General features: G+C 70.0%; 43 protein-coding genes (2 of these 43 cut by a window edge). 19 read left to right on the top strand and 24 right to left on the bottom strand.

Annotation, left to right across the window (positions count from 1 at the left end; genetic code table 11):
- Positions 1-218, top strand: the 3' portion of a protein-coding gene (locus tag ABZS77_RS23650; RefSeq protein ID WP_354826569.1) for a YbaB/EbfC family nucleoid-associated protein. 91 nt of this gene lie to the left of the window's left edge; only the last 218 of its 309 coding nucleotides appear in the window; its start codon lies off the left edge, out of view; its stop codon occupies positions 216-218.
- A gap of 477 nt (positions 219-695) precedes the next feature.
- Here the strand turns inward: ABZS77_RS23650 and ABZS77_RS23645 are convergent, their stop codons facing one another.
- The gene (locus ABZS77_RS23645; protein ID WP_354826566.1) at positions 696-8,528 is read right to left on the bottom strand and encodes a hypothetical protein; all 7,833 of its coding nucleotides are present in this window, start codon (positions 8,526-8,528) and stop codon (positions 696-698) included.
- 16 nt (positions 8,529-8,544) lie between these two features.
- Entirely contained in the window at positions 8,545-9,033 is a 489-nt protein-coding gene (locus ABZS77_RS23640; protein ID WP_354826564.1) for a hypothetical protein, read from the bottom strand.
- Between the two features lie 141 nt (positions 9,034-9,174).
- Here ABZS77_RS23640 and ABZS77_RS23635 point away from each other — a divergent pair, with 141 nt between their 5' ends.
- Together ABZS77_RS23635 and ABZS77_RS23630 are read left to right on the top strand one after the other, a co-directional pair.
- Positions 9,175-9,819: a hypothetical protein gene (locus ABZS77_RS23635; RefSeq protein WP_354826562.1), complete on the top strand. Its 645-nt coding sequence runs from the start codon at positions 9,175-9,177 to the stop codon at positions 9,817-9,819.
- A 170-nt stretch (positions 9,820-9,989) separates the two neighbouring features.
- Complete coding sequence (locus ABZS77_RS23630) at positions 9,990-10,643, top strand: hypothetical protein (RefSeq protein WP_354826560.1); 654 nt, start codon at positions 9,990-9,992, stop codon at positions 10,641-10,643.
- A 3-nt stretch (positions 10,644-10,646) separates the two neighbouring features.
- Here ABZS77_RS23630 and ABZS77_RS23625 read toward each other — a convergent pair whose 3' ends face one another.
- Positions 10,647-11,855 carry a zf-HC2 domain-containing protein gene (locus ABZS77_RS23625; RefSeq protein ID WP_354826557.1) on the bottom strand — a complete coding sequence of 403 codons (1,209 nt, stop codon included), beginning with the start codon at positions 11,853-11,855 and terminating at the stop codon, positions 10,647-10,649.
- A gap of 260 nt (positions 11,856-12,115) precedes the next feature.
- Here ABZS77_RS23625 and ABZS77_RS23620 point away from each other — a divergent pair, with 260 nt between their 5' ends.
- Positions 12,116-12,751, top strand: coding sequence for a response regulator transcription factor (locus ABZS77_RS23620; protein WP_354826554.1), 636 nt, complete (start codon positions 12,116-12,118; stop codon positions 12,749-12,751).
- A gap of 52 nt (positions 12,752-12,803) precedes the next feature.
- Here the strand turns inward: ABZS77_RS23620 and ABZS77_RS23615 are convergent, their stop codons facing one another.
- Positions 12,804-13,385, bottom strand: a complete 582-nt coding sequence (locus ABZS77_RS23615; protein WP_354826552.1) for a sigma-70 family RNA polymerase sigma factor — start codon at positions 13,383-13,385, stop codon at positions 12,804-12,806.
- 353 nt (positions 13,386-13,738) lie between these two features.
- On the opposite strand from ABZS77_RS23615, the gene ABZS77_RS23610 reads away from it, so the two are divergent.
- Together ABZS77_RS23610 and ABZS77_RS23605 are read left to right on the top strand one after the other, a co-directional pair.
- A complete protein-coding gene (locus ABZS77_RS23610; RefSeq protein ID WP_354826550.1) occupies positions 13,739-16,009 on the top strand; it encodes a hypothetical protein in 2,271 nt (756 codons plus the stop codon).
- Entirely contained in the window at positions 16,009-25,008 is a 9,000-nt protein-coding gene (locus ABZS77_RS23605) for a hypothetical protein (protein WP_354826548.1), read from the top strand. Before ABZS77_RS23610 ends, ABZS77_RS23605 begins: the two co-directional genes overlap by 1 nt.
- Positions 25,009-25,058: 50 nt before the next feature.
- Here the strand turns inward: ABZS77_RS23605 and ABZS77_RS23600 are convergent, their stop codons facing one another.
- The 6 genes from ABZS77_RS23600 to ABZS77_RS23575 form a co-directional block, all read right to left on the bottom strand.
- Positions 25,059-26,087, bottom strand: a complete 1,029-nt coding sequence (locus ABZS77_RS23600) for a CE1758 family FMN-dependent luciferase-like monooxygenase (RefSeq protein WP_354826546.1) — start codon at positions 26,085-26,087, stop codon at positions 25,059-25,061.
- A gap of 47 nt (positions 26,088-26,134) precedes the next feature.
- Positions 26,135-27,292: a zf-HC2 domain-containing protein gene (locus ABZS77_RS23595; RefSeq protein ID WP_354826544.1), complete on the bottom strand. Its 1,158-nt coding sequence runs from the start codon at positions 27,290-27,292 to the stop codon at positions 26,135-26,137.
- 158 nt (positions 27,293-27,450) lie between these two features.
- Positions 27,451-29,181, bottom strand: coding sequence for a S8 family serine peptidase (locus ABZS77_RS23590; protein ID WP_354826542.1), 1,731 nt, complete (start codon positions 29,179-29,181; stop codon positions 27,451-27,453).
- A gap of 230 nt (positions 29,182-29,411) precedes the next feature.
- Positions 29,412-30,161 carry a zf-HC2 domain-containing protein gene (locus ABZS77_RS23585; protein WP_354826539.1) on the bottom strand — a complete coding sequence of 250 codons (750 nt, stop codon included), beginning with the start codon at positions 30,159-30,161 and terminating at the stop codon, positions 29,412-29,414.
- A 37-nt stretch (positions 30,162-30,198) separates the two neighbouring features.
- Entirely contained in the window at positions 30,199-31,848 is a 1,650-nt protein-coding gene (locus ABZS77_RS23580; protein ID WP_354826537.1) for an RICIN domain-containing protein, read from the bottom strand.
- A 70-nt stretch (positions 31,849-31,918) separates the two neighbouring features.
- Entirely contained in the window at positions 31,919-32,512 is a 594-nt protein-coding gene (locus ABZS77_RS23575; protein ID WP_354826535.1) for a sigma-70 family RNA polymerase sigma factor, read from the bottom strand.
- Between the two features lie 434 nt (positions 32,513-32,946).
- Between ABZS77_RS23575 and ABZS77_RS23570 the strand changes: the two genes are divergently transcribed.
- The 6 genes from ABZS77_RS23570 to ABZS77_RS23545 all read left to right on the top strand — a co-directional run bounded on the left by ABZS77_RS23570 (position 32,947) and on the right by ABZS77_RS23545 (position 39,090).
- Positions 32,947-33,753: a HAMP domain-containing sensor histidine kinase gene (locus ABZS77_RS23570; RefSeq protein ID WP_354826533.1), complete on the top strand. Its 807-nt coding sequence runs from the start codon at positions 32,947-32,949 to the stop codon at positions 33,751-33,753.
- Positions 33,750-34,499, top strand: a complete 750-nt coding sequence (locus ABZS77_RS23565) for a response regulator transcription factor (RefSeq protein WP_354826530.1) — start codon at positions 33,750-33,752, stop codon at positions 34,497-34,499. The genes ABZS77_RS23570 and ABZS77_RS23565 overlap by 4 nt, the downstream gene beginning before the upstream one ends.
- A gap of 114 nt (positions 34,500-34,613) precedes the next feature.
- A complete protein-coding gene (locus ABZS77_RS23560) occupies positions 34,614-35,681 on the top strand; it encodes an ABC transporter substrate-binding protein (RefSeq protein ID WP_354826527.1) in 1,068 nt (355 codons plus the stop codon).
- Positions 35,678-37,432 carry an iron ABC transporter permease gene (locus ABZS77_RS23555; RefSeq protein ID WP_354826525.1) on the top strand — a complete coding sequence of 585 codons (1,755 nt, stop codon included), beginning with the start codon at positions 35,678-35,680 and terminating at the stop codon, positions 37,430-37,432. The genes ABZS77_RS23560 and ABZS77_RS23555 overlap by 4 nt, the downstream gene beginning before the upstream one ends.
- Positions 37,429-38,571, top strand: a complete 1,143-nt coding sequence (locus ABZS77_RS23550) for an ABC transporter ATP-binding protein (protein WP_354826523.1) — start codon at positions 37,429-37,431, stop codon at positions 38,569-38,571. The genes ABZS77_RS23555 and ABZS77_RS23550 overlap by 4 nt, the downstream gene beginning before the upstream one ends.
- Positions 38,572-38,958: 387 nt before the next feature.
- Positions 38,959-39,090: a hypothetical protein gene (locus ABZS77_RS23545; RefSeq protein ID WP_354826521.1), complete on the top strand. Its 132-nt coding sequence runs from the start codon at positions 38,959-38,961 to the stop codon at positions 39,088-39,090.
- A gap of 217 nt (positions 39,091-39,307) precedes the next feature.
- On the opposite strand, the gene ABZS77_RS23540 is transcribed toward ABZS77_RS23545, so the two are convergent.
- Positions 39,308-40,096 carry an SAM-dependent methyltransferase gene (locus tag ABZS77_RS23540; protein ID WP_354826518.1) on the bottom strand — a complete coding sequence of 263 codons (789 nt, stop codon included), beginning with the start codon at positions 40,094-40,096 and terminating at the stop codon, positions 39,308-39,310.
- Positions 40,097-40,419: 323 nt separating this feature from the next.
- Here ABZS77_RS23540 and ABZS77_RS23535 point away from each other — a divergent pair, with 323 nt between their 5' ends.
- Positions 40,420-40,992 (top strand): sigma-70 family RNA polymerase sigma factor, encoded by a 573-nt coding sequence (locus ABZS77_RS23535; RefSeq protein ID WP_354826515.1) that lies wholly within the window; start codon positions 40,420-40,422, stop codon positions 40,990-40,992.
- Complete coding sequence (locus tag ABZS77_RS23530; protein ID WP_354826513.1) at positions 40,989-42,143, top strand: hypothetical protein; 1,155 nt, start codon at positions 40,989-40,991, stop codon at positions 42,141-42,143. The genes ABZS77_RS23535 and ABZS77_RS23530 overlap by 4 nt, the downstream gene beginning before the upstream one ends.
- Positions 42,144-42,161: 18 nt before the next feature.
- Here ABZS77_RS23530 and ABZS77_RS23525 read toward each other — a convergent pair whose 3' ends face one another.
- Positions 42,162-42,395, bottom strand: a complete 234-nt coding sequence (locus ABZS77_RS23525) for a hypothetical protein (RefSeq protein ID WP_354826510.1) — start codon at positions 42,393-42,395, stop codon at positions 42,162-42,164.
- 172 nt (positions 42,396-42,567) lie between these two features.
- Complete coding sequence (locus tag ABZS77_RS23520; protein ID WP_354826508.1) at positions 42,568-43,185, bottom strand: alpha/beta hydrolase; 618 nt, start codon at positions 43,183-43,185, stop codon at positions 42,568-42,570.
- Positions 43,186-43,575: 390 nt separating this feature from the next.
- Here ABZS77_RS23520 and ABZS77_RS23515 point away from each other — a divergent pair, with 390 nt between their 5' ends.
- A complete protein-coding gene (locus tag ABZS77_RS23515) occupies positions 43,576-44,268 on the top strand; it encodes a maleylpyruvate isomerase family mycothiol-dependent enzyme (protein ID WP_354826505.1) in 693 nt (230 codons plus the stop codon).
- Here ABZS77_RS23515 and ABZS77_RS23510 read toward each other — a convergent pair.
- Genes ABZS77_RS23510 through ABZS77_RS23460 form a run of 11 tightly spaced genes read right to left on the bottom strand, consistent with a single transcriptional unit; the run spans position 44,265 to position 54,067 of the window.
- Positions 44,265-45,629: an MmgE/PrpD family protein gene (locus ABZS77_RS23510; protein WP_354826502.1), complete on the bottom strand. Its 1,365-nt coding sequence runs from the start codon at positions 45,627-45,629 to the stop codon at positions 44,265-44,267. The genes ABZS77_RS23515 and ABZS77_RS23510 overlap by 4 nt on opposite strands.
- Positions 45,629-46,558, bottom strand: a complete 930-nt coding sequence (locus tag ABZS77_RS23505) for an LLM class flavin-dependent oxidoreductase (RefSeq protein ID WP_354826499.1) — start codon at positions 46,556-46,558, stop codon at positions 45,629-45,631. Before ABZS77_RS23505 ends, ABZS77_RS23510 begins: the two co-directional genes overlap by 1 nt.
- Positions 46,555-47,157, bottom strand: coding sequence for a hypothetical protein (locus ABZS77_RS23500; protein WP_354826496.1), 603 nt, complete (start codon positions 47,155-47,157; stop codon positions 46,555-46,557). The genes ABZS77_RS23505 and ABZS77_RS23500 overlap by 4 nt, the downstream gene beginning before the upstream one ends.
- Entirely contained in the window at positions 47,154-47,507 is a 354-nt protein-coding gene (locus tag ABZS77_RS23495) for an EthD domain-containing protein (RefSeq protein WP_354826493.1), read from the bottom strand. The genes ABZS77_RS23500 and ABZS77_RS23495 overlap by 4 nt, the downstream gene beginning before the upstream one ends.
- A complete protein-coding gene (locus ABZS77_RS23490; RefSeq protein WP_354826490.1) occupies positions 47,504-48,037 on the bottom strand; it encodes a hypothetical protein in 534 nt (177 codons plus the stop codon). Before ABZS77_RS23490 ends, ABZS77_RS23495 begins: the two co-directional genes overlap by 4 nt.
- Positions 48,025-48,903: a DUF3891 family protein gene (locus tag ABZS77_RS23485; protein ID WP_354826487.1), complete on the bottom strand. Its 879-nt coding sequence runs from the start codon at positions 48,901-48,903 to the stop codon at positions 48,025-48,027. Before ABZS77_RS23485 ends, ABZS77_RS23490 begins: the two co-directional genes overlap by 13 nt.
- A complete protein-coding gene (locus ABZS77_RS23480; protein ID WP_354826485.1) occupies positions 48,900-50,219 on the bottom strand; it encodes an MmgE/PrpD family protein in 1,320 nt (439 codons plus the stop codon). Before ABZS77_RS23480 ends, ABZS77_RS23485 begins: the two co-directional genes overlap by 4 nt.
- On the bottom strand, positions 50,216-51,613 hold the full coding sequence (locus tag ABZS77_RS23475; protein WP_354826481.1) for an MmgE/PrpD family protein: 1,398 nt from the start codon (positions 51,611-51,613) through the stop codon (positions 50,216-50,218). Before ABZS77_RS23475 ends, ABZS77_RS23480 begins: the two co-directional genes overlap by 4 nt.
- Entirely contained in the window at positions 51,610-52,455 is an 846-nt protein-coding gene (locus ABZS77_RS23470; protein ID WP_354826479.1) for a cyclase family protein, read from the bottom strand. The genes ABZS77_RS23475 and ABZS77_RS23470 overlap by 4 nt, the downstream gene beginning before the upstream one ends.
- On the bottom strand, positions 52,452-53,294 hold the full coding sequence (locus ABZS77_RS23465; protein ID WP_354826476.1) for a CoA ester lyase: 843 nt from the start codon (positions 53,292-53,294) through the stop codon (positions 52,452-52,454). The genes ABZS77_RS23470 and ABZS77_RS23465 overlap by 4 nt, the downstream gene beginning before the upstream one ends.
- On the bottom strand, positions 53,291-54,067 hold the full coding sequence (locus ABZS77_RS23460) for an IclR family transcriptional regulator (protein ID WP_354826473.1): 777 nt from the start codon (positions 54,065-54,067) through the stop codon (positions 53,291-53,293). The genes ABZS77_RS23465 and ABZS77_RS23460 overlap by 4 nt, the downstream gene beginning before the upstream one ends.
- A gap of 203 nt (positions 54,068-54,270) precedes the next feature.
- Here ABZS77_RS23460 and ABZS77_RS23455 point away from each other — a divergent pair, with 203 nt between their 5' ends.
- The 4 genes in view from ABZS77_RS23455 to ABZS77_RS23440 are tightly spaced (each overlapping or abutting the next) and all read left to right on the top strand, a layout consistent with a single transcriptional unit that may run on beyond the window.
- The gene (locus tag ABZS77_RS23455) at positions 54,271-55,518 is read left to right on the top strand and encodes an ABC transporter substrate-binding protein (RefSeq protein ID WP_354826470.1); all 1,248 of its coding nucleotides are present in this window, start codon (positions 54,271-54,273) and stop codon (positions 55,516-55,518) included.
- Positions 55,515-56,543, top strand: coding sequence for a branched-chain amino acid ABC transporter permease (locus ABZS77_RS23450; protein WP_354826467.1), 1,029 nt, complete (start codon positions 55,515-55,517; stop codon positions 56,541-56,543). Before ABZS77_RS23455 ends, ABZS77_RS23450 begins: the two co-directional genes overlap by 4 nt.
- A complete protein-coding gene (locus tag ABZS77_RS23445) occupies positions 56,540-57,589 on the top strand; it encodes a branched-chain amino acid ABC transporter permease (RefSeq protein ID WP_354826464.1) in 1,050 nt (349 codons plus the stop codon). The genes ABZS77_RS23450 and ABZS77_RS23445 overlap by 4 nt, the downstream gene beginning before the upstream one ends.
- On the top strand, positions 57,586-57,671 hold the start of the coding sequence (locus tag ABZS77_RS23440) for an ABC transporter ATP-binding protein (RefSeq protein WP_354826462.1). The gene runs 646 nt beyond the window's last position; 86 of the gene's 732 nt are visible here — the first part of the coding sequence; it begins with the start codon at positions 57,586-57,588; its stop codon lies beyond the right edge, outside the window. The genes ABZS77_RS23445 and ABZS77_RS23440 overlap by 4 nt, the downstream gene beginning before the upstream one ends.

The raw sequence follows: 57,671 nt of genomic DNA, 5'->3' as shown, positions 1-57,671 counted from the left end.
CCGGCACGGCCGCCAACGGTGCGGTACGGGTCTCGGTGACCGCGGCTGGCACCTTCACCGGCGTACGCCTGCATCGGGACCTGTTCGCGGACACCGACCCGGAGGAGATGGAGGAGCTGGTGCTCGCCGCCCTCCAGGACGCCGGCGCACAGCTGCGCGAGTTGACCGAGCACCGGATGAGCTCACTCAACGAGATCTTCCAGTCGATCCAGCAGTAGCCGGGTAGACAAGAGCAAGCCGGCGCCATGCCGAGGTGCGTCGCCGTGCCGCCGGCGGCGTCCTGACGAGTTGCTAACGCGAGCCCGGATGCCCTGGCGGACGGGGACGTGGCCGGGGCGGCGGCCCAGTCTCCGGCACCGGGCTGACCTGGGACGCGGACGACCGGCGGCTGACCGAGGCGTACCTAATCGGTGGCTTGCCGGACAGGGCCCGTGCGCCGACCCCGCGCCGGACCTGACGTTCACGCCCGCGGGCCCGCGCTCGGAGTGAGCGGCGCCGGTCCGGCTGTGCGCAGCGTGCCCTCCTCCCCGCCGTTGGCACGTTGCGACCACGGGTCACCCGCCCGGCGCTCCAGCATGGAGGGATCTCCGGGCCGGCCTGCTCCATGAGGCGCGCCGGGCCAGGCCCTCGGCGATGGATGGTGGTGTGCGGGCCCGCGGATCGAGCTGGTCCCATCTCGGTTCCCGCTCGCCCGCTCAACAGTCCAGGATCAGCGCGCTGAGGGCCTGCAACACCTGCCTCCGTCCCGGGTTCGCGTCGGCCAGCAGACGCAGACCGTCCATCAGCGTCGTCTTCGTCTCGGTGTGCAGACGCATGGCCGCGGCGTGCACCTCGGCGACCGGCAGGGGCTCGCCCCGGGCGGCGCCGTGGGCGTATCCCAGCAACCGCGCCATCGCCGCGTCCGAGGCTTTCACGACTGGCAGGCCGGTGTGCAGTGCGGGCAGGGCGCTCAGCACCTCGTCGCCCTCGCCGAGGAGCCCGGCGAGCAGCGCGTTCCGGCGGACCTGGTCGGTCTCGGCGAGGAAAGCATCGCGGATCTCAGCGTGCCCGTTCGCGGCCAGGGTGTCGCCCGCCGTGTCCGCCGCCGTCCGGGTATCGGTCGCCGGATCTGTCAGTTCGGAGTCGCTGAGCCAGAGCACCGGGACCGGCTCACCCGGCACCTCGGGCACCTGGGCGAGCAGGTCCAGCCCGGCCGCGGTGACGCTGGCCGGCACGGCCACACCGGGCTCGCCGACGATGAAACGGACGTCTCCGGCGAACCCGCCGGCGCGGATCCAGGTGGCCACGTCCTCGTCGCTCACCTGCGCCGGGCGCGCCCAGGCGTACCACGGTAGGTCCTCGATCACCCACCCGTCGGGCAGCGCGTACGTTCCGTCCGGCGACTTCCGCAGACCGAACGGCGCGGGCGGCACGGACCCCTCGGGGCGTACGTGCCACCGCACCAGCCACCGCGCCGCCCACTGCTGAAGTGGGGACGGGCCGTGTGCGTCGTCAGGTGTGGTGCGCCGGTCGATCGCCGGATCGGTGGGCGCGACCGGGTGGCCGGGGCGGGCGGGGGCCGCGTCGGACGGGGCCGTGCGTGGCGCCTCGTCGGTCGGGTGTGGGGCGGGCGGGGTCAGCGTGACGGTTTCCGCGAGCTCGTGCAGCCCGGTGGTGGCCATCGCCTCGCCGCGGAACAGCTCGTCGTACGCGGTCAGCCAGTCCAGCGTGAACGACCGGACCAGCGTCTCGCTGACCGGCGCCGGCAGGTCGATGGCGGGCAGGTCACCGAAGGCGGAACCGGCGGCGCGCACCTGCTCGCCGAGCACCGCGTGGTGCAGCAGCAGGACGGGCACCGAGCGGACCACATCGGTGAGCGTGCCCTGCAGCCCGTCCACCGCAGCGGCCACCACTGTCGGTGTGTTGCCACCACGTTCGGCCCGGGCCTGCGCGGCGCTGTTGGCCTCCTGGATGCGGGCGTCGAGTTGGCGGGTGATCCGTTGCCGGGTGGCGTCGTCGATGTCCCGGCCGGGTCGGTGCAGGGCCGCGTGGATGTCCGCTTGAGCCTGGTCGACGACCGGGCGCGCGGCGCTCTCGTACGCCGTCGCTTCCAGCGGCGGCCTGGTGTCGTCGCCCTCGGCGGGTGTGTGGGCGTGCCGGCGCAGCGCTTCCTCGGTGAAGTACCCGGGGATGCTGGCCTCGATGGTGGTGGCCAGCGCCTCCCACTGTTCCACCGCCGTCGGATCCGCCGACTCGTCGAAGGCCGTGCGCAGCCTGGCCTGGGCATCGTCGTAGAAGGCCTGCACGGCCGAGTCCGGCACATCCCGGTCCGCGTCGCGGGCCTCGAGCACGGCGGCCTGCACAGCCGCCTCGTGGCGGTGCTTCTGCAGATAGAGGAACGCGGTGCCGTGGATGGCGGCCAGCATCCGCTCGTAGCGCATCTGCCACTCGTGTTCGGCCGCCTGGAATGCCGAGTCGTCGCCGCCGGGGCCCGAGGTGATCACCGGCGCCCACACCTGGTCGAACAGGCGGCGCCCGGAGGCGACGAATTCCGCCCGGAACCGGTCGGCCACCTCGGCGGGCAGCCCGTCGAGCGATGCGAGTTGCGGGCTCCGCTCGGTCCGGGCGGCCGCGTCGGTCACCGCGTCGCCGAAGGCGCCGACGAGATCGGGCCGCAACTGCTCGACGCGCCGCGCGGTGTCGATCCGGCTGGCGTAGTCGGTGCGCAGCATGTCCTGCTGCGCCGTCCACTGCTGCGTCCGCGCGGCCTGGCTCAGCGCGGAGATCTCGGTGTACGGGTCGCGCAGCTCGGCCAGCGCGTCGCTGAACGCCTGTTGCTGCAACGCCTCCAGCCCGACGAAGTGCCCGCCGTGCGCGGCGAGGTGGTCGCGGGCGAACTGCGAACCGAGCAGCCGTACGGCGTGCGTCGACATCGTGGCGTCGAGCGCGCCGGGACGGCCGGCCCAGTCGGCGAAAAGGCTGTGGAAAGCCCGCGAGGCGCCCTGGGCCGCTGCCACCGCCAGGTCGGCGGCGACCAGGTTGGCGCGCAGGTCCGTCCACTGCTGGGCAACGTACTCGTCCCAGTCGTCGCCGCCCAGTTGGTCGCGGGTCGCCTGCATGCTCGTGCGGAAGGCGGCCTGCATCGCCGCCAGGTGACCAGCGAGCACGCCGAGCCCGCGTTCGTACTCGAGGGTGCTGACCGTGCGGCGGAAGATGTCGTCCGCGAGCCCGGCGACGGACTCGTCGACCGTTGTGCCGGCCTGGGCCTCGACCGGGGTAGGCCGGGCGACAGCAGCGTCCAGCAACGCGGGCAGCTCGCGCGCGGCCCGATCCACCTCGGTCGCCCAGCCGCGTCCGACACTGCCGGTCTCCCACAGTTGCCGCCAGGAGCGCTCGGTGCGGGCGTCGAACGTGGTGCGCACTGCGGGCAGCACCTCGTCGAGGCGGTCGGCCTGCTCCGGATGCGCGTCCCGCCATTGCCGGATGGCGGCGTGGAACCGGCTGTCCACGTCGCGCCCGGCGGCGTGCAGCTCCTGTTCGGCCACCACAGCCTCGGTGAACTGGGCGGCATCGGTGTGCCGGCTGAGGTTGTGGCCCGCGGTCGGGTTCGTCGAAGCGCTGAATCGGTACGACGTCGTGGCTGGTGCCCCGGCGGGGGTGTCGGTGAACGCGGACGCGAGCAGGCTGATCTGTGGGTTGCCGGGCAGGTCGGTGAGCAGCCGGTCGGCGATCTGTTGGGCGCGTTCTGGTGTGACGGGCTGGCGGGTGCCGACGAACTCGACGGTTGATACGGGTGGCTGCGAGGGGCGCAGCTGGGCCAGCGCTGCCTGGATGAGCGGCAGGCTGATCACTGGGCGGTCGACGATGACGGTCAGGTCCGGGCCGGGGCGTAGCACCAGTCGGGTGGGGGGTGTCCCGGTGTGGAGGTGCACGACGTTGCCCTGGACGGTCATCGAGAGGCCCTCGGGCATCGCGGTGACGTAGGGCTCCTCGTGGGCGAGGGGCGCGCGCATCAATATGGCTGGTGCTGGTGCTGGTGCTGATGCCGGCGTGGGGTCCTGCACGACCGGCGGTGCCGGAGTCGGCGTCGGCGTGGGGCCCACCGTGACCGGCGGTGCCGTCGGTTGCGTCATTGCCTGCGGTTGGGCCACCGCGGCGGTCGGTGTATCGAGGACAGGGGCGTGCGTCGGGGCGGTCGGGAGGTTGGGGCTTGGGGTCGGGTTCGTCGAAGCGCTGAATCGGTACGACGTCGTGGCTGGTGCCCCGGCAGGAGCGTCGGTGAACGCGGACGCGAGCAGGCTGATCTGTGGGTTGCCGGGCAGGCCGGTGAGCAGCCGGTCGGCGATCTGTTGTGCGCGTTGCGGCGTGATGGCTTGCTGGCGGGTGCCGACGAACTCGATGGTTGATACGGGTGGCTGCGAGGTGCGCAGCGCGGTCAGCGCGGCCCGGATGGTCGGCAGGTTGGTCACGGAGCCGTCGACGACGACAGTCAGTTCCGGGCCGGGGCGTAGCACCAGTCGGGTGGGGGGTGTCCCGGTGTGGAGGTGCACGACGTTGCCCTGGACGGTCATCGAGAGGCCCTCGGGCATCGCGGTGACGTAGGGCTCCTCGTGGGCGAGCGGCGCCCGCATCAATATGGCCGGTGCCGGCGTCGGGTCGGCCACCGCCGGCGGTGCTGGCGTTGGCGTGGGGTCGGCCACGGCCGGCGGTGCTGGCGTTGGCGTGGGGTCGGCCACGGCCGGCGGTGCTGGCGTCGGCGTCGAGTCCACCACGACCGGCGGTGCCGTCGGTTGCGCCATTGCGTCCGATTGGGCCACCGCGGCGGTCGGTGTGTCGGGGACAGGGTCGTGCGCCGGGGCGACCGGGGTGGTTGCTGCCGGGTGCCCACCGGGCGTCGGGTCTGGAGCCCGCACCTCGGCGCTGGGCATCTGTTCGGGCTGCGGCTTGCGAAGCACGTTGCGCGGCGCCTCGGTGGGGGTGAGAAGCACGACCTGGCCGTCGTCGCCGCTGCTGATGAGGGTGCGGGCTGCTTTCGCCTCCGCCGGACCGCCGATCCCGGCACCGGGACGCGTCGCGGGCTTGTCACTGCCCAGTGTGTGGCCCGGGTCGGGCCGCTCGCCCGGCGCGCCGGCGTGGGTGCGGGCATCCCGCGCCATTGCGGCGGCGCTGCTCTCCGCGGTGCTGGGCGGCTTGACGAAGGTCAGCGCGCCGTCGCCGGTCTGCGTTGCCGATCCGTGAGACGGGCCGCGGCTGGACAGGCCGCCACCCCTCGGACCCGGAGCGCCGCCGCCCCCCGAACCCGGAGCACCGCCGCCGCCGTTTGAGTGGCCACCGGTGGGCTGGGCGCCGTCCATGGTGATCGCCCCGGACTTGGGGTCGAATCTGATCTGCTCGGTGGTGATCGTTCGAGGGTTCGCCGGAACGAGAGTGCCGTCCGGCAGCATGCGCAGCGAGTCGATCCCGTTGCCGCCGCCCCCGCCGCCGGTGGCCGTCCACCGGTTGATGGCCACCGACCGGGTCTGCGTGCCGATCTCGGCCACCTTGAGCGACGTGGCCGGCGCCTTCACCGGCTCCACCGTGCCGTTCTCCTTGCTCCAGCGGTAGTGGGCGTTGTCCGACGGCGTGCCCTGGCCGGTGCCCTCCCTGCTGAACGACGGGTTGTCGCCCGGCTTGGCAACCGTGACGGGCGGGGCGTCGGGGGCTCGGCCCCAGCCCTTCGGCGGCGCCACCACGCCCTCGGTCCTGCCCAGCGGCGTCCACTGGTGGCTCGCTTGGTCCTTGACCAGCAGCGACGTGGGCTCACGCTGGAAGAACACCTCCGTGCCGTCGAGCCGTTGCCCGGTCGACTCCGGCTTGCTGACCTGCTTGGCGGTGAACCACTCATCCGGGCCGATCGAGCGTGAATGCCAGCCGCGGCGCACCCCCGGCCCGTCCAGGTCGTGGAAACTCGCTTCGCCCGGCCGCGGCTTGACCATCGGCACCGACGTGGGCGGCTTCTTGAACGTCAGAAGGTCCACGGTGCCGTCCGGGTTCTGCCGGAGGATCTGCGTGGGCTGGGCAGCCGTGGCCGGACGAGCCGCTGGTGCGACCGGGTTGACGTCCCACGACCTGCCGCTGGCGGAGTAGCTGAGGATCTGCTCCTGCGTCCCGCCGCTCAACGGCTTCGAGTGCAGGACGTTCTCGCCCCGGCGCAGCATGGTCGGGCCCATCGTGCCGTCGGCGCGCAGCTCCGTGTAGGAGTAGGACCTGTCCGGACCGGCGGGCTGGGCCGGGTTCGCGAGCGGCTTGCCGGGCCCCGGCAGGCTGGGGCCCGGAAAATCGTTGCCGATCCGTCGCCCCACACCCGAGAACACCGGCTCCGCCGAAACCCGCACAAGATCGGTACTCCCGTCGGGGCCGGTCCGCAGCAGCTGACGCCCTGGGGTCGGCGGCGCGGTGACCCGGGGCGTGGCCGCAGGCACCGAAGCCGGTGCTGGTGGAGCCGACGCGTCCAGCAGGCGCGAGTCGACCCCCGTTGCGGCCGACCGATCGGAATGCCCAGCCACCGCAGTGTCCACATCACCAGACCGCGGCGCGGACCCCGCGATGTCGGCGGTACGGGGAAGGGCGGCGGAGTCGGTGGGGGTGATGCGGGGGGCTGTTTCGAGGATTTTGTCGAGGCGTGTGTTTTTCAGTTCGTGGCTGAGGTTGGCGGTGCCGGGGGCGGGTTCGTGTTGTACGCGTCCGGGGTTGCGGGGCGCGGTTGGTGTGGCTGGCTCGATTGGCGCGGCGGTGTGTTGTGGTGCGGCGCCGTCGGCGGTGCGGGCGGCGGTGGTGTCGGTGGGGGTGATGCGGGGGGCTGTTTCGAGGATTTTGTCGAGGCGTGTGTTTTTCAGGTCGTGGCTGAGGTTGGCGGTGCCGGGGGCGGGTTCGTGTTGTACGCGTCCGGGGTTGCGGGGCGCGGTTGGTGTGGCTGGCTCGATTGGCGCGGCGGTGTGTTGTGGTGCGGCGCCGTCGGCGGTGCGGGCGGCGGTGGTGTCGGCGGGGGTGATGCGGGGGGCTGTTTCGAGGATTTTGTCGAGGCGTGTGTTTTTCAGGTCGTGACTGAGGTTCGCGGTGCCGGGGGCGGGTTCGTGTTGTACGCGCTCGAGGTTGCGGGGCGCGGCTGGCGCGACGGTGTGCGGGGTGGTGTTGGCGGGCACGTAATCGGTGACGCCGGGCCGGCCGGTCGGCGGTATCAGGTGGTTGCCGCTGCTCAGCACCGACGTCTCGGGCAGGCCGCCGGGGCGCATGGCGGGGGGCAGCGACGGCCCGTGCGGCACGGTGGCCGGGCCGGTCGACGGGGTGGCGTGGATCGTCTGGCCGGTGGTCGGCGACTCGGGGGAGATGCCACGACCCTGGGCCGTCGCGACCGGGCCCCGCTCGGTCATCTGAGGCGGGGCCGGCTGGCGGACGACGTTCGAGGCAGGGGCGTTGGCCTGCGGGGAAAAGTCGCCGCGCGCGCCGACGTGGGGATCGGTGCGGTCGAGGTTCGCCATCCGCGGCCCGTCGACGTGTGTGCCACCCTTTGGTACGGCCGTTGTCGTCGTGGTGGTGTGCGGTGCGGCGAGCGGCTGGTTGACGTGGCCGGTGGTCTGCTGGGTGAACGCGTTCACCGACTTGGAGCCGCCCGGCGCACCGACCGCCAGCCGGCTTGCGTCGCCGGCGGACGAGGCCGACACGGTCGGTGCGGTGTGGCTGCCTTTCGGCACCACCGGCGCGGCCGTGATGTCGCTGGCGCTCACCGCAGGCGTGGCGTCGTTGACGCGGGGTGTGTTGGTGATGTCCGGGCCCTTGACCGGCGCCGAGCTGGCGAGCTGCCCGTTGGCGCTTTCCGGCCTGGTGATCTTCGGCGCCTGCATCTTCGGGACCGGCGGGGCGCCGCGAGGGCCCAGCTGCGGTACCGAGTTGACGCTCGAGAACAGACCGCGGATCGAGAACAGACCGCCAAGCCCGCCCGCGAGCAGGACGCCCAGCAGGATCTCCGAGCTGCCCACCTCCATCGGCAGGCCCATCGCCCCGAAGACGACTCCCCGGGTGCCGAACTCCAGCGCGACCTGCATGGAACCGAACGTCAGGAAGCCCAGCGCGAAGTCGATCACCATGGTGGCGATCCGTCCGGCCACTGCACTCATTGCCGGCAGCAGGCTGGCGAGCAGGCTCGACAGGGCGGCGAGCGCGGGTGCCAGCACGAACGCGAGGCCGATCGTGAGCAGACCGAGGATGGCCAGCACGGCCTGGATGATCCCGGCCGCCCTCTCCCGCTTGATCTGCTCCTCGACCTTGGCGGCGTACTCGTCGAGGAAGTCTGCGAATTCCCGCGCCGCCTCGGCCATCTTGCGCAGCTTGACGTTCACCGCGTTCGCCGCGATCGACGCCGAGAGGTATGCGAACCCGAACCACTCGATGCCGTTGAAGGCCGACATCACCGTGCCACCGAGGGACTCCAGCCGATCGGCCTGTGCACGCCAGTCGGCCGCGAGCTTGCGCAGCTCCTCGGGGTTCGCGTGCCCGTTACGCTCCTTCGACACGACGCGTCGTCAGCCGTCAGCCGTCGGTCTTCGGCGTGGGATACGGGTTGGTGTTGTAGTCCACGGTGATCGGCGGCATCTTGGTGTCCTGCTGTTCCCCGCCGCCCTCGCCCTCGTCGGCGATGGCGTGGACGAAGTTGTCGAACATGTCTGTCACGGCGTGCTCGGCGGCGTTGTAGTTCGCTGCAGCCATCACGGCGCCGTAGCGGATCTGGTCGAGGATGCCCGGCGTCTGCACCCTGGTGGGGTCGGCCGGGTCGGGGGTGCCGAACAGTCGATTCTGCACGTCTTTGAGGCGCTCGTTGAACGTGTCTGCCGCCTCGGAACTCTCCCCGAGCCAGCCGATCTTGAGCTGGTCCCAGGTATTTCCGATCTCTTTCCAGTCGTCCTGGAGGTTGGTGACCAGCGAAGCGAGATAGACGCTTGCGGACCGGTGCATGTAGTACATGTCTACGTTGATCCGCACCGCGGAGGCGTCGTAGTTGGTTGCACCGTCACTCACCATGCACGCTCCGTAGTTTGGACTTCACCCTCCCGGTCGACCGTAGCCACGGGGCAGGGCAGCGTCCCAGACCCCGTTCCGGCGCCGGTGGGTCGTACCAAGAGGGACGTTGCCGCCACCCCAGCAGGCGCGCAGCGTGTAGGTATGAGCGATTCCGAGCCCCCTGTCGTCCCTGTCGATCTGACCCAGGAATGGCCGACCGGGCGTCACGTCAGTGGGAAGAACGAGGACCTCATCGGCTTCGAGGCGCCCACCTCGGATGGTCAGGGGGGCTACACCAACAACGAGGGTCAGCCGGTTGACGAGCACGGCAACCTGCTGCCCGACCCGAACGCGCCCACGGGTGATCCGGGCGAACCGGATCTGCGTAGTTACGATGTCAGCCCTGGCCAGATGTACGACGCCGAAACGACGATCCTTCAGGCCACGGCGGGCCAGATCGCCGACTTCGAGCACTTCCGCGACACCGCGATCGCCAGGTCGGCCTGGGTCTTCTGGGCCAGCAAAGAGTCGGACACGATTCCCGTCGCCCATGAGGGGGTCCCGCTCAACAACAACGTCAAGTGGATCGGCCCCTACGACGACGGCAGCGGCTTCTACGCCCCGTACAAGGACCCGCACCCGGAGCAGACCGCGGAGATCCAGTACAGCCAGTTCCAGCTGCTGCAGGGCTGCGGCGCGGTGCTCGGGTTGGTCGGTGAGTTCGTCGGCAGGCTCAACAACGCCGCCCAGATCTACGCCGGCGCGGACATCAACTCCACCGTCCCGGACGGCACCAGCATCGCCTGAGCCTCGGCCGGTAACCGGTCCCGTCGGTCAGACCGGTCAGCTTCGCGCGCACGCTGGCCAGGGCCGCCGCGTGCTGGCTCGCCGTTGTGCTCGCCACCGGTAGCGAGCCGGCTGTGGGTCGTACCAAGAGGGACGTTGCCGCCACCCCAGCACGCGCGCAAGGTGTAGGTATGAGCGATGCCGAGCCCTCTGCACCCCCTGTCGTCCCTGTCGATCTGACCCAGGAATGGCCGACCGGGCGTCACGTCAGTGGGAAGAACGAGGACCTCATCGGCTTCGAGGCGCCCACCTCGGATGGTCAGGGGGGCTACACCAACAACGAGGGTCAGCCGGTTGACGAGCACGGCAACCTGCTGCCCGACCCGAACGCGCCCACGGGTGATCCGGGCGAACCGGATCTGCGTAGTTACGATGTCAGCCCTGGCCAGATGTACGACGCCGAAACGACGATCCTTCAGGCCACGGCGGGCCAGATCGCCGACTTCGAGCACTTCCGCGACACCGCGATCGCCAGGTCGGCCTGGGTCTTCTGGGCCAGCAAAGAGTCGCAAATGAATCCGGAATGGCGTGAGGGGGACGCGTACAGCAGTATCTATCGCGAGCCTGGCTTCACCGACAGCGGCGGCGGCTATTACATCAACTGGGTGGACCCGCACCCGGAACAGACCGCGGAGATGCAGTACAGCCAGTTCCAGCTGCTGCAGGGCTGCGGCGCCGTGCTCGGGCTGGTCGGTGAGTTCGTCGGCAGGCTCAACAACGCCGCCCAGATCTACGCCGGCGCGGACATCAACTCCACCGTCCCGGACGGCACCAGCACCGCCTGAGCCTCAGCCGCCGTTGGGGCCGATCTCGGCTTCGCCGTCGTGTGAGAAGTAGACGGTCACCACCGTCTTGCGGTCGCTGCGCTGCACCGCCACGTGCGAGATGCCGGCGATCGCCGCGGGCACCGTACCGGACACCTCCTGCTGCTTGCCCGTCCCGCCGGTCCAGTTCACGATCGCCCACCGCTTGTCGTCCGGACCGTAGCCGTACAGCCGGTAACCGGTCCCCTTGGTCAGACCGGTCAGCTTCGCGCGCACCTCGGTGAACCCGTCCTTCGCGGTCAGCGTCACGGTCATGCGCACCCCGCTGTCCACGTCGGTCGTCGAGCCCGCCGCGCTCACGGCGGCCCGGGCCGTTGGCGCGCTGGGCTCGCCCGTGTGCTCGCGCAGGATCGCTGTCGCGGCGGTTGCGCCGATCGTGACGGTCGCGGCAAGCAACCCGATCGAAACAACCAACGACTGCGTACGCCGGACCGGTCGCGTTTCCGCAGCCGGTTGCGTGGCCAGGGGTGTGGGAGCAGGCGCGGTCGACGGTGTCGGCCGCTTCACGGGCTTGGTACGCATCTCCGGTGCGATCTTGGGCTTCACCGGCGCGGCAGCCGGCTCGGCGGCGGCAGCCGCAGGTGCGACGGCCGGCACGACAGGTGCGACGGCCGGCATCGCGAGCGATACCGCCGACGCGGCGGGTGCGGCCGGGGGCGGAGCAGGAGCGGCGGACGGGGGAGGGGGTGGCGCAGCCGGTAGGACGAGCGCGGCGGGCGGCGCCGTGGGTGGGGGAGCTTCCCTGGCCGGCGCCACGGCGGTGCGCGTCGCCGGAGCGGGCGGCGCGGGTGCGGGCGGCGCGGGTGCGGGCGGCGCGGGTGCGGGCACCGGTCCATCAGTCGCGGCTGCGGACTCTGTGGGGCGGTTGCGGCCGGGCCGGCGGGGCCAGCCGACCCAGGAACGCGGCTCCTCGGGTTCCTCGATCGGCGCGAACCGGGCCGGGAACGCCGGTGGCACCGACGTGCCGAGCGCGCCGTACATGCTGGCCAGCCCCTCCCGGTCGTCGAGGAGCAGGGCCATCGCCCCGAGGGCCTCGCACACCTGCGCCGCCTCGTCGCGGCAGGTCGCGCACGCGTCGAGGTGGGTGCGCACCCGCTGGGCCGAGGCCGCGTCGAGCTGGTCGAGGTAATAGAGCCCGAGCAACTCCTCGACGTGCTCGGTACCGTCCGCCACAGATATCAATCCCCGGTCCGCTTCCACTGGTCAGAGCCCTCGCCGGGCTCTCTGCCCATCCTCGCCGAACGCCGGGGCGCCGCGAGACACCAGGCGAGCATGCTTGATCCGTACGGCAAGGGAAAGTCCCTCATCGGGGGGCATCGCCACCGCGACCGACCGGGACGTCAGCGGATTTTTTGCGGTTCGTGAACCGGGCGGGGCCGGCATCCGTCTCAGTGGCGCCCGTGAAGACGGGCGCGACAACTTGGAGGAGCCCGGTGTTGACAGTGGCCATCGTCTCCGATCAGCCCATCTCCCGGGCTGGTCTGGAAAAGCTGGCATCCGACGATGGCGGTCTGCGCGTCGCGGCGACCGTCGCGAACGTCGGCGATCTACTGGCCGGTGGGCAGACGTTCGACGCGGTGGTGCTGGAGCTGCCGTCAGGCGGCACGGACAGCATCGCGCGGGCGGCCACTGTGGGCCGGCCGCTGGTGAGCGCGGCGTGGGACCGGTCACCGAGCCTGCTCGCCGCCGTCCGGGCCGGGGCACGGGGTTGTTTCAGCAGCCTCAGCGAGCAGCCCGACGTGCGGCAGGCGGTGCGGGTGATCGTCCGCGGTGGCTTCTACATCTGCCCGCGGCTGGTCGACCAGTTTCAGGGTGAGCTCGCCCGCGGCGGGGGCGAGGAGCAGAACGGCCTGGCGCCGCGGGAGGTCGAGACGCTGCGGTTCATCGCCTCCGGCTTCACGCACGCGCAGATCGCGACCCGCATGGGCCTCTCGCAGGCGACGGTCAACACGTACGCGAAGCGGATCCGCGCGAAATTGAACGTCAGCAACAAGGCGGAGCTGACCCGGATGGCGATCGAGCTGGGCCACTTCAGCCACCCTCGCCGGCTGAGCCGCACCGCGGCCTGAGCGCGCGCTGGGCGGGAACCGTCCACTCATCTGCTCGTTCCGCGGGGGAGTGTCATGCCCTCCGCGGACGGCCGCGTTCCGCCGGCGGTTCCCCAATGTCGAATTCGCGTCCGGGCAGCGCCTCGCGCAGTGCCCGCAGAGCGTAGGAGGTGCGCGACTTCACCGTTCCCGGCGGCACGTCCAGGACCTCGGCGACCTCGGCCACCGACCGTTCCTGGAAGTAGATCTCGACAAGCGTGATCCGCAGCCGCTCCGGCAGTGCGGCCAGCGCCGCCCGCACCTCGGCGGCCTCCAGCGTCTGGTCGATGGGATCGCCGCCGGTGTGAGCGTTGGTCTCGACGTCCTCGTCGGGCACCTCGCCGGGGCGGGCCTCGGTCGCCGGGACCTGGTCGATGAAAGTCTGCTTCGCGATCGTGAAGAGCGACGCCCGGCTCCACCGGCCTTCCGCGTTGCGAGCCTCCGGATCACGCCAGGCGCGTAGCAGCGTCTCCTGGACGATGTCCTCGGCCCGGCGTACGTCGCCGCGGGTCAAGCGGGTCAGGAAGCTGAGCAGCACCGGACCGTGGACCTGCTGAAGGTGGCGCAGAGCGGCCTCGTCCGCCTCCGAAGCCTGCGCGGAGGGGGCCGCGGGCATGGAGGAAACCGGCTCCGGCAGTCCCGGAGGATAAGTTGAACCTTCAACCACCCTTAGACTCTGGCACAGGACTTCCGCAATGTCCCCATCGGGGATCACCGCTATCGCGGCAGTTGTGACAGCGCGGGCGACCTTAAGGGGCATCCGACCGAGCCGACCCATGCCGCGGCCTTCAGCGGAGCCCTCTGTGGGCCGCGGGCGGCAGCGAACGTGTGATGGTCGCTCGTCTCCCCGACTACGACGCCCCGGAGACCGGGCCGGCCGTGGTGGGTGTCGTGTGAAGAGAGGACTTGCTCGCGTCCCTGTGACAGGACGACCGTCGACCATGACCGGCGGAGTGGAAGAGGTGCGGCGTGGATGTCCTGGCGGACTGCCCTGAATGGTTCACGATGGCCGGGCTCGGCGTGTTCGTGTACCAAAGTGATCCGAATCGGTCGCCCTCCAGCGCGGTCATAGACGGGAACATCTCGGGCTCGAGGGCGATCGACAGCCGGGTGTATGACCTGGCCAGGCAGACCCGGCCCCCAGCTGGGGTCGCGATGATCATTCCCGACGAACCCTCCGAAAATCTTCGTGCCTATCTACACGATCTGGTGGCCGCCGACGGCCAGCTGGTGGTGGTCCCGTTCTCGTCCAAGACCTTCGGGCTCCTGGATCTGACCAGCGCCATCAGGCTGCAGGACCGCTTGGGCATCGTGGTGGGAGTACCGGAAAGTGCCGTCGACGGAGCCGTGCCGCCGGCCCTAAAAGCCCGTCTCGTGCCGGTCGAGTCGACCGAAAAGCTTGGTACTACCGGTAGGTCAGCTACCGCCTACCGCCTGCTGCCCGAGGCGCTGGTGGCGAACCGCCAAAAGCTCGGCGAGTTGGCCACGGGGACCGAACCACCGTCCGTGGCCAAGCTGGTCAGCTATTCCGCGGCCGGTGCGAGCCCGACAGTCGGCGGCGACGGCTTCGTATCGGGCGATCTCACGCCTCTGGCCGGCGTGTACTACGCGACCTTCGACGACCTGCCACAGCTGCCCATCGCGGAACTGCTCGCCTCCACGAGTCCACTGTCTCGATCGGGCCTGAACGCCGCCCTCGACGGGCAGCCGAGGCCTATGCCTCTGGCGAACGTAATGCAGGAGTTCAAGTCGGGTCGGGCGTCCGCTGCACTGGTTCACGCTCCTTTCGAGAGTCGTACGCCGGGGTCGCTCTGGATGGTGAAGGACCACACCGGAAAGCTGGCGTGGGCGAACGGAACGCAGCCGGTCGCTCCGGTGGTCCTGGATGGTGCCGTCGACGAGAGAGCAGCCAACCTGGAGGACCCGCACACCGAGTTCGTGCTCGTCGGGCCGAAGGGGTTGCCGTACCAGCCGGAACTGCCGCCCGAGCCGACGTGGACGCCGCGGCTGTCGGCCAACGCCCGACGAAGCGGCGACACGATTTTGCTCGGCCCGGACGGGCCGTACGCCGCGACCAAGGAGATCATGCGGCAACTCGGCCGCCCTGGCGGCCCGATCGTCCTGGTCAACGTCCGCCGCGGGGCACCGTCAAAGCACGGAACCACTCTGGACGAACTCACCGCCAACAGCCTGCATCACCTCTTGGAGAAGAACCCCGCCCTCAAGGTGGTCGTCGCCACGGAGGACAACGACCAACTGAAAGCGATCGTCGTCAACCAGCACGGCCGGTCATCGGTGCAACCGACGATGCTTGGCTTCGAGAGGTTCTGGACTGTGGAGGGGCCCCGGTCGAGCTACCCGGAGCAATACCAGAGCCTGACCGGAGGTGCGTTGGCGCGAGCCGCGGCGCTTGCCGACCCGCCAAAAACTCGTCCGTCGGAATTGGTGGCAGGTCTCATCAATAAGCCGACGTGGAAAGGCGTCGAGTCATACCTGGAGCAGCACTCGTCCGAGCTGTTCACGCGTGAGGTCGTGCGGGAGTTGACTCGTCTGAAATCAGCGAGTGTGGCCAACGGCGAGCGGCCGTCCAGGTATGGCGTCGGGCAGGTCAAAGACCATCCATTCTACCGTCCGAATCTGACCTTGAAGGCGCACCTGGCCTTGATCGAGCAGGGGTTGCGGGCGAAGGAAGACCCCGAACTTGGCGGTAAGCATCCGTTGGAACCGCAGCACGCCTCGCTCATGGATGCGATCGAACCGCACACCCAGACGGCCGACTCCAGTTTGTTCCTCGGTTATCTCACCTCGCGCCCCCTGGACCCGGCCCGCCTCGGCCAGGCGGTCGGGGACTATGTGACGGGTCTCCTGTGGTTGCGGGAATTGCTGCAGGCCACGAGAAATCCTGAAATAACGAAGGTTGATCTCGCTGACGTGCTGGCGGTGGTGAGAGCCAAGGGGGAGCTTGAGGAGGAGCGGGCGGCCCGCCGTCCGGGCCAGCCCGAGATCTACCGCGCGCACGCCGCCATGGTGGCGTTGATCGCTGATTTAGGACGTGTCGGCGGGCTCCCAGCCGATTGGCGCGAGCGACTCAAGGCCACTGACTGTCTCACCGGCACTGATCGCGTCTTCTGGCATTTCATGATCATTAATGTCTTTGTGCCGATGTTTCCGGAGGCCAAAGCACAGTTGCTGAGCTTACGGGAATTCATGGCCGCATGTCACGATAAGGCTGGTGTCTGATGCCCGGCTCCTTCACTCCGCCAATCTGCTTCCACGGTTTCATTCCGGTCGCTTCCGGGATCTACCTCAGGCTCGAACGCACCCTTACGGACGTGCCTCCCCACATTCGAGGTGTGCAGCCAATCACCGGCCTGGTGCAGGCACACATGCACCAAGACGCACTGGGTGCGGAAAGTGTGCGAGCGGCATTACGGCTCCAGGGGCCGTCGGTTGTCGCGCGCCTATCGGTAAGCCTTTCCCCGGAATTCAGCACAATCATCAGTCGCGAGGCGGCGTTGTCCGCAGCCGACCACTTCGGCGTGTACCTCGATCTGCCGGAACGGGCCGATCTGGTCGATCCGGCCGACGACCGGTTTCTGCCCATCACCACCGAGCGCAGCGTCACCAGTTCGGTTTCCGCGACCGGTGTCCGGGTGATACCTCAGAGGCACCTGCTGGCAGACCTCACCGCAGCTGTGGATGGTCAGGCAGCCAGCGGCTATGAGCCGATGCGCGGCCAACTGCGCTTGGCGGCCGACAACGTCGAGATCGGCGCACCGCGTTCGGTGGCCGTCGCGCTGCCGCCATGGGCTGCGGACCCGCCGTCCGCGCTCGGCGCGCCGGTGGCCGTCAAAACCTACGCCGAGTTGATGTCGCATCTTGACGGTCTCGCAAAGTGGCAGCAGGCGAAGGTCACCGCCATTGCCTCCGATCGCACGTACGAAATGTCCGTGCGGATGCACCCATGGGGCTTGGAGGCGTCGGCGCCGCTGCCTCGGCGTCCGGACTCCCTCTCGGTATCACTTCCGGACCCTGCGCTGTCGGAGCGGGAACTATCCTGGCTCGATGACGTGGCCCTGACCATCAAAGGGACGCTCGGCGGCCAGCGGGTGTCGCCTGACGACAACGGCTTCAAGGAGCTGGACAGCTACATTGAAGGCCTACGTGAGGAGGTCGCCGACGCCCGAAAAGCCCGGGATCTGCCAAACAGGCCTGTCACAGATGTCATCTTCGAGGCGGATCACGAAACGCTGCAGAAGTGGCAGCAAGAAGGTGAAAGCGCGGCCCGGTCGTTCGAGAAAAAGGCGAGCGACACGGCTGACCCGGAGAGACGAGCAGCATACTTGCTCCGAAGCGTTTTGCACCGTGATTTTTGGGTCGAGATCCAGGCGCTGAACGCTGCTATGCAGGGAACGGGCAGTAGCCGATCGAGCGTCGAGCAGGACATTCATCCCGCCGAGGCGGGACACGGTGAATCCATACCACTGACCCGGATGCCCCCCACGCCGTCGACGCCTGCCGCGCGCCACCAGTTCATCCCGATGGTCCGGACGATTCTCGAACCATCGGCGGCTCAGGTCACCGAAGAGCATATGGCGACGCTGACGGCGTACACCAAGGAGGCGTACGAAAAGCGCACCGAGGGCGAAATTGTAGGGCTGGACGCACTGCGCCGACGGCACGGCTACGCGACACTCAAGCAAGACCTCGAAGAGACGCGGAAGCGGACGGGCGTGCAGGGCAGCATCGAGCGTAAGGTAGCGAGATATATCAAAGGTGCAAAACCAGAGGCGACCGACGATCGAAGGCATGAGCTGCTGAGGCTCGCTCTGCGCCTGCTCGACAAAGTACCGAACCTCTCCGGGGCGGATTACGAAAAAGCAATCCGCGATTCGGACGTGTTCCTCGACTGGGCCCAGCTTCGCTACTCGAAGACGCATTTAGACAATCGCCCGCCTGGCCCCCTGCCGCTGGACGTGTTGGCGGAGTTGATTCGTGGCAAGCTGGATGGCGATGTCTCCTTGAACTTGCGGAACGTGGGGCGCATCGCCGAGGAGAGAAACGCTCGGCGAACCTGGTGGGAAGAAAAACCTCTCCTGCCGAAACGGCTGATCTCTCGGACCGGAAGTTTGCCGGGAGTTGGCAAGGTAACGCAGTCTGTCTCCACCACGCACACGAAACGGATCACGGGAAAGCTCGAAAACGGCGACCGGGACCAGGACCGCAACCGGGAGGTGAAGGCACTTCGCGCTTTGCTGGAGGCGGCGAGTCCTCCGGTGAGCGTCCCGGACGAGGACCTCAAACGACTGGTCGCGACCCGGCGCCGGCTCTACGCCAAATCGTGGGATCGCCGCTACACCGCCCTGGGGGTTTTCCACTACCAGCAGATGGCGCGGGAACTGCTGGGCCGTGACGGGGTGACCGCGGATGTGCTGCGGGACCTCGCCGTCTTGACACGCCCCGAGTCCTCCTTGCGCGTCGGCGGCGTCGACCAACCATTCAATCATCGACAGATCCGGCAGGATCTCACCAACAACGCGCTCAAGGAGTGGCGGCCCGGCACGGACAAGCCCGGCCCCAGACCGGAGGTGGGGGGCGGAGGTCGGGATTACAGCCGGATGGTGACCGCTTTCCACACTATCGAATTGGGTCCGTTCGTATCCGACTTGACCGCTTGGATCAACCAGTCTGTGCCGTTCAGCGGTAATCAGATCACCGAGGATGTCGTCGCGCGTAAGATCACGTCGCTCTTTGGCCAGACGCTCGATGATGGCACGCCACTGGAGATTGCCGTCGACGGCAGGATCTACGATATCAGACTCTGGGCGATTCCGATCCGGGAACCGGAGGTCGAACCAGAAAGCCTTCCCGGCAAGAGCGGCCTGTTCCCGGGCGCGCTGGAAGGCCGTACCTACGGCTTTTCCGAATCGGCAAACTCGGAGGCGCAGACGCGGTCAATTTTCGGCGACATCGGTCCGGCCCATCGATACCTGTTGGGCGTGCGGTCCGACACGACGCTGACCTATGGTCAGAGCAGCGGTTCGGGGAAGCGGGCTCTCAGCAGCACAACGAAGGCCAAGTACCAGCAAGTCCGAATCAAGGAGAACATGGGATGGGTGACCCTTGATGTGAACTGGGCACTGCGCGTTCAGGAGCGCAGGACGTACCACCGCAAGCGCGACGCCGTTTCCGAGTTCGCGGGCGTTCCGGCCGTGGTCAACAAGGTTCGGGAGGGTACCCTCACCACGGACGAAGAGGGCGGTCGGTGGATCCAGCGGGTCTTCACGGACAGCATGGGGACGCCGGTCATGAACAAAATTCGATACGCGGTGCCGGAGTTCCACCTGCCCTACTCGAAAGAGCAGAGTGAAAGTGATGAGCTGAAAGCGAAGACTGACGCGGATTACGGGAAAGTAATCCCGATCAGTGATCCAAGTGATTTCGAGGTGTGGAGCATGGATCATGCTGTCACCCGGATCCAACTCGCGGATCGGGTGATCGCCTCCGTCCGAAAAATTCTCACGCCTGCGGATTACGCTTTCTGGAAAACGCACCTTGAGCGATACCTGTCCAACGATGAGCTTGCCCTGAACTTCCAGAATCTCATGCGTCCCAAGGGCGACCGCGGCTACCAGCAGACGTTCCGGGTGCTACTCGAGAGCAACGGCCGTCGCCTCAGCTTGAGCCTCGGTGCCAAGGACAACAAGCCGATCACGAGCCTCACCAAGATCAGTCAGGTGAGCAGAAGTGGGGAGACCCGGATCGACCGGGTGCGGGCCTCCGTGCTCAGGACCCAGGTCACTCAGGACAACGACTCCACGCACCGTGTGACGGCGAACGAGTTCGCGCGGCTCTGGAGCTCTCGGGTGGCGCGGCTCGGCGGGCGCATTCAGAAGCCCTTCGGCAATAAGGTCGGCCAGTTCAGCCAGCAGAGACGGACCTTCACCACCCGCGCCACTCGGATTGTCGACAACCTGCAGGTGGCGTCGATCGACTTCGACCTGGAGCTGAGAATTCACCATCACCGCGACAAGGACCTGATGGCAGGTCGCCGTGAGCACGTGGACTACGAAAACCACGAGAATCTGTCGGGCTTCGCGCACGTCCTGGTGCATGAGGACGACCTCAAGAAGGTGAGCACCCCCAGCGCCTCCACGCCTTCGTCCATTAAGCCCAAGCCCGACGAGATCGCTGCTGCCGCGAGTAAGTCGGGGAAGACGACGAAGACTCCCCGCTGGTGGACCCCTGGCGCTGGCTGGGGCCTGACGATGGACGTCGTAGATCGTCTGGAAGGCGTTGAGGGTCTCTATAACGCGATCGTTCCGGAATTGGTCAAGGGAGGGCACCTTCCCAAGGCGGCGACCACCGCACGTGGCGGAGCCACAACGCCGTGGGCCATCTTGCAGGAGATGCCGGTAACCGGCAAGCTGGAGAATAATCCCGGCCTGGACTATCGGAACTGGCAGATGATCATTCGTGAGTTGTCGGAGGACAATCTCCTGTCCAGGGCGGACGATATATTGGACTCCCAGCTGAACGGCCGCGGTATCGTCTGGATCTTCAGGCATCCCGATTCGCCGATCCGCATGGAGAAAGCCCTCACCGTTACCCTGACGGCGGAAACACTCCGCTCCTCTTACGATAAGCAGACCGCTTACGAGCTGCAGTACGGTCACATGAATACGGAGACGACCACCCTCAAGGATGCCAAGGTATCGGCCCGGGAAAGTGGATTTTCCGCCGGTGCCGGCGGGGGCGCAGGCGGCGTTTCGATGCAGGGCACAGTGAACGCTCAGTATGTCTCTCGAGAGTCCGAGAACGTCGGACGGACGCAGTCCAGTTCGGTGCTCTCCGACACCGACGGCCAAAAGATGAAAAGCCGCAGTTTCAAGGCGGAAATTCGCTGGCACTGGACGGTCAAACCCGCAAGTAATGCCCCTGACAAGACGAAATCCGGCACAATTGACGCGCAGGCATTCATCCTGCAGCCGGACAAACTCAACGACACCGGAGATGCCAAAGGCCTGGGCAGGCTCGTCATCGAACCCGGCTCGGGCAACGTTCCACCGATGACCACCGAGAACCTGTCGGTTGAATTCATGGAGCGTGTTATGAAAGATCCGAATGCGCAGTCTCCGATAACCAGCATAGACGCCACCGCCTACACCGTACTCGGAACCTTTGGTGCGGAGAGGTTGCAGTCAGCAATGGCGCAGGCGATCGCGGACGAGCGCAGTCGGGCATTTTCGGACGGAGTGCGCGGGCGGTTCGCTCGGGTTCAGGAAAAACTGGAGCCAGATCCGGAGGTGCGGGCGCAGCAGTTGGAGGCGTTTCTGTCGAATGCGTTGAGCCGGCAGGCCTACAAGGGCTTCTTGCTCAGGGCGTTGACGGGGGCGAGCGTGGCGATACCGGTCGGCGGCGGCGCGGCGGGGCTGACCGCCGCACTGGTAGGGACTCCAGAGATCGTGAAAGTGTGGAAGCCCTACTCGCAGCAGGTCACCGAGGCCCAGGCTGGCAAGGAGTCCGGTGCGGATAACCTGTGGCAGGCGGGAGGCGGGGCCGGCGGATTCATCGGAAAGAGCGGCTTGAAACCCGTTATCGAAGACGCGCCGAGTAGCGACGCTGGAAACAGTGAGTTGGTGATCGGGACCGGCGCCGCTGCCCGGGTGAAGGGGAGGGGAAAGGCGGCCGTCAAGTCGAACACGGTGGGTAAGTATTCGGGCCTTTTCCAGGACGCCTCGGCTGTGATCGTCCGTTCGGCGGTAGTCCATCGGATCCAGGTGGGCAAAACCGTAAAATGGGTGGCGGGCGAGGTGTTGCTGAACGTGAAGACGACCGACGTGATCCCGTACGCCCGTCTCTTCAAGAACGCCGAGTTGATTGCCGATGAGATAGCAGCAGCGAAATCGACCGCGCCGCCGGGGGCCACCCTGACGAGCGCGGTGAGGTCGTCGACTGGCCAACAGCACTCGTCCCACGGGGCGACGGTGTGGCAGATGCTGCTCAGTGGTGGCAACGAGCAGACAGGCGTTGCCCCGCTCGTCAAGGCGTTGGCGAAGGCGGCGGAGCCGTTCGAATCCGCCGGGCTCGCCAACTACGTCACCTCGGTGCCCGCCATCGTGAATCCCTTTATGGGCAAGGCGCTCGACGGTGGCATGTCCCAGCCCTACGTCGATGACGATCAACGAACGTTCCAGATAACGTTGAGGGCTGAACAGGTGGGCCAGGCTTCGGGCAGTCATGACAGCGGTTCCGGCACCAAGTCCTACACCCGGGGAAACGACGCACTCAACGAAACCCGCCGCTGGACCAGCGCGAACGCTGTGGTCGGCAGTTCTGGCGGGCTGGGCCAGCCGTTTCACCCCGAAGAGGGCGACACGAAGTCTGGGTTCGACCTCGGGTTCGTGGCTGCTTCCGTAGTAGGCGGATTCACCCGGGCCACCGGCCGCAGTGATACACACGGCTCAAACCTGCTGACGATGGCAGGTGCGCGCGTCAACAACCTGACCGGCTACTCCCAGAACGTGAGGTTCTCTGGCACGATCAAGGAGACCACACCCGGCACGACGGCAGCACTGAAGAAGATCGTCGGCGCGGGTCGGAAAGACCAGCCCTTCGAAGTCACCGTCAAGCTCCTCGTCAGCGAACCCACGGGCGGCTCCACCACCCTGGGAGCAGACCGGCCCCGCCCTGCTTTCGGTCTGAGCCGGACGCTGCCGGAGACAGCGCAGGTCCTCTCCATACGCGGGCTCGGTGCGATACACGAGGCAATCTCCTCCGCCGGCCTCGCCCGCTCCGGGACGTTGAACGACACCAGGTATCAACTCAACTACGAGACGTTCCCCAAGAAGCTGAGGGCGATGCTCACGGATGAGGGCGCCCGGTTCCGATCGCTGTCGACTGCGACTGCGGACCTCGACGCTGGATCCAGGGGTTTCATTGTGAAGGCCCGCGTCGCCGAGGTTGAAGACCTCTACTGGGTGGCGAAGGCGGAGATCGAGAAGTACGACCACGGCACCGATCTCGTCGGCCACGGCGCCTCCGAGACCCTGCGGTCAAATATGGTCGGGGCGATCACAGTCGCCGGCGCGCCGGATTTGGTCAACTGGGTCGGAGGCACCGGGTCCGTCGGTACGCAGCGAGGCACGACCCGCGGTACCGACCAGACGCGTTGGAACGAGCACCGAGCGTGGCTGCGTACGAGCACGGCCCTGTTCGTCGTGCACGCCCGGTTGCAGTACGAGGTTACGTGGCCCGGGAAGCGCGGCGTGCAGAAGATCCCGGCAATCGGGTACACCGACATCGTCGTGTCCAAGGCGGACGCCCGGGCGCTGGGAATTCCGGACGAGGCGCTGGCGGCCGTCGTACCGGCGGAGAGCCGCACCAAGGAATTTCCCGACTACGTCGCAGGCAGCGCTGCACGTCCTGACAAACCGTCAGCGGTTTCTTCCTCCACCGCCGATCGGTTCCACCGCTTGCTCCGGCAGGCGGACGCGGGCATGCACGCGCTCCGTCCTCCTGCCGGCGCGAGCCGGGTGGACATCTCCAACATGCCCCTGGTGTCGGAGGGCGCGCACGCCGACCCGAAGGGCAAGAGACCCGCATCTGTTCAACCCGTCGTGTGGTACGAACTCGTGCGCAGCGACAAGGAGTTGACGTTCGTCCTTCGGGTGCACCTGACCGGAGACCCGAAGGCGGTGTCGAAGGTCAAGAAGTTGACGACCGAGGGGGTGCAGTCCCACCTCAACGAGCCGGGACACCAGCTGCCGATGGCCGACCGTCAACTACGGGTCGAGGTGCAGTTTGTCGATGCCGGGCAGGCGCACCTCGTAAGGCCGGTGGTTTCACCGACGGCTGACGTCGACGAGGGCTGGGCATGGGGTCAGTCCCCGGCGTTCTACGCGCACAAGGTGCTGCGTTCCATCGGCGCGGCCGACCATCAACCCCCGAGCCGCAAGGAGCCGGTGGACGCGAGGCTGGAGGTCCGTCCTGCAGACCTCCAGCAGATCATGGACGTCCTGGAGCCGATGTGGCCGTGGCGTGATTTTCCCGGGGGCGCACTACACGGCCTTCCTGCGGGCGACGGCGGCCTCAGCCCGGCACCGGAGTGGCTGCGAACGTCTCTCGCCCGGATCGAGCGGCCGTCCGCGGACATACCACCGAACCTGCTCAGCGACAGTTGGGTGGCCGGTGTCGGGGCGTCGCCTCCGCCGAAAGCCCTCCGGGCCACCGCGGGCCTGGACTCAAACTCAAACCAGTACTTTGTATGGCTCGGCACGGCGCGCGACGGGGCGGTGGACCGACCCGTGTTCGAGTGGCTGAACGAGCGGTTGGAACAACTCGCCCAAGCCGGAAAGACGCCCATCGTGGTGACCAGTGGCCGGGGTGACGCCGGTGTGTCCGGCAGCGCGAGGAGCGTCGGGAAGCTCAGCCTGACAAAGCTGCTCAGCACGTACGGCGTCGCTCTCGTGTACCAGGTGCCACAGAGTTCCGGCGGGCTCTCCGGGGCGAGCTTCGACAACAGCTGGAAGGTCCGCGGAGCCACCTCGGCGGCGGTGACCGCCGAGAGGGCGGACGCCACCTGGTCGAAGATCGATTCGACGCTGGTCACCGCGGCACGCGACCTGACCCAGCCGACTGTCGAGCGCGTACCCGACGATTTCGGCGCGCTGGTGTGGGGCGCGCAGGGCGTACGCGAGCGGTTCGACCTGCTGCGGTCGCGCCCGGACCTGGCGAACGCGACACACCTGGAACATGCCGCCAGGATGGCCGAGCGGGTCCCGGCCAGCATGAACGTCGCACTGGTCAAACCCCTGCTGAGCTTCGGCCCGCACGAGGAGGTGGTGGTCCAGTTCACGGAGGCCGCGCCGGAAGCGCGGCCGCGTGCGCTGCTGCAGGCGGTCGCTCGACTGGACAAAGCGGGCAAGCTGAAGGGCCCCCAGGACTCCGCCGGAGGCACCGGCGGTTTCGTCGATCTGGTCCAGGCGGTCCGGCTGGGCGCGAATGAGGCGGAGCACAAGCAGTTCGACTTCACCGTTTCGCTGCTCAGGACCATCGGCCAGATCAAGGCCGGCAAGTTCGACGACGCGACGGATTTCATCACCGCCAACAGCGGAAAGCTGGAACCGGGCCAGAAGACCCTTTGGGTCGACGCGCTCGCGGAACTCAAGGGCTCCATTGCCGATGCCACCGAACGCGGCCGCCTCCAGAAGGTGCTCGAGGCGGTTTACGAGTGCTGAGCGGGCGCCCCGCCGCCGGCGCGGCGGCGGGGCGCCCTACCAGCGGCGGATCACCGCGGGCGAGGGCTACCGGCGAGTTCGCGACGCAGCACGGGCAGCACCTCGGCACCGAGGATGTCCAGTTGCTCCAGCACCGTGCTCACCGGCAACCCGGCGTGGTCGATCAGGAAAAGCTGACGGGAATAGTCACCGACGTACTCGCGGTAGCCGAGGACCGCATCGATGACCTGCTGGGGGCTGCCCACCGTCATCGGTGTCATGTCCATGTGCTCCTCCAGTGAGGGCCCGTTGCCGTAGAGGGGAGCGTTGTCGAAGTACGGCCGGAACTCCCTCACCGCGTCCTGCGACCTCGGCCGGACGAAGACATGCCCACCGAGCCCGACGGCCGCCCGCTCGGCGGTGCCGTGGCCGTGTGCGGCGTACCGCTCGCGAAAGGTCTGGACCAGTCGGGCCGTGTGCTGCCAGGGCCACATGATGTGGTTGGCGAAGAAGCCGTCACCGTGGGCGGCGGCCAGCTCCGCGGTCTCCTCGCTGGACACCGACGCGTGCCAGACGAACGGCGGATTGCCCGCGAGTGGTCGGGGCACCGCTGTGAAACCCCGCAACGGCGTACGGAACTCGCCGGACCAGTCGACGGTGTCCTCGTCCCACAGCCGGCGCAACAGCCGGTAGTTCTCGACCGCCAGCCGGCGACTGTCGTCGGCGTCGCGGCCGAACCACGAATACACCGGGCCGAAGATGCCCCGGCCGAGCATGAGGTCCAGCCGGCCGCCGCACAGGTGCTGCACCGTCGCGTAATCCTCGGCGAGCCGCACCGGATCGTTCGTGGTGATCAGAGCCGTTGCCGTGGAGAGCAGGATCCGGCTCGTCCGTGCGGCCAGGTAGCCCAGCAGCACCGCCGGCGCGGACACGGCGTACGCCGGGGTGTGGTGCTCGCCGACGGCGAAGACATCGAACCCGGCCGCCTCGGCGTGCTCGGCGATCCGTGCCGTGCCGAGGAGCCGCTCGTGATCCGTTGGCGCCCGGCCCGTCACCGGGTCGGGAGTGCGGTCGCCGAGACTGTAGACACCGATCTGCATACCCCCCAGACGAACGGGGCCAGCGACCGGTTCAGATCGTGGCCCGCTCATCGGCCGGGGGAGGCCGCCGCCGTACCCGCTTCGCGGGGGAGGTATGCCGTGACGACGACCCGGGTGCCGCGGGTGACGGCGAAGTGGGAGAGATCGGCGATGCGGACCGGCAGTTCGCCGTCGAGTTCCTGTACGCCGTCACGGCCGGTCCAGTTGACCAGCGGCCTCTGTCGGCCGTCGAAGGTGTAGCCGTACAGCCGGTAGCCGGTGCCTTCGTCCAGGCCGCTCAGGGTGGCCCGCACGGTGACCCGGTCGCGTTCTTCGGTGACAAAGACCGACAGGTTCGCGCCGGAGTCCCGGTCTGTCGCGGCGGCGACGGCCGTACGAACGGTGACCGTCTGCACTCCCGGGGCGGGCGGGGCGAGCAGGGCCCGCACGGAGACACCGGCCACCGTGAGGGTCAGCGCCAGCAAGGTGCCCAGGCCCGCGAAGGTAACGGCACGCCGGGACAGCAGGCGCTTCCGTGGGTACACACGCCGACCGTCGTCCGGATGCACGATGGCCGGCGCGCTGTCGAAGCCGGCGGGGCGCGCGACGGGCCGTCGGGCGGCCCGCGTCGGCGAGAGTACGGCCGTCGGCGCGGCCTGCTCCTGAATGGGCAGGGGCTTTCCAGTGGGCGCGGCCGGCGCGGATGCGGCCCGTGGCGGCGCGACGGGTGGGGATGTGGCCCGCGGCGGTGCGACGCGCGAGGGTGTTACCGGTGCCGCCCGTCGCTGCGGTGGCTCCCTGCGCGCGAGGTCGGGTCCGGCGGCGGCAGACACCGCCCCGGTGGCCGTCGCGGCACCCGTACCGCCGCGCCGCAGTCGGAGTCGGCGTCGGTCGGTCTCCTGGGCCACTCCGCGCGGCTGACCTACCAGCTCCGGCGGCGCGAACCGGGCCGGAAAGGCCGGCGGCGCCGCCGTCCCCAGTGCCCCGTAGAGGTTGAGCAGGTGATCCCTGTCGTCGCTGAGCAGGGCCAGCGCGGCGAGCGTCTCGCACACCTCGGTCGCCACCGCCCGGCACTCGTGGCACGACTGGAGATGGCGGCCGACCTGCTCCCCGCTACGCCGGTCGAGCGCGTCGAGGTGGTAGAGAGCCAGCAGGTCCGCCACATGGGCGTCCGTACCAGAGACATCTTCCACCCGCATCAGACCCTCGGTTGACCGACTTTCCACCAGTAATGCTTGAAACGTGCCCAGCCGACGCACGGTTCATGTCGGCGGCTACAAGCCCGGGCGCCAGCGGTCGAAGACGTCCTGCGCGGTTGGGCTTGGTGGACGGGGCTGCGGCATCGCACGGCGGCATGACCACCGGCGGGCCGGAGCGGGAGTCGTCATGGCGCGTCTGGACGCTGCCGGAGCGACTTGGCTCCGATCGATGCCTTCGGCAGTGCCACGGTCTCGGCCCGGGTTCCCGGCCCGTCGCTGGCCACGGACGCCGTGCTGTCGGCGTTTTCGTCGTCCGGGTTCAGCGTCCTGCCGCCCGGAGGCGGTGGGTCACCGACCGTTCGCCGGGAGACCGACGGCGGCAGGGGCGGGGAGGCCGGAGGAAGAGCGCCGCTGCGAGCCGGCGGTGCGGTGGTCACCGGCCCGCGGTCGTCGTCGTCACCGCCGTCCTCGGTGTCATCGCGCAGCAGCCGGCGGATCCGGAACACGAGCAGCACCGCTGCCGCGAGCGCGACCAGCGCCACGATGGCCAGCAACGCCGACCGTCCACCGGAGCTGGCGGAGGTGAGCCGTCCGCCCGGTTCCCGTGCCGACGAGGTTGCCGCGGCCTCCTCGGGCAGCACCTTCGTGACTGCGGCGGCGGCATTGATCATGCCCCAGCCGTACCGGCCGTCGGGCTGTGCGCCGTCGCCAATCTTGTCCGACGTCACCTGGAGACGATGGGCGACCTGCTCCGGGCTCAGGTCCGGGTACGCGGCCCGGACCAGCGCGACGGCGCCGGCGACAAAGGCCACCGCGTACTGGGTGCCGCTGCCCGCGACGGCGCCGACCCCGGTGATCCCGACACTGCTCACGTTGACACCCGGGGCGACCACGTCGATGCCACCACCGCGATAGTCGGCGGCTCGCTGGCCGTCGACTGCCACGCCACCGACCCGCAGCACACCGGGGCCGATCTCCGCGTCCGGGTTGACCGGCACCGAAGCACGCGCAGCGCCGATCACCACGACGACGTCCCGGGCCACTGCCTCCATGATCGCCTTTGCCACCTCGGGCTTGCCCGTGTCGACGAAGTTGCCCAGCGCGATGACTGTCGCGCCCGCCTCGACGGTGGCCTCGATGGCCGCGGCAGAGTCGGCCGGCTGGGCCTTGGCGTCGTTGCCCACGATCCGGACCGGCATCACCGTGGCGTCGGGGGCGACGCCCTTGACGTCACTGCCGTTGGTGGACTGCCCAACCACCAGACCGGCCATCGCGGTGCCCGAGCCGAGGCAGTCCGTGTCGCCGCGGCCGCTGCCGCTGGTGATGTCCATGCCGACGGCCACGTGACCACTGAGCGTCGGCAGGCTGCCGTCCACACCGGAGTCGATGATCGCCACGAGCTGCCCCTTGCCGCGGCTCTGCGGCCAGGCCTGGTCGGCGGCCAGGCGCAGGCTCGCCCAGTCGGAGCGACTGCTCGACGCCGCCGTGGTCGCACACTGCCCCGCCTTCGCGCGGGGCTGAGTCGGCGCCTTGCTCGGGATCGCGGCCGCGCCGGAGACCCGCTCCGGCGGGATGGTGGGCCGCGCCTTGGCGGTGGGCGTGGCCTTGGCCTTGCCGGGCAGCGGTTTGACCGGCGCGGCCGGCGCCTTGTCGGGCAGCACTCCGTACTTGACGCCCTCGCCGACGGCGTCCCACGGCAGCACCAGCAGCCACCCGGCTCGCAACTGGCCCGGTTCCTTGAGGGTGGCGCCGTCAGGTTGCCGGCGGCCGGTGTTGAGGTTGCGGATCTCGACGGACCGCGCCCCGTCGCCGAGGAACCGGGCGGCGATGCTGGTGAGGTTCTCCGGTTCTCCCTGGTACGACGACGTGACGGCGTAGAACTTGACGTATTCGTCGGCGGCCGAAGCCGGGCTCACGGCTCCGACGATCAGAGCCACCATGACGAACACCGCGAGGCAGGCACCACGTGCCGACCGGGTGATCCAGAACATTCTCTACTTCCCTTTGTCGTCGCCCAGGGCGGATCTGCACACACGACGGCCGAGACGGCATCGTGGTTCACGGCCTGACGCGATCTGCGCCAGCATCGCGATCCCGTCGTGCCACGCCGCCATCCGGCGCTCAGCAGGTGCGAAGGCGGCATGCCTCAGCGCGGTGTCGCGGACGTGGCTCGGGGAAGATGCACCGTGACCGACGGTGCGCCGCTCGCCCCGCTGATCGTCACGAAGGCCAGGTCGCCCAGGGCCACCGGCAGGTCACCGGAGGCCTCCTGCACCGTGTCGGTGCTGGTCCACGAAGCGATCTCGCGCGTCTGGCCGTCGAGCGTCACCGCGTACAGCTGGTAGCCGGTGCCGGCGCGCAGGCCGGTGGCCGTGACCCGCACGTGCACTCCGCTGTCGGTCTCCGACGCGAAGACCGAGGCCGTCGCACCGGTGCGGGGCTCACTCGCGCTCGCCGCGACCGTCACCACCTCCTGCCCGGCCTCGTCGGTCACCTGATCCAGAACGAAGAGGGCGCCGAAGCCGACGAACAGCACCACCGCAAGCGCAAGACCGGCCCGCACCAGCGCGAGCCGCTGCCGCCGGGGGCGCGGCTGCCGCCGGGCCCCGGCGGACACCGGACGCCCGTCGGCCGGACGAACCGTGCCGGAGCCGCCACGCCGGGCAGGGGGCGCCGCCGACCGGGTGACCGGCGGCGCCCCCTCGACAGCCATATCGTCGCTGAGCAGCGCGAGGGCGGCGACGACTTCGCACACCTCGCGGGCCGCCGCCCGGCACTGCGTGCAGTCGCGCAGGTGCCGGTCGACGGCGTCGCTGTCGGCGGGATCGAGGACACCCATGTAGTGCGGACCCAGCAGGTCCGTCACATGGTCGCCCAGGGCGGGTAGGTCCGGCACGCCGCTCAGCTTCCCGGTCCGCCGTGCGCCGCTGGCGTCACTGCTTGACGAATCGCCACTTCTGGTCTCTCTGGTTGTCCGCGCGGTCGAACTGTTGGATCCAGTATCCGTTCCAGGTGGTGCCGTTGTCCCTCGTCGGCCCGATGTCCACGCCCAGCAGCTCCATCACATAACCGGAGCGGCGGTTGGTCATGACCACGTTCCCGGCGCCGACGTCCTCCAGCAGCCACTGCTGATTCTCGTCCTTGTCGTCACGTTCGTACACCGCCATCTTCGACCCGGCCTGCAGGGAACGGTCCTGCACGGACAGGGCCATGTTGTTCAACGCGCTCACGATGATGACGTGCCGATTGTCCGGCGCCGGGTAGAGCCGCCAGCGCTGGTCCGCGGACCCCTCGTCCTTCCACAGTTTGACCCGGTCACTGGGCTTCGCTGGCTGATCCGGGAACTCCACGACCGACTGGGCCCACGGGCTCTCGAGGCGGTATGTGGCACCCGCCTTGTACGCGAACAGCCTCGGGCCCCGGGGGTTCTCACTGGGCCGGGCAGACGGGCTGGTGCTCGGCGAGGCCTGGACGCTCCGGCTCGCCGACGGCGTGGGGCTCGGCTTCGCGGTGGGGCTCGGCTTCGTCACGGGGACGGAAAGCCGGCTGTCCTTCTCATACTCGGTGACGTGCGCCGGAACCTGGTCGGCCAGCTGGGTGACGTTGACGCGGGGTAGACCGGCCGCGCGCCGCACCGGGTCGATTCCCCACTGGTACGCGCTCAGCGCCAGTCGATACGGGTCCTCGCCGTTGAGCTCGGACAGTTGCTGCGCCATGTCGCACATCGCGATACCGAGTGCGGGGATCGCGTCCGCGGGCCGCCACACCGACGTTCCCTCGCCCGGCTGGTACTGCTCCCACATCGTGGGCGTGAACTGGGCGACACCCTGACGGTCCGACGTGCGCTTGTTCACGTCGAAGTCGGACAGTGTCCGCAACTGTGCCGCGATCCGGGCTGGCGTGATCTGCGGGCAGATCTTTCCGGCGACCTGGATCGGCTGGACGAGAGCGTCGGGCACCTTGACCTCGCCGGTCGGCCCGGAAGCGGCTGACCGGGTTACCGCCTTCTCGGAGAACTGCGGCTGCTCGGCGTACCAGGCCGCGTACGCCTTCACCTTGTCGACGTAGGGCTTGGTGTCTTTCGGGACGCCGCGGGCGTCGAGCACCGCCTTGACTCCGGTCTTCTCCGCGGCGATGGCGGCCGGCCAGAGGTCTCCATCGATGTCGGCGGAGCGCAGATGGCCCACGTTTTCGCAGGTCCGGTGACCCAGCGCGATGATGTTTGCCCGCCGGTCGGCGCGACTGGCATCGGACGAGGGCCGCCACTTCTCCCACGCCGCCTGGTCGAGACCGGCGATCATGTCGGGGCTGCCCTTGAAGCCGGAGGCCGCCATGATCTGCGCGGCGAGCTTCGGCGGGTTGAGGGCGGGGCAGGACAGGGCTGCCTCCACGATGGCGGGCACGTCACCGTCCGGAACCGGCTCGCCGACCAGCTTCTCCGGGTCCGCAGTGGCGGCCAGTTCGAAACCGACGGCCCCGGACGCCAGGATGACGCCGACCAGGGCGACGATCTCGACGCGCCTACGCGTCGACGAGATGAGCCGTCGCCACGGGCGGCGCTGGCCACTTGCGGTTGCTTTCATCGACTCACTCTTACGCTCAGATGGGTGTGGGCACGTGTCGTGCACATGACGGCCGGGCAGCTACCCCGGTTCACAGCTGATCGGATTTTCTCGGGCGTGCCTCGCCCGCATCGCCGTTGCCGGTCGGCCGTCTCTCGCCTGCGGCTCCGAAATCGAAGCCCCGGCTGACGAGGGCCTCCCGCATGGCCCGCAGTGCATAGAAGGTGCGTGACTTGACGGTGCCGGCCGGTACGTCGAGCGCGTCGGCGGCCTCGGACACCGACCGTTCCCGGAAGAAGATCTCGACCAGCGTGATGCGTAGCCGCTCGGGCAGGGAGTCGAGCGCGGCCCGGACCTCACGCGCGTCGAGGAGGCGCTCGATGGCGTCGTCCTGCTGCGCATGATCGTCGATATAGTCGACCGGCAGCTCCGCCGGACGGACGTCGGCGGAGCGCATCTGGTCGATCAGGATGCGTTTGGCCACGGTGAAGAGCCAGGCTCGGTTCCAGTTTCCCTCGGCGTTACGCGCCTCTGGATTCCGCCAGGCCCGCAGCACCGTCTCCTGCACGATGTCTTCGGCTCGGTGAACGTCACCCCTGGTCAGGCGGGTCAGGAAGCTCAGCAGCACGGGCGCGTGGACCTGCTGCAGATGCCGCAGGGCTGCTACATCTTCGGGGCTTTCCATGCCCTGACCCGGACCGTCCGCTGGGGACTGGGCGCCAGCTGCCGTGCCGCTGGCACCGCTGACTTCTGGGGAGGGTCGCACGCGGCAAAGACTTGCACCGGGATTGCGGATTGTCTACTCAGTGACACTGACCGTGACAGTCTGGCCGGTGGCTGTCTGGGCTGTTCATCGATCGCGGCGAGGTGTCCGGTGGCGCACCGTCAGTCATCGATCACTCACGAAGTGTGACGATCATGTCGGGGCGTTCGGTTGATTGGCAGCCGGCCGAGACGGCACCCGACCAGCGTGAACTGTGCCGGGGTACGCGCCCGCCGAGCCGTTGCCCGGGGCAAGCTAACCTGACGTTCACTCGGCTGTAACACGGTCCCAAAATCTGCCACGTGCTCGCCGGACCGCGACCGTTCGGCGAGCCACCGATTCGAGGAGGGCCGACCATGGGCACCGCTTGGCTGGTGGCGGTGGCTTCCGTTGTCGGCGGTGTCGTTGGCGCTTTGATCATGGCGCTGAGCATGCGTCGCACAGCCGCCGCGAGGAGCAACGAGCTGGCGCAGCTCGAACAGTTGGTGGAGCGGCGGGCGGAGCAGGTGACCGCGCTGAGCCATGAGCTGCGGACGCCCTTGAGCATGATCAAGGGGGCGGTCGATCTATTGCGGGAGGGCACCCCGGGGCCGCTCACCGCTGCGCAGGCCCGCTTCCTGCAGGTCCTGGATCAGCAGTCTACGCAGGTCATCGGGCTGTGCGAGAGTCTGCTGATCCAAGCCAAGATCGAGGCCGGGCTGTTCACGCCCCACCTGGAGAGGGTGGACGTGTCGGTGGTGGTGCGTGAGGTGGTGACCGCGATGCGGCCGTTGTGTGTGCAGCGGCAGCAGCGCATCAGCCTCGACATGCCGCAGGTGATGCCGCGCATCCGGGCGGACCCGATGCTGCTGACCCAGGCACTGACCAACCTGCTGTCGAACGCGAGCCGGTTCACCACGACCGGCGGGAATCTCGACGTGCGGGTCATGCTGATCGACAATGGCGTGGCGGTGTACGTGTCCGACGACGGCGCGGGCATGAGTCAGGCGGAGCGGCAACGCCTGTTCCACCGCTTCGCCACGGGTCGGCCGCTGGCCGACGGCACCGGCCTCGGCTTGGTGATCACGAAGACGATCGTGGAGCTGCACGGAGGCGAGATCATGGTGCACACGGCATCGTCCCGGGGGACCACCATCCTCCTGACCCTGCCGGACCGGTCGTGACGCGCGCCGGCGAGCAGCCCGGGAGTGGGCCCACCGCGCTGGTGGTCGACGATGAGCCGCAGATGACGATCATCGTGGAGTTCGCTCTGCAGACCCAGGGTTTCACCGTCCTCACCGCCCACGACGGCGCTACCGCTCTGCACCTGCTGCGGACGCATTCGGTGGACCTCGTGGTGCTGGACGTCATGATGCCCACGATGGACGGGCTGGACCTGTGCCAGCGGATTCGCGCGCGCTCGGAGGCGCCCATCATGTTCCTCACCGCGCTGGCGCAGCGTGACGACATCATCGCTGGGCTGGAGCACGGTGCCGACGACTACGTCACGAAGCCGTTCCACCCCCGGGAGGTGGCGCTGCGGGCCCAGGCGCTGGTACGTCGCCGCCGGGGGTCGGGCACCACGATCCGGGTCGGTGAGCTGGTCATCGAGCCGGCCACCCAGACCGCGACATTGGCGCAGCACCGGCTCGACCTGCCGTTCACGGAGTTCAAGCTGCTGCACCACCTGGCGGTGCGCCGCGGCGTGCCGCAGTCGTGGCAGGACCTGCTGCGGGAGGTCTGGGGCACCACGGACCTGATCGGCGGACGAGACGTGGTGAAGTCCGCGGTGTACCGGCTGCGCTCCCGGCTCGCCGGGACACCGAACGGATCGGCGTACGTGCGCACGCTGCGGGGGGTCGGCTACCTGATGCCCGAGATCGCCGGCGGGACCGCCGAGGGCGGGGACGCTTCCCCAGCGGCTAGGTGACGGCGGCGTCACCAATACTTACACCGCCGTCACCGGGGCATCGTTCACACGCCTTTAACGTGGCCGTCATACCACTCGCATTGATTCGGGTGGCTCAGTAGGGGAGACCACGACATGGCGACGAACAAAATACGGGGCAACCGCGCACTGCTGGCGACAACGATGGCGGCTTCGCTGCTGCTGGGTGCGGCCGGCTGCGCCCGCGAGGGTGGTGCCGAGGCCAGCAAGGACAGCGGTGTGGCGCACGTCGTGTGTGGCGCCACCGAGGACTGGTGCGCGGCGACCACGAAGAAGTTCACCGAGTCCACCGGGGTGAAGGCCGACTTCGTGCGGCTCTCCAGCGGCGAGGCGCTGGCGCGCATCAAGGCCGGCAAGGGCAACGCGGAGTTCGACGTCTGGTACGGCGGGCCCGCCGACGGGTACGCCTCCGCCGGCGGCGAGGGTCTCCTGGAGCCGTACGTCTCCCCGAAGGCGAGTGTCATCCCGGACAAGTACAAGGACCCGCAGGGCACCTGGACCGGCGTCTACGTCGGCGCCCTGGGCTTCTGCAGCAACAGCAAGCTGCTGACGGAGCGGGGAGTCGGGCTTCCCGACTCGTGGACGGCCCTGCTCAACCAGAAGCTCGCCAAGGACATCGGCATCGCGCACCCGTCGACCTCGGGCACCGCGTACACGACGCTCTGGACGCAGGTGCAGCTGGCCGGGGGCGACGAGGGGAAGGCGCTGGACTACATGCGCAAGCTGCACCCGAACGTCCTGCAGTACACCAAGTCCGGCTCGGCGCCCGCTCAGATGACCGCCCGTGGTGAGGTCGCGGTGGGGGTCATCTTCGCGCACGACTGCGTGGCCACCATGGAGGCCGGCTTCCCCGACCTGAGGCTGAGTTTCCCGGCGGAGGGCACCGGTTACGAGACCGGCGGTGTCGCCCTGGTGAAGAACGCCAAGAACCCGACCAGCGCTCGCAAGTTCGTCGACTGGGCCCTCACCGCCGAGGCGCAGGAGGTCGGCCCGAGCGTCAAGGCGTACCAGTTCCCGACGAACCCGGACGCGAAGGTGTCGGACAAGGTCGTCCCGCTCTCCGGCATCAAGATGGTGGAGTACGACGCGGTGGCGGCAGGTAAGGCGAAGTCGGCGCTCAACAAGCGATTCGACGCTGAGGTCGCGCAGGCTCCGAAGTCATGACCACGTTGTTGTCCGATCCCGGGGTGATCACCCCGACCCCACCCGAGGCGGTAGCGCCGCGGCGGCGCCGCCGCCTCGGCGCGGGGCTGCGGATCCTGGTCGGGGTCTGTGCGGCGGTGGTGGTGATCGGTGCGGCGGTCCCGCTCGTGGCGGTGCTGGCCACCGCCTTCGCGCCGGACGCGCTGCCCCGGTACGTCGAGTTCTTCAGCTCATCCGTCGATCTCGGCATCCTGCGGAACACGTTGGTGCTCGGGGCGCTGGTCGGGCTGTGCGGCACCGCCCTCGGGTTCCTGTTCGCGTTCGTCCAGGCCAGACTGGATGTGCCGGGTAAGAAGATCCTGCATCTCATCGCCCTCATGCCGATCGTCAGCCCGCCGTTCGCGGTCGCCACCGCCACTGTGGTGCTCTACGGCCGGCGCGGCGTGATCAGCAACGGCGTGTTCGGGCTGGAGTACGACATCTACGGCCTCGATGGCCTGGTGTTCGTGCTGTCGCTGTCGCTGTTCCCGGTGGCGTACCTGGGCCTGCTCGGCATGATGCGGGGCCTGGATCCGGCATTGGAGGAGGCGGCGATGAACATGGGCGCCAGCCGCTGGCAGATCATGCGCCGCGTGATCCTGCCGCTGCTGGCCCCCGGGCTCGTCGCCCCGTTCCTGCTGCTGTTCGTGGAGGCGATCGCCGATCTGGCCAACCCGCTGGTGCTCGGTGGCGACTACACGGTGCTGGCCAGCCGCGCCTACCTGGCGGTCACCGGCGAGTACGACACCACCAGCGCCGCCGTCTACTGCGTGATCCTGCTGGTGCCGTCCCTGGCGATGTACTTCGGCCAGCGGTGGTGGCTCAACCGCAAGGTGCGCACCACCATCACCGGGCGACCGTCCGGCTCCGTGCACCTCATGACCGGCTGGAGCCGGTGGCCGGTGTACGCCCTGGCGCTGTTCGCCGCCGCGATCATCGTGAGCATCTACAGCACCGTCATCCTCGGCTCGGTGACGAAGGTGTTCGGCGTGGACAACACCTTCACCCTCGAGTACCTCAAGGAGGTACTGCTCGGGGTGGGAGTGGAGGCCGTCCTCGACACGCTGACGTTCGCGGTCATCGCCACTCCGATCGCCGCCGTCCTCGGCCTGCTCATCGCCTGGCTGGTGGTTCGGCACCTGCGACGTACCGCCTGGCTGCTCGACCTCGGCGGCACGTTGGGTGTCGCCGTGCCGGGCACCGTGCTGGGCATCGGCTTCGTCCTCGCCTACCGGCCCGAGCGGTACATCGGCGACTACCTGGTGTTCCCCAGCCTGGTTGGCGGCAGCGCCGTGTTCGCTGGCGCGATGGCCATCGTCGTGGCGTTCGTGATCCGTAGCGTGCCGGCCGGGCAACGGACGGCTGTCGGTGCGCTGACCCAGTTGCATCCGCAGATCGAGCAGGCGTCGACCGACCTCGGGGCCAACTCGCTGCAGACGTTCCGTTGGGTGACCCTGCCGTTGATCAAGCCTGCCCTGCTCACCGGGCTGAGCTACAGCTTCGCCCGCAGCATGACCTCCGTGTCGACCATCGTGCTGCTGGTCACTCCCGAGACGAAGATCATCACCTCGCAGGTGCTCAGCGCCGCGAGCACCGGCCGGTACGGGGTGGCATTCGCCTACTGCACGGTGCTGACCGTGCTCGTCCTGGTCGCCTTCGCGATCATCCGACTGCTCGTCGGTGGGGGCGCCGCACTGCACCGCACCGCCAAGTCTGAAAGGCCGAAACGATGACCGTCGCCGCGCCCACCGAGGCCGCTGCGCTCGCACCCGCCGGACGCGGTGAGGCCAGCACCGGACGCCTGCAACTCCAGGGCCTGACCAAGCGTTTCCGCAGTCGTCCCGGGGATGTCACAGCAGTCGACAGTGTCTCGCTCGACGTCCGGCCGGGGGAGTTCATCACCCTGCTGGGCCCGTCGGGCTGCGGCAAGACCACCACGCTGCGCATGGTGGCGGGTTTCGAGGACGCCACGAGCGGCAGCATCCTGCTCGACGGCAAGGCCATCGACGACATGCCACCGCAGCGTCGACCGATGGCGATGGTGTTCCAGAGCTACGCCCTGTTCCCGCACATGACCGTCGCGCAGAACATCGCGTACGGGCTGAAGCTGCAGCGGCGTAGCAAGGCCGACATCGCCGAGGGCATGCGGATGGCGGTGACCAGCATGAACCTCGTCGGTCTGGAGGACCGTAGCCCGCACGAGCTCTCCGGCGGTCAGCAGCAGCGGGTCGCGTTGGCCCGGGCGCTGGTGGTGCAGCCGAAGGTGCTCCTGTTCGACGAGCCGCTGTCGAACCTGGACGCGAAGCTGCGCGACGCCATGCGGACCGAGATCCGTCGCATCCAGAGGATGTTCGGGATCACCAGCATCTACGTCACCCACGACCAGGACGAAGCGATGAGCATGTCCGACCGGGTCGTGGTGATGAACAAGGGCAGGGTCGAGCAGGTGGCGACGCCCGGCGAGATCTACGCCCGCCCGGCCAGTGTCTTCGTGGCGGACTTCATCGGTCGGGCCAACTTCATCGAGACCGTGCCGGAGAGCATCGCCGACGGTAAGGCGACGGTGACGGTGCTCGGTCGGCGGCTGAGTGTGCCCGCCCACTCGACGGTGGTGGCCGGGTCGGGGGACGCGTACCTCATGGTCCGTCCCGAGACGGTGACGTTGTCCCCGGTCACCGACGGTGGGACCGGCGTGGGCGCGGTGCTGCGGTCGACGTTCCACGGGCCGAGCATCGACTACGAGGTGGAGACGACCGGCGGCACCGTCACGGTGACCGAGGCGGGCAAGGACCCACGGGATGCGTTGGCCGAGGGAACCCACGTGGACGTGACCATCGACGCGGACCGGGCTTACCTGCTCAACCGGGAATGACCCGGACGACGGCCCGCCGGCCTTCACACCGATTGTCGGCGGGCCGTCACCGGTCATCGTCGCCACACGCGCCCACCGGCATGCCCGCCAGGGGCGTCCGCCTCGCCGTCGAGACCCCGAGGCCATCGCCGTCTCCCTCGCCTACATCGCCGGGAAGCTCGGCATCCCGGACGGGGGAGTGTAGGCCGGACCAACTCGTGCAAGGCTACCGATGGTTCGGGTGGGCACGCGGTTGTTCCCTCAGGACACGACCTGCCCGAATAACGGAGCAACTCGTCCGTCTGCGCGAACTGGCACCCGGAGCACCGCCTTGACATTCAGTCCGTCCGGTGGCCAGCGTCAGCGAATTCGAATCGTCATGGCCTCGGCTCAGGGGACACCGACCTGTTGCTGCTCGACGATCTCACCAACTACCTGGACATCAACCACCAGGTCGAGTTGCTGCGGCTGCTGCGGAGACTGAACGCGGAGTCCGGCAAGATCATCGTCAGGCACGATCTCAACCTGGCCTGCCGGTAGTGAGACCACCTCATCGCGATGTCCGGCGGTGCGATCGCGCTGGTGCCCCCTGCTGCGCACCCCCGGAGCAGCCTGATCCCCGAGTTGGCCGGCCACCTTCTCGTCGGGACGCGATTCTCACTCCGCTTGCGGGTTCCGCGTCTACCGCCGCCCGAGCCGGGCCGGGACGTACCCGGGGATTGGCTCGGCTGCGGCACGCGTGTGGTGATCCGGCTGGTTATTCCAGCTGGCCCACACCGCAGTATGTGGCGAAGCGACGTGGGTCCTCGTCTGGTTCGACCGGCCAGTCGGGCCGCCACTCGGGCAGCTGGACCAGCCCTGGCGAAATGAGGGTGAAGCCGGTGAAGAGTCGTTCGATCTCCGGCCGGCCGCGGAGGGTCATCCGGGCGGTGTTGGCGTACCCCTTGTTGTAGGTGTCGCGCAGCGCCAGCGCGTCGGACCGTTCGTCGGAGGAGGCGTGCGACAGGGTGAGGTAACTGCCCGGGGCGAGCCGGTCGCGGTAGTGGGCGATGATCGGGGCTGGGTCGGTGGTGAGCTGGTGCAGCACGCCCACCAGCAGCACAGCGACCGGTCGTTCGAAGTCGACGAGGTCGCGTAGGGCCGGGTTGCCGAGCACGGTGTCGGGCTGGGTGAGGTCGGCGTGCACCACCACGGCCCGCGGGTCGTCGGCCAGCAAGCGCCGGCTGTGGTTCACCGCCACGGGGTCGATGTCGACGTAGGCGACGGCTGCGTCCGGTGCGAGCTGACCGGCGACCTCGTGCACGTTGCCGACCGTGGGGATGCCGGAGCCGAGATCGAGGAACTGCCGTACGCCGGCCTCGACGAGCGTGCGGACCGCGCGGCGCAGGAACGCGCGGTTGGCCCGCATGATGTGCCCGATGTCGGGCATGGCCTGCTCCATGCGGGCGGCCAGCGCGCGGTCCGAGGCGAAGTTGTGCGACCCGCCGAGGAAGTAGTCATAGACCCGTGCGGGGCTGGGCGTGTCGAGATCCGGGGCGAGATCCATGACGCCAGTGTCCTTCCAAGGGCCTGTTCCGCGCTGCCCCGGTGGGGGCGAGCTGGCCATCTGTAGGCGCTCTCGTGCCGATCCTGGGGGAGCGGCTGGGAGCAACTGGCGATGCGGCGTCTTGCTTCACCGCGCAGTGCTCCGCGGTTCTGCGCAGCCCTCGCCGGGACGCCACACTGGCCCGACGCTTACCGCGCCGCAGCCGCTCGTACCGCCGAGCGGTCGCTGTTGGGCGACTGCCTGCCGTCGGACCTCGGGGCCCGAACACTTTCCCGCCTGATCGGCAATGTCAGGGTGAAGCGCGGACTTTGCCGAGGAGGGCCATGGCTTCGGATGCGGATTTGATAGGCCGGTCGCTGGATGGCGACGTCGACGCCTTCGTAGAGGTGGTCGAGCGTCACGAGGCCGCGGTCGGTTCGTACCTCGTTCGCCGGGTCGGGCGGGATGCGGCTGAGGACCTCCTGGGCGAGGTGTGGGTTGCGGCGTTCGAGTCGCGGCGATCGTACGACCGGTCGTACAACGATGCGCGGCCGTGGCTGTACGGGGTGGCGTTGAATCGCTTGCGGCGCTACTGGCGGTCCCGCCCGGCCGAGGACCTGGTCGCGGACGTGCCGGACGTGGCTACTGGATGGGATCCGTGGTCGGCGGTGGACCTCGGCGTGGACGCCCGGGCGGTGCTCCGGTCGGCCCTGACGCTGCTCAAACCCGAAGAGCGGGAGGTCCTGAGGCTCGTCGCCTGGGAGGACCTGACCGCAGCCGACGCCGCGCGGGCACTCGGCATACCGGCCGGCACGGCGCGGCGGCTGTTGAGCCAGGCCAGGTCGGCACTGCGCGACGCTCCGGGGGTGTCGGCGCTTCTGAAGGACCGCAACAGCGCGAAGGAGAGACACCGATGACCGACGAGCTCGATCTGGTCGGTGCGTTGGGCAGCGCAGAACCGCTACGCCCGGAGGCGTATCAGCGGGCGCGGGCGGTGCTGCGGGCGGCTATGGCCGACCCCGGAACCGTGCGGCTGCTGGGCGCGATATCAGCGGAGGACACGACTATGGAGGCGACGTCAACCATGGAAACGACGACAACCACGCGGGACCACGAATCCAGCCCGGCGCTTCAGCGCCGCCGCCGGATCGGTATCGCGGGCCGATGGGCCATCGGCGCCGGGGTGGGGGTCGCCGCCGCGGCGGCAGTCGTCGCTGTGGTGCTCTCTTCGTCGGCGACCGGGGGTACCGGGGGCTTGGAGGCCGGCAAGGATTCGGCAGCTGCCAGCTCGGGCTCGACCACTGTCGACGGGTCGGCCGAGCGGGCGCCGCTGATGGCCCTGGCCGGGTCCATCAGGACGGTCACCCCGGTGGCGGGTGACGCGTGGCTGGTGAAGGCGACGCAGGTCCACGGCACCAGGACCATGCAGGTCGTCTACACGGTGTACACCGATAGTCACGCGATCTATACGGGCAACAGCGTGAAGGACGTCAAGCGTGCGATCGTCCGTCACCAGGACCAGATGACGGACGGCGGCTACGCTCCGCTCCTCACGGCAGCCGTCGCCGCGGCGGACAGCAGCCCGGCCGACGGCCGGACCCAGATGCTCAAGGCAGCCAAGGATCCGCTGGTGGGCCTCGACCCCGCAGCGCAGAAGGCGGTGTGGGACAAGCAGCAGGCGGACGTCCAGGTGATCATCAAGCAGAAGGGCGGCGACGCCGAGCCGAAGCCGTACAGCCCTCAGGCCGTTGAGCGGCACTTCGACAACGCCCTCTGGACGTACAGCACCCAAGCGCTGTCCGCTGGCCACGGCAATACGGAGGTCCGAGCCGGTGTGCTGCGTCTGCTGTCCACCATCTCCGCGGTCAGCGTCACGAACTCGACCACCCACGGCAAGGCCACGCTGACGATCACCGCTGGCCCCGAGGTGTTCGGCGGCCAGGGCAGCGAGGTGCTGACCATCGACGCCGCGACCGGCATGCTGGTCAAGGACGTCTCCACCGTCCCGGGCCTCCCCAAGGCCTCCACGACCTACGAATCCTCCCGCGTGACGAAGGCCGACCTGTAGGTCGGGAACTCCCACCCCCTAGCATCCCGGCAGACGGGCGTAACGCGCCCAGCGATCGATGATCTGTGCGCCACTGTCCTTCGACGTCCGGCCGACCGGCTTGTCGGCCTTCGCCTCACCCTCGTCGTCGCCGCCCTTGTTCGGCCCGTTGCACGGACACGTGTCCGCCTCGACGACGAGATCGTCGAGAGCCACCGTGTCGTCGAAGACGCCCTTACGGTCGTCAGTCCTTGCCGTGACCTCCATCGTCACGAGAATGGCTCACTACTTAAGGAAAATGCGGCTGGAGTGCTGGGCTCTTCGCCGCGATCCAGGTCAGCGAACGGCGCAGCTGGTCGGGCATTGCGTTCCGGGCCGGGTGGGCGACGGCGAGATCGGCCGTCGTTCACCCGCCCGCCCGGAGACTCCGATTAACGCGGCCCGCTCAGCCGAAGAACGCCCTCAGGTGCTGGACGAGCACCTGAGTCTGCTCCTCCACGAAGTAGTGCCCGGTGTTGTCGATCTGCACCAACTGCACGTTGGTGGCCTGCTGGGTGAGCATCGCAGCAAAGTTCGGGTAGAAGACGTCGTGGGCGATACCGAGGACCGGGATGGTCACCCGCGCGTACGTCTCGTTGTCGATGATGTCCTGGCCCAGCGCCTTGTACCAGCCGTTGCCGCCCCGGATGGCGTCCGGGGTCGAGTACGCCAGGGCGTAGACGGCCCGGTCGAAATCGTTGATGGCAGCCTTGTTGACCAGGAGGTTGTCGAACATCCAGTCGACGAGGAAGCGGGACCGGCCCGTGACGAGCTGCTCCGGCAGTTGCGCCACCTGGTTGAAGGCGAACCACCAGGGGTGGAACGGGGCACCCGGCGCGGGCAGCATGCGGAACTCGTAGTAGCTGCTGTTCGGGTGATCCACGTCCAGCATCGCGATCTTGTTGACGACCGCGGGGTGGTTCGCTGCCATGCTGTAGGCGACCATTGACCCCATGTCGTGACCCACGACGTTCACCTTGGCGTAGCCCAACGCCCCGGCCAGCGCCGCGATGTCCGCCGCCAACGGGCATGCTCACCCTCCGACTGGCCCAGCGATGTGACCGACATCTGGCCGTCGACATCGCCGCCCTCGCCGTGCGCACCACTACCGAGCGGCTCGCCGGCCACCAGCACGTGGGACACCAGCGCCCGCCACCACAGCCGCGCCCCCGCTGGATTCGCCCGTTACCTCGACACATTTACCGACGCCTGACCGCAGGCCGAGCGAACCATGGTCTCCGCTGGCAGATCCGGACGACTCCTCATCTGGCGGGCGCCAGCCGGTTCCACCGGCTACCGGCGGCGCGATCGTCAGGGCGCAGGAGGGACGCCGCCGGCGCTCCGTCCGGCTGTCGACGCGTTCGTCCGACAAGATCGCAACCCGACCGCCGGAGCGCGGTGATACACAACCGGGGTGCCGAACACTGTGGAGTTCCCCGAGGTCCTGCGGCTGATCGACGACCGCTCGGCGGCGTTGCGCGCCGCGATCGCGTCCGCCCCCGACCTTGACGTCCAGGTCCCGACCTGCCCGGACTGGACGCTGCGTGATCTGGCGCAGCACGTCGGCGGCGGTCGCCGCCGCCAGGCCGCCATCGTCGCGGCGGGCCCGGGCGCCGAGCCGCCGGCGCGGACGGACCCGAAGGGCGCCCCGACCGCCCCCCGCGACCGTGCGGCCCTGGACGCCTGGCTCGCCGAGTCGACCGAGCTCATGCTCGACGCGGTGCGTCAGGCCGGCCCGGATCGCGGCTGCTGGACCTGGTGGGGCCGCTCGCGGGCCCCGGAGACCAGCGGAGCTGTGGCCCGGCACCAGATCCAGGAGCTGGCCGTCCACACGTACGACGCCCAGCTCACCCAGGGGGCCGCGCAGCCGCTGCCGACGGACGTCGCGGTCGAGGGCGTCGACGAGTTCCTGACCACCGTCGCGGCGACGAGCGTCCCCTGGCCGTTCAAGCCAGCGACCATCGACCTGCACGCGACCGAGGGCCGCTCCTGGCGCCTGACCCTCAACGCCGCCTGTGTCCGCTGCGCCGACCTCGCCGCCGACGCGGAGCCGGGCGATCTGGCGATCCGAGGCGCGGCGAGCGAACTGGTCCTCTACCTCTACTAGGGGCAGAACCGGCCGATCACCTCGGTAGCCGCGCGTGACAGGGTGTCGCCGCCAGCGCCGTCGAGGAGCCCGGCCACCACCGCGTCGGCGGTCGTTGGGTCGAGGACGTCCTCGACGTTGCGACGGAACTTGGCGGCCACCTCGTCGGTGGTCAGCGGGTCGTCCGGGTTGCCGCGGGCGTTGCGTACCGTGGCGGACGCCGTGGAGCCGTCCCGCCAGCGGACCGTGACCGTCGTCGGCCGTTCGTGGGGGAGGGCGGCGGTGAACTCCGGCTCCTCGCGCAGCCGGACCAGTGCGGCCAGCGCGCCCACCTCGGGGCGGGCCAGCCGGTCGGGCAGGAAGCCCGCTGCGGCCAGTTCGCCGTCGAGGGCCAGGGTGGCCAGGCTGACCGGCACCGAGAACCGCGCCTCCAGGTCCGAGGAGACGTCGACGGCCGACAGGGACGCGGCGAAGGCGAAGGTGTCGACCTCGACAGCGGTCAGGCCTCCGCGCTCGCGTACCGGGTCGGCGACGTCCGCGACGGCGGCGCGGAACGCGTCAAGCGCGGGGTGCACCCAGCGGGCGCAGGCGTACGGCTTGAGGTAGCTGTCGGTCAGCCGCCAGCGGGTGCCCAGACCCGTGGTCAGCTCTGCGGCGGACAGGTCCGTGCAGACCAGGCCGTCGAGCAGTTCGTGGAGCAGGCCCGCCGAGCCGGTGGCGCCGTCGGCGGCGCGGCGGGCGGCGGAGGTGCCGTAGTAGGCGCCCAGGCCGGTCCACAGGTTGCGGACGGTACCGCCGCGCATCGGGACGGCGAGGGTCGCGGCCATCGGCACCGAGCCGGCCAGCTCGATGGCGGTGGCGGTGGTGGCCGGGGGAAGGTCGTCCAGCAGGGCGGTGGCGACCGCCGCGGCGATCGGGCCGTGGATGCCGTGGGGGTGCAGGCCGGGCCGCAGGGTGGTGCCGACGCCGAAACGCATGCCGATCTCGTTGGCGACGAGGAAGATCTCGACGAGCCGTCGGTCGTCGACGCCGTCGGCTGCGGCGTGCAGCAGCACGGGGAGCGAGTGCGGCGCCGGGTGCGCCGTCGGCACCGGTGGTAGCCGGTGTCCCTGCGGATGGAAGGACCCGCCGGAATCGGCGTCCAGCCAGGTGGCGGCCGTGCCGAGGGTGAGCAGCCGGCCGAACGGAAGGTCGGTGGTGGCCGACGGGCGTAGTGACTCGGCCAGTGCCCGTACGGCCGGATACCGCAGGCCACCCAGCAGCGCGCCCAGGGTGTCGAGCAGCAGCGCGCGGGTGAAGGTGAGGACCTCCTCGGGCGGGTCCCCACGGCCGGTGTCGTGTGCGAAGGCGGCGATCCGCGCGGTGTCGATTCCTGGCATCATCAGCCTTTCGTCAGGCCGTCGCGGACCGCCCGGCCCAGCTCGTCGAGCCGGTTCAGGACCCCACCGACAGCGCCGGCCAACACCACGCCGTCGACGCCTGCGGCGCGGAACGCGGCGAACCGTTCCGCGACCGCGTGCCGGTCGCCGGTCACCACGAAGCGTTCACGGACGAACCGGTCGGCTTCGACGGGTACGTCGCCGGCGCCCCGGGCACCGGCCGTGCCGTGCCGCCGGTAGTCGTGCGCCCCGGCCACGGCGGCCACCCCGGAGCGCAGCGTGGCCGGCACGTCGAACCAGTCCGGCGCCTGCACCAGGCGGGCCGCGCAGGACCCGAGCACGGGCGCGGCGGCAGCGTCGGCGTCGGTGTCGGCGTCGGTCACGACCGCGCGGACGAACATCCAGACCGGCACGTCCGCCCGCGCCGAGCGGGCCATCGCCACCGCCTTGCCGACGATCGTGGGATCCGCGCCGGCGTCGATCAGCACGCCGCCGAGCCGGGCGGCGGTGGCCGCGATGGTGCGCGGCCCGGACGCGGCACCGAGCAGTAGCGCCGACGCCGGCACCAGCTCGCGCAGCACGTCGAGCGCCGCCTCGTACGCACGCAGGGACGGTGGCGCCAGCCCCTCGTTGCGTACCGAGCTCTCGCCCCGCCCGACGACGGTGAGCACCCGGCCGGGGTGGTGCGACTCCAGGGTGCGTACGGCGCCGGCGACCGTGGCCGGGTGCCGTAGCCCGAGGCTGAGCACGCACGGCCCGGCGAGCCGAGCCGGGGTGGCGCTGAGCACCCGTTCGGTCTCCACCAGGCAGTCGGGGAACAGTCGCGGGCTGTCGGCCAGGGCGACGCCGTCGAGCCCTGCCGCGAGCGCGGCGCCGGCCAGCTCGACCGGGTCCGCCTCGCCGGCCGGCCGCGCCACGTTGAGCACGATCATGGCAGCGCCTCCACGAGGTCGACGACATCCAGGTCGGCCGCAGGGCGGTCGGGAAGCCCGGTGGACACCACGGACAGGGTGTGGGCCAGCCCGCCGGGCATGCCGGTGATGCCGGCCTCCCAGGCCCGCACCGAGAGCCAGGCGGCGGCCGGGTCGTGCCCGGGCGCGACACCGGGTGGCCCGATCACCATCAGGCTCGCCGCGAGGTCCAGCAGCGCCGGCAGGTCGTTCTCCGGCACCTCGGCCAGTCGCGCCGCGCACACGGTGGCGGCCAGCACACCGGTACTCACCGGCGCCGTGGACGTCGACACCTCGGCGGCGGCGGCCAGCCCGGCGTCGACTGCCGCCGACAGCTGGGCCACCGACCGGCGCCGGGCCGCGCCGACCGCGAGACCGACGAGCGTCGGCCCGACCGCAGGACCGAGCGAGGCACACCGTTCGCCGTTCCACTGCAGGGCGACGTACGTCTCGGCCCGGGTGCCGGCGCCGATCAGCGGGAAATCGCCGTCCGGCGTGCCGATCCGGGCCGCCCACGCGGCGAGGGACCCCTCCGGTGGGGAGAGCGCCGCGAACCCGGCGAGCAGCGCGGCGACACTCATTCCCGGTTCACTTCGGTGCTGTCGGTGACCAGGTAGAACTTGAACTTCGTGCGGCCGGCCGGGCCGCGTTCGGCCGGCAGCGGGTGCTCCTCGAACCAGCGCAGGTAGTTCGCGTACGCCTCCTCGTCGGCGTAGTGCATCTCGGCGACCCGGTAGAACGTGTAGCCCTCCGGCACGGACGCGGTGCCGCCGGAGGCCTGTCGCACCGGGCGCAGCACCTTGTTGAAGACGATCCGGTCGAGGTACGGGTTGGCCAGGAGGTCCGGCGCGTGCACGTCGAAGAGCCAGCGCTCGTACTCCTCGGGGCTGACGCCCTCCTCGATGTCGTACCCGAGAATGGTCTTGATCATGTGGTTGCCCTTCTGATGGTCCACAGATGGGATTCGGCGCCCACGCCGAACCCTTCGAGCCGCACTCGCGCCGGCTCGATCCGCACTCCGGTCAGCTCGGCGGTCACCTCGTCGTCGGAGCGCAGGGGCGCCCTGGTGAAGCCGGACGCCCGCTGCCGAGCCACCTCCCGCCGGTACACCGCGATCGTCCACTCCGGCGGCATGACCGACGCCGTCCCCCGGATGGCCACCATCCGGGGCGGGAGCAGGCCGATGTCGAAGACGTGCGGCCGTTCGTTGGTGGCGCCCGGCGCGGGGGAGCCGACCCAGGTGACGAGGGTGTGCCGGTCGCGCCGCCACTGCTCGAGCCGCCGGTGCCCGGCCCGCTGCACCAGGCTGACCGACCAGTCCGGTTCGAGGAACGCGGTCATCGTGCGGCTCACCGGGAAGCCGTCCGGGTCGATGGTGGTCACCTGGGCGAAGCCGGCCTCGCCGAGCACGAAGGCGTGCGCGGCGGTGCGGGCGGTGGCGAGGTCCATCAGCGGGCCCACGGCGCGAGGCGCCAGGTCGTCACGGTCGCCGGCGTCCGACCGACCCGTGCGGCGAGTTCCGCGTGGCTGTGGTCCCGGTCCGGCACGACCGCGCTGAGCACGTCGACGGTGACGCCGGGCCGGGCGAACGGGTACGGGTCGAGCCAGAGCTCACCCGGCCTGCGGACACCCACGGTGATCTGCTCGACCGGGCCGAACGGGTGCGTGCGCACGGGCGGCAGCAGCACGTCCTCGGCCGGATGCTCCAGTGCGGCCAGCTGCGGGCCCCAGGGCCGCGCCGGTCCGGGCTCGGCCGCCGGCTGGGGCGGCATCACGCACAGGTAGAGCGAGAGCAAATCCCAGAGCTGAAGCAGCTCGTAGTTGTGCCACAGCCTGGTCTCGAACGCGGCCCGGGGTTCGGCCGCCGTCCAGGCCAGCCGCTTCGCCGTCACCCAGCGCAGCTCCTCGGCGTCGACCGCCGCGTCCTGCGCAGCCCGGCCCTCGGGGCCGAGGTTCAGTCGACCCCGGGCGTCCGGGGCGGACCACCGGCCCCGGTAGAGGCCGGTCCAGTGCATGCCGACCAGGACGCCGGCGTACACGTCGCCGAGCGCCACGCGCTCGACGCCCTGGCGGTAGAGCCGCACGTGTTCGGCGGCGTCGATCTCCAGGAAGTGCAGCGGCCGGCGTTCCAGCTCGTGGAAGAGCACCCGGGCGTCCCAGGCCCGCCAGCCCTCGTCGTGCCGCGTGGCAGCGGTGCGTACCGGTGAACCCGGTGTCGGCGTCTCGAACCGGTCGTTGCCCCACACGGCCGCCAACTCGCCCGCGACCCGGCCGTGTTCGACCTGCTCGACCAGGTGCAGCGCGCCGTCGCGCCGGGTGACGATCACGAGGCCGCCGCCCGTAGCGCGGCGCCGAGCGAGCGGGCGGTGCCGCCGTCGGCCAGTCCGTCGACCAGGGCGAGTACCTCGTCGGCGTGCCCGGGAAAGCGGTGGCCGAGCAGCCGCCGGGCCTTCGTGCGCAACGCGTCCCGGTCGAAGGCCCGGGGACCGTCGCCGCGTGGCAGGTCCGCCGCGCCGGTCAGCACGCTGCCGTCGGCGCGGACGACCCGCACCCGGGCGGGACGGCCGGCCGGATAGCCGGCGTCCAGCTCGGGGTCGTGCCGCACCTCGACCCGCGCGGCCAGGTCGCGGACCGTCGCCGAGCGGACCGTCTCCGCGGTCAGCGTGGTCTCGTCGAGCGCGCCGGTGAGCAGCGCGACCGCTACCGAGGTGGGCACGCTGAACCGGGCGGCCAGCTCGCTGTCGGCGACCGCGTCGAACCGGGCCGCGTGCGCGAACGTGCGCACCTCGACGCGGTCCACATCCGACAACGGGCCGGTCCCGGAGACGATGTCCGCCACCGCATCGTTCACGCCGTGCAGGTGGGCGCAGGTGGGGTGCGCCTTGGTGTAGCCACCCAGCACCTCGTGGCCGTGGTCCTGCCCGATACCCGACCAGTCCCGCGCGGCGACCGCCGCGAAATGCCGGTCCAGCGCGCCGGGTAACGGTTCCAGACCAGCCACGGCGGCCATGCCCAGGCTCGCGCCCAGCTGCACCGACGCGCCCAGGAACGCGTGCCCGCCGGCACGACCGGCGAAGATGGTCGCCGCGTCGCTGAGCAGCACGGCCGAGCCGGCCAGCTCGATGGCACGACGCATGGCGGCCGCGTCGCCGGGCGCCAGCAGCCGGGCCACCCCGGCGGCCGCGCCGACCTGACCCCAGGTGCCGATGTCGTGTACGCCGTCGGGCGTACCCCCCATCGCCCGGCCGATCCGGACACCGACGTCGTAGCCGGCCAGCACCGCCGACAGTAGTTGCGTACCCGGCAGGTCCCGGTCCTCGGCGAGCGCCAGCACGGCCGGGACCACGTGCGATGCCGGATGGCCACGGGCCGGCCGATGGCCGTCCTGGAGCTGATCCGCGGCGATCGCGCTGCCGTTGAGGAACTGGGCCTCCCCGGCGGGCCAACCGCGCGGCGAGCCCACCACCGTCGACTCACCCCGGCCGCCGGATCCGGCGGCCAGCGCGCGCAGCTCGGCCCGCCCGCTGCCGAGCGCGGCGACCGCGATGGTGTCCGCGACCAGGTCGACCACCCGGTCCCGCACGCGCGCGGGTGCCGACGCCCACTCGGTGTCGGCGGCGCTCGCGGCGAGCCCCTCGATCATCCGCGCACCCGGGTCATCAGGCCGGCCACGTCGGGCGCGGCGGCCAGGTCCAGCACGGCCGCGGCGATGTCCTCGCGGTCGGACACCTGTGCGGCGTTGAGCGCGAACTTGGCGGCCAGCTCGGCCGAGCTGAGCGGGTTGCCCGGCCCGCCGCGGTTGACGTCGACCCGCACCTCGTGCCGGGTATCGTCGTGCAGCACCACCCGCAGCACCGCCGGGAACTGGTTCGGGAAGATCTCGTCGCAGCGGGCGTCCGGCACGCAGCGCACCTTCGCCGCCAGCGCCAACCGCGTCTCGTCCGCCGCCGCGGCGTCCGTGAAGTCCTCGTGGCCCAGGCCCAGGCCGCCGCCGCCGAGCAGCGCCGCTGCCACCGTGTAGGGGCCGCTGAACGCCGCGTGGTAGCCGGACTCCGGCCGCGCCTTGTCCTCCGGCGGTTGGGCGATCGTGCGCAACACCGGCGACGGTACGCCCAACTCGATCGACTCGATCGCCGCCGGGTCGACGCCACGCTCGCGCAGGGCCAGCGCCGCGTCGATGCCGGCGTGCGTGAAGTGGTTGCAGGGGTACGGCTTGAAGAAGATGCCCGGCAGCTCCCAGTGTGTGCCGAGCCGGTCGACCACCGCGTCGACGTCGGCCCGCTCGCCGCAGAACGCGTGCAGGAAACCGAACCGCCCCTCGACCACCGTCGGCGGGCCGGTGAGCCCGTGCCGGGCCAGCTCCGCGGCGACCACGCCGGAGTGGGCTGCCCAGCCGCAGTGCACCCGCTTCACGGTGCCGCCGGTCCGGTTGGCCTCCAGTAGGCCGGCGCCCATGCTCGCGGCGATCCCGGCCGCGTGCGCGATGCCGTCGGCGTCGGCGCCACCGACCATCGCGGCCGCCACGGCCGCCCCGACCGCGCCGCAGATGGACGTGGCGTGCTGCCCGCGCTCGAAGAACTCGGAGTTTCCGAGCGCGCGGTCGTAGCCGCCCATGCCGAGCCGGACGGCGACCTCGATGCCCATGCCGGCCGCGTCCAACAGCGCCGCGCCGGACGCGCCGCGCGCCTCGGCCACCGCCAACGCGGCGGGCACCACCGGCGAGGAGGGGTGCAGAACCGACGGCAGGTGGGTGTCGTCGAAGTCGAGCGAGTGCGCGAGCGTGCCGTTGACAAGCGCCGCGTTCGCGGCCGGGACGCGCAGCCCGGTGCCGATCGCGACGGCCTCCGGCGTGCCGCCGGCCGCCCGGACGTACGCGGTGACCGCCCGTGCGGGCGGCAGCCCGGTGGCGGCGAGGCTGTTGCCGATCAGGTCGAGCACCCTGCGGGCCACGTCCTGCCGCAGGTCGCCGGGGAGCCCGCCGCGCCGTACGTCGTCGGCAACCGCGGCGAGCCGCTGGACGATCGTCGGCGTGCTCATGCCGCCACCGCCGCGAACGGCCGGATCGGCGAGCCGGTGCCGCCGACGATGCGCAACGGCGCCATCACGAAGACGAACGCCCTCAGCCCCTCGTCGGCCGCGTGCTCCAGGTTGAGGTGCTCGATGATGTGGACGCCGGCATCGACGAGCAGTACCCGGTGCACGGGCAGCACGCTGTGGCCGTTGCCGGGACGGATCTGCTCGTACGCCGTGGTGTCCGAGCCGGTGGCGACCACCCGACGCGCGGCCAGCCACTCGGCGGCGTCGACGGTGGCGCCCGGCACGCCGGCGGTCTGCCCGAGGTAGGTCGTCGCGTCGTCGAAGTGCCGCGCCCAGCCGGTGCGCACCAGCGCGACGTCGCCGGGCCCCGGCTCGACACCGGCCCGTTCGGCGGCGGCGGCCAGGTCGGCCGCGGTCACGCCGTAGCCGGCGGGTAGCACGTCCACCCCGTGTACGGCGGCCACGTCGAGCAGCACACCCCGGGTGAGCAGCGCGGGCGTGTGCTCGGCGCCGAGCGCGCTGAACCGGCCGCCGGTCTGCGCCGCCGCGGCGTCCACGCCGCCGTGCAGCCTGCCGTCGTGGCTGACGTGGGAGAGCGCGTCGACGTGGGTGCCCACGTGCCCCCCGGTCACGATCATCTCGTTGGCCGCCGAGCCGCCGTCCGGGCGGACCATGTCGCCGTGCCGGCGGATCAGGCTCATTCGGAATCCGGGATGGTTCGGCGAGCACGGCATGCCCGTGAAGTGCGGGTGCCCGAGCTCGACGAGCCGTACCCCCGCGGTCACCGCGGTGAGTAGGGCGTCGCTCGTGAGCGCCGGGCGGGCCTGCGGCTCGGTGGTCAACTCGTTCCTCCTGAGGGTGGTTCGGACGGTTCGGTCAGGTCGTGGACGAGTCGAGCGCGGCGCACCACCGCTGGATCGACGAACCGGCCGTCGGCGTCGAGCACGGCCACCTCGCCGGCCTCCTGCGCGCGTGCCGCGGCGGAGAGGACGGCCCGCGCGGCCGCCACCTCGGCGGCGGTCGGCGTGAAGACCTCGTGCACGACCGGGATCTGTCGGGGGTGCACCACGGACCGGCCGACGAAACCGTTGGCCCTGGCCCGTTCGGTGCTGGTACGCAGGCCGTCGAGGTCGGCGACGTCGGTGTAGACGCTCTGCACGGGCGAGGGGAGCCCGGCGGCGCGGGCCGCGACGACCACCCAGCCACGCGCCCAGGCCAGCCCGTCGTCGCCGGTCACCCGCAGGTCGGCCGACAGGTCTGCCTCGCCCAGCCCGAGCCCGGCGACCAGTGGGTGCGCGGTGGCCAACTCGGCCGCCCGGGCCAGCCCGGCGGCGCTCTCCAGGAGCAGTTGCAGCGGCAGCCCGGCCCGGGTGGCGACGTCGCGGATCACGGCCGGGTCCTCAGACCGGGGCACCCGCAGGCCGGCCAGCGCCAGGCCGGCCAGCGCGTCGATGTCGTCCTCGCCCCAGGGGCCGGTCGGGTCGTTGACGCGTACCCACAGCGGTCGCTCGTGGGGGCCCTGGGAGGCCAGCCGCAGCGCGGTCTCCCGGGCTGTCGCCTTCTGGTCCGGCGGCACCGCGTCCTCGAGGTCGACGACCACCGCGTCGGCACCGGCGGCGAGGGCCTTCGCGACCCGGTCGGCGCGGTGGCCGGGCACGTAGAGCCAGGATCGCGGGGTCACTTGGGGAGCCCGCCGGACCAGCCCAGCGCCCGGGAGATGCGGTCGGCGGCGTCCCACACGAGCGGACCGAACCGTTCCCGGGCGGCCGCGTCGACCCGGTGCGCCGGGCCGCAGACCGAGATGGCGCCGACGACGGTGCCGTCGATGCCGAAGACGGGTGCGGCGACCGAGCCCGCGCCCTCCTGGCGTTCGCCGTCGGAGTTGGCCACCCCGGTCTCGCGGATCGCGGTGAGCCGCGAGCGGAGCAGGTCGTGGTCGGTCACCGTGCGACTCGTCAGCGACGGCAGTTCGGCGGTGAGCAGGGACTCCCGTTCGGTGTCGGGCAGGAAGGCGAGGATGCAGGTGCTGGAGCTGCCGGCGTGCAGGGGGAAGCGGCGTCCCACCTCGACTGTCATCTTGATCTCCCGGGTGGACTCGACCTGGTCGAGGTAGACCCGGCCGCCGTGCACCCGTGCCGACACGGTCGTCGTCTCGCCGGTGGTCAGTTGCAGCTCGCGCAGGACCGGCATCGCGACCGTGCGCAGCTGCGATTCGCGCAGGGCGCGGGCGCCGAGTGCGGCGGCCGCCGGGCCGAGTTGGTAGCCGCGGCTCGCCGGGTCGCTGACCAGCAACCGGCGTTCGACCAACGTCTGCAGGATCCGGTGCACCACGGCCTTGGACAAATCGAGGCTGCGCGCGATCGCGGTCACCCCGAGGAAGTCCGGCCCGTCGGTGAACAGGAGAAGGACGTCGGCCACGCGGCTCGCCGCCTCGGTGCCCTGACTCTCTGCCACGTATTCATCTCCCAGTGCGGTGTTTCCGCCAGCGGAACACGATTCCAGCACTGACCGACCCGGGGGTCAAGCCCCCAATGTGGCGCTATCCAGGGTTGAAGAAGATTCTGCGGCGAACCCTTGACCCGGGCGAAGGGGCAGTGCCAGCATCATGCCCCATGCGATGTTCCGTGCGGCGGAACACGGTCACCCCAGGAGCTGACATGAGGAAGACCTGGACCCTGAGCCTCGCCCTGACCCTGCCGCTGGCCCTCGCCGCGTGCGGCGGGTCCGGACCCGCCGGCACGACCAACGGCGGCGGTGCCCAGTCCGGCGGCACCATAAAGATCGGTTCTCTGCACCCGCTGAGCGGCGCGGCCGCGGCTGACGGGCAGCAGATGGACAACGGAGCCAAGCTGGCCGTCGAGGCGATCAACAACGCCGGTGGCATCAAGTCGCAGGGCGGCAAGAAGCTGGAACTGGTGAGCGCCGACACCCAGGGCAAGCCTGAGGTCGGCCAGAGTGAGGCGCAGCGCCTCATCCAGGACGGCGTGGTCGGCCTGGTCGGCACCTACCAGAGCGCGGTCACCGCGAACGTGTCCACCGTGGCCGAACGCAACAAGGTGCCGCTGGTGATCGACGTGTCGAGCGCGGACTCGATCCTCTCCCAGGGCTACAAGTACACGTTCCGGGTGCAGCCCAGCTCCACGGTGCTCGGCACCGCCGGTGCGCAGTTCCTCGACCAGGTGGCCAAGGCGGCCAACCAGCCGGTCAAGACCGTGGCGGTGCTGCACGAGCAGGGTCCGTTCGGCAGCGCCGTACGGGACGCCTTCAAGGCCGAGGCGGAGAAGGCCGGCATCAAGGTCGGCCCGGCCCTCGCCTACGACGCCGCGAACGTCTCGGACCTGACGACCCAGGTCACCCAGGTCAAGGCCAGTGGCGCCGACGTGCTGATGGTGGCCGGCTACTACCGCGACGGCGTGCTGGCGGCCAAGGCCGTCGCCACCGTCAAGCCGCCGGCCCTCAAGGCGGTCTACGGGGTCGCCAACGGCGCGTTCGACCTCCCGCAGTTCCCGAAGGAGGCGGGCGCCGCAGCCGAGGGGTTCTTCGACGCCAACTACCACGCCGACATGACCAACCCCGACACGCAGGCGCTGGCCAAGCTCTACCAGGAGCGCTACAACGACCAGATCCGCACCGGTGCGGTGCTCGCACACGACTCGGTCAAGGTGATCGCCGACGCGCTGGAGCGGGCCGGCAGCGCCGAACCGGCGAAGGTGCGTGACGCGATCGCCAGCGGTTCGGTGCCGACCCTGATCGCCGGCAACGGCCCGATCAAGTTCGGCCCGACCGGAGAGAACGAGAACGCCACGCCGATCCTCATGCAGGTCCAGGGTGGCGTGGTCAAGCAGGTGTTCCCGGCCGACAAGGCGGAGGAGAAGCCCCTCTACCCCGCCTTCAAGAGCCAGTGACCTCGCCAACCGACCAGGGCCACGCCGCCGGCGGCGGCGGCGTGGCGACCCTGGACCCCGACGAGGTACGCCCGACCCCCGCGCGTACCGTGCCGTGGCTGCGGATCGCGGTGATCGCCGCGCTGGTCGTGCTCGCGGTCGTGCTCGCGTACGTCCGCTCCGGCAGCGGGGTGGTCGTCGTGCAGGCGATGGCCACCGGTGTCCTGATCGGCGGCGTCTACGGCCTGATCGCGATGGGCCTCACGCTGATCTTCGGTGTCCTCGACATCGTCAACTTCGCGCACGGCAGCTTCCTGGCGCTGGCCCTGTTCCTGACGTTCGGGCTGACCCAGGCCGGACTGCATCCCTATCTCGCGCTCGCCGTCAGCGTGCCCGCGATGTTCGTGCTCGGCCTGCTGGTGCAGCGCGGGATCCTGGCCGGCGCGATGGGCAAGCCGCTGGAGAACCAGCTGCTGATCACGCTGGGCATCTCGCTGATCATCGAGAACGCGTTGCTGCTGTTCTTCGGCGGGAACCCGCGTTCGGTGGCCCTGCCCGGCGACCGTGGCGTGCCGATCTTCGAAGCGGTGGCGAACCTGTCCCGGATCCTCGCCTTCCTCGGCGCGCTGGTCCTGGCCGGACTGCTCTACCTGCTGCTTCAGCGCACCCGGCTGGGCACCGCGATCCGCGCGGTGGCCGCCAACGACACCGGCGCGCAGCTGGTCGGTATCGACACGCGGGTCATCTACGCGGTGACGTTCGCGCTCGGCACGGCCTGCGCCGGCGCCGCCGGCACGCTCGTCGCCCCGCTGGTCACCATCGAACCCACCACCGGTTCGCTGTTCAACATCGTGGCCTTCGTGGTGGTGGTGCTGGGCGGCATGGGCAACGTCGTCGGCGCGCTGGTCGGCGGCCTGGTCATCGGGTTGGCCGAGCAGCTCGGCGGCATCTACCTGCCCGGACAGTCGCCCCTGCTGTCGGTGTTCATCGTCTTCGTGCTCGTGCTCTTCCTGCGCCCGCAGGGACTCTTCGGGAGGTCGGCATGACGACCGCCACCGACACGCCGGCACCGGAGACGGCGGCCGGCAGGCCGCTGCCCCGTCTGCCGTGGAACAAGCACCTGGTGGCCATCGCGGTACTCGCCGTGCTGCTGGTGCCGCTGCCTCTGATCCTTCCGTCGGCACAGGCATCGGTCGCGGTGCGGGTGCTCATCTTCGCCCTGATGAGCATCGGCTGGAACATGATGAGTGGCTTCGGCGGCATGTTCAGCTTCGGACACGCGGCCTACTTCGGTATCGGGGCGTACGCCAGTGCGTGGCTCCTGGTCGAGCACCGGGTGTCGCCGTGGTTCGGGATGGTCGCCGGCATGGTGCTGGCCGCGGCCTTCGCCGCGCTGATCGGCTTTCTCGCACTGCGGTACAAGCTGCGCGGCGCCTACTTCGCGCTCGCCACCTTCGCGTTCGCCGAGATGCTCCGGCTCTGGGCGACGAACAGCGACTTCGTCAACCGCGCGGTCGGCTACCACGTGCCGCTGCGCCCCGACAGCTCGTGGTGGTGGATCCAGTTCGAGCCGTCCTCGCCGAACTACTTCTGGATCGCGCTCGGGCTCACCGTCGCCGCGCTGGTGATCAGCGTGCAGTTCGTCCGCTCGCGCGTCGGACAGTTCACCAAGGCCGCCCGTGACGACGAGGATGCGGCGGCGGCGGTCGGCATCCCGGTGATGCGCTACAAGCTCCAGACGATGGCGCTGTCCGCCGCGATCACCTCTGTCGCCGGTGCCTTCTACGTGCAGTACTTCCTGTTCATCGATCCGGACCTGGCGTTCGGGTCGAGCGTGTCGATCCAGGCGATCCTGCCCGCGGTGATCGGCGGGGTGGCGACCATCTGGGGGCCGGTGATCGGCGCCGTGGTGATGGGCCCGCTCAACGACGTGACGGCGACGGTGCTGCGCAACCCGCCGCCCGCGCTGGAGTTCCTACAGGGACGCAGCGGCCTGGACGTGATCGTCTACGGCACCCTGTTGATCATCATCGTGCTGCTCCTGCCGAAAGGCATCTACGGAACGATCCGCCAAAGGTGGTCCCGGCGATGACACTGCTTCGGGTCGACGGAATCTCCAAGTCGTTCAAGGGACTGCGTGCGGTCGACGAGGTGAGCTTCGAGGTCGCCGAGGG

The organism is Micromonospora sp. NPDC005298 (genome assembly GCF_040607375.1).
Taxonomy (GTDB): Bacteria; Actinomycetota; Actinomycetes; order Mycobacteriales; family Micromonosporaceae; genus Micromonospora.
The sequence above is the reverse complement of the archived record's forward strand: the minus strand, read 5'-3'. Positions and strand labels throughout refer to the sequence as shown.

Bases quoted from the DNA above. Each gene is read 5' to 3' on its own strand.
- ABZS77_RS23640 (WP_354826564.1), bottom strand. From the start codon at position 9,033: ATGGTGAGTGACGGTGCAACCAACTACGACGCCTCCGCGGTGCGGATC.
- ABZS77_RS23635 (WP_354826562.1), top strand. From the start codon at position 9,175: ATGAGCGATTCCGAGCCCCCTGTCGTCCCTGTCGATCTGACCCAGGAA.
- ABZS77_RS23630 (WP_354826560.1), top strand. From the start codon at position 9,990: ATGAGCGATGCCGAGCCCTCTGCACCCCCTGTCGTCCCTGTCGATCTG.
- ABZS77_RS23615 (WP_354826552.1), bottom strand. From the start codon at position 13,385: ATGCCCGCGGCCCCCTCCGCGCAGGCTTCGGAGGCGGACGAGGCCGCT.
- ABZS77_RS23605 (WP_354826548.1), top strand. From the start codon at position 16,009: ATGCCCGGCTCCTTCACTCCGCCAATCTGCTTCCACGGTTTCATTCCG.
- ABZS77_RS23600 (WP_354826546.1), bottom strand. From the start codon at position 26,087: ATGCAGATCGGTGTCTACAGTCTCGGCGACCGCACTCCCGACCCGGTG.
- ABZS77_RS23580 (WP_354826537.1), bottom strand. From the start codon at position 31,848: ATGAAAGCAACCGCAAGTGGCCAGCGCCGCCCGTGGCGACGGCTCATC.
- ABZS77_RS23575 (WP_354826535.1), bottom strand. From the start codon at position 32,512: ATGGAAAGCCCCGAAGATGTAGCAGCCCTGCGGCATCTGCAGCAGGTC.
- ABZS77_RS23570 (WP_354826533.1), top strand. From the start codon at position 32,947: ATGGGCACCGCTTGGCTGGTGGCGGTGGCTTCCGTTGTCGGCGGTGTC.
- ABZS77_RS23560 (WP_354826527.1), top strand. From the start codon at position 34,614: ATGGCGACGAACAAAATACGGGGCAACCGCGCACTGCTGGCGACAACG.
- ABZS77_RS23555 (WP_354826525.1), top strand. From the start codon at position 35,678: ATGACCACGTTGTTGTCCGATCCCGGGGTGATCACCCCGACCCCACCC.
- ABZS77_RS23550 (WP_354826523.1), top strand. From the start codon at position 37,429: ATGACCGTCGCCGCGCCCACCGAGGCCGCTGCGCTCGCACCCGCCGGA.
- ABZS77_RS23540 (WP_354826518.1), bottom strand. From the start codon at position 40,096: ATGGATCTCGCCCCGGATCTCGACACGCCCAGCCCCGCACGGGTCTAT.
- ABZS77_RS23535 (WP_354826515.1), top strand. From the start codon at position 40,420: ATGGCTTCGGATGCGGATTTGATAGGCCGGTCGCTGGATGGCGACGTC.
- ABZS77_RS23530 (WP_354826513.1), top strand. From the start codon at position 40,989: ATGACCGACGAGCTCGATCTGGTCGGTGCGTTGGGCAGCGCAGAACCG.
- ABZS77_RS23510 (WP_354826502.1), bottom strand. From the start codon at position 45,629: ATGATGCCAGGAATCGACACCGCGCGGATCGCCGCCTTCGCACACGAC.
- ABZS77_RS23505 (WP_354826499.1), bottom strand. From the start codon at position 46,558: ATGATCGTGCTCAACGTGGCGCGGCCGGCCGGCGAGGCGGACCCGGTC.
- ABZS77_RS23500 (WP_354826496.1), bottom strand. From the start codon at position 47,157: ATGAGTGTCGCCGCGCTGCTCGCCGGGTTCGCGGCGCTCTCCCCACCG.
- ABZS77_RS23495 (WP_354826493.1), bottom strand. From the start codon at position 47,507: ATGATCAAGACCATTCTCGGGTACGACATCGAGGAGGGCGTCAGCCCC.
- ABZS77_RS23480 (WP_354826485.1), bottom strand. From the start codon at position 50,219: ATGATCGAGGGGCTCGCCGCGAGCGCCGCCGACACCGAGTGGGCGTCG.
- ABZS77_RS23475 (WP_354826481.1), bottom strand. From the start codon at position 51,613: ATGAGCACGCCGACGATCGTCCAGCGGCTCGCCGCGGTTGCCGACGAC.
- ABZS77_RS23455 (WP_354826470.1), top strand. From the start codon at position 54,271: ATGAGGAAGACCTGGACCCTGAGCCTCGCCCTGACCCTGCCGCTGGCC.
- ABZS77_RS23445 (WP_354826464.1), top strand. From the start codon at position 56,540: ATGACGACCGCCACCGACACGCCGGCACCGGAGACGGCGGCCGGCAGG.